Origin of the sequence: Streptosporangium sandarakinum, assembly GCF_013409935.1 — a bacterium.
Lineage (GTDB): Bacteria > Actinomycetota > Actinomycetes > Streptosporangiales > Streptosporangiaceae > Streptosporangium > Streptosporangium nondiastaticum.
This window is the reverse complement of record NZ_JACCCO010000003.1, coordinates 230,520-288,190: the sequence shown is the minus strand read 5'-3', so window position 1 is coordinate 288,190 and position 57,671 is coordinate 230,520. Positions and strand designations below refer to the sequence as shown.

At 74.3% G+C, this 57,671-nt stretch carries 42 protein-coding genes, 1 other RNA gene and 2 pseudogenes (1 of these 45 only partly in view); 17 read left to right on the top strand and 28 right to left on the bottom strand.

Annotation, left to right across the window (positions count from 1 at the left end; all coding sequences use genetic code 11):
* Positions 1-52: 52 nt before the first annotated feature.
* Positions 53-526 carry a hypothetical protein gene (locus HDA43_RS27800; protein ID WP_179826908.1) on the bottom strand — a complete coding sequence of 158 codons (474 nt, stop codon included), beginning with the start codon at positions 524-526 and terminating at the stop codon, positions 53-55.
* 325 nt (positions 527-851) lie between these two features.
* Between HDA43_RS27800 and HDA43_RS27795 the strand changes: the two genes are divergently transcribed.
* Positions 852-1,328, top strand: coding sequence for a lamin tail domain-containing protein (locus HDA43_RS27795; RefSeq protein WP_312873576.1), 477 nt, complete (start codon positions 852-854; stop codon positions 1,326-1,328).
* A 286-nt stretch (positions 1,329-1,614) separates the two neighbouring features.
* Positions 1,615-2,205 carry a hypothetical protein gene (locus tag HDA43_RS27790; protein WP_179826904.1) on the top strand — a complete coding sequence of 197 codons (591 nt, stop codon included), beginning with the start codon at positions 1,615-1,617 and terminating at the stop codon, positions 2,203-2,205.
* Positions 2,206-2,404: 199 nt separating this feature from the next.
* Here HDA43_RS27790 and rnpB read toward each other — a convergent pair.
* The 4 genes from rnpB to HDA43_RS27770 all read right to left on the bottom strand — a co-directional run bounded on the left by rnpB (position 2,405) and on the right by HDA43_RS27770 (position 5,991).
* Positions 2,405-2,800, bottom strand: an RNA gene (gene rnpB / locus HDA43_RS27785) — RNase P RNA component class A.
* Between the two features lie 250 nt (positions 2,801-3,050).
* Entirely contained in the window at positions 3,051-4,421 is a 1,371-nt protein-coding gene (locus tag HDA43_RS27780; RefSeq protein WP_179826902.1) for a bifunctional RNase H/acid phosphatase, read from the bottom strand.
* The gene (locus HDA43_RS27775) at positions 4,418-5,158 is read right to left on the bottom strand and encodes a zinc ribbon domain-containing protein (RefSeq protein ID WP_179826901.1); all 741 of its coding nucleotides are present in this window, start codon (positions 5,156-5,158) and stop codon (positions 4,418-4,420) included. Before HDA43_RS27775 ends, HDA43_RS27780 begins: the two co-directional genes overlap by 4 nt.
* A complete protein-coding gene (locus HDA43_RS27770) occupies positions 5,155-5,991 on the bottom strand; it encodes a Nif3-like dinuclear metal center hexameric protein (protein ID WP_179826898.1) in 837 nt (278 codons plus the stop codon). Before HDA43_RS27770 ends, HDA43_RS27775 begins: the two co-directional genes overlap by 4 nt.
* 135 nt (positions 5,992-6,126) lie before the next feature.
* Here HDA43_RS27770 and HDA43_RS27765 point away from each other — a divergent pair, with 135 nt between their 5' ends.
* Both HDA43_RS27765 and HDA43_RS27760 read left to right on the top strand, forming a co-directional pair.
* Positions 6,127-7,566, top strand: coding sequence for a flavin-containing monooxygenase (locus HDA43_RS27765; protein WP_179826890.1), 1,440 nt, complete (start codon positions 6,127-6,129; stop codon positions 7,564-7,566).
* A 176-nt stretch (positions 7,567-7,742) separates the two neighbouring features.
* Positions 7,743-8,780 (top strand): dipeptidase, encoded by a 1,038-nt coding sequence (locus HDA43_RS27760; RefSeq protein WP_179826889.1) that lies wholly within the window; start codon positions 7,743-7,745, stop codon positions 8,778-8,780.
* A gap of 118 nt (positions 8,781-8,898) precedes the next feature.
* Here HDA43_RS27760 and HDA43_RS27755 read toward each other — a convergent pair whose 3' ends face one another.
* Entirely contained in the window at positions 8,899-10,407 is a 1,509-nt protein-coding gene (locus HDA43_RS27755; RefSeq protein WP_179826888.1) for an AMP-binding protein, read from the bottom strand.
* Positions 10,408-10,555: 148 nt separating this feature from the next.
* Here HDA43_RS27755 and HDA43_RS35475 point away from each other — a divergent pair, with 148 nt between their 5' ends.
* Positions 10,556-11,158 carry a TetR/AcrR family transcriptional regulator gene (locus HDA43_RS35475; protein ID WP_312873575.1) on the top strand — a complete coding sequence of 201 codons (603 nt, stop codon included), beginning with the start codon at positions 10,556-10,558 and terminating at the stop codon, positions 11,156-11,158.
* 154 nt (positions 11,159-11,312) lie between these two features.
* Here HDA43_RS35475 and HDA43_RS35470 read toward each other — a convergent pair.
* Positions 11,313-12,164 (bottom strand): annotated as a pseudogene (locus HDA43_RS35470) (DMT family transporter); the annotation flags it as partial.
* A gap of 211 nt (positions 12,165-12,375) precedes the next feature.
* On the opposite strand from HDA43_RS35470, the gene HDA43_RS27745 reads away from it, so the two are divergent.
* The gene (locus HDA43_RS27745) at positions 12,376-13,173 is read left to right on the top strand and encodes an SDR family NAD(P)-dependent oxidoreductase (protein ID WP_179826886.1); all 798 of its coding nucleotides are present in this window, start codon (positions 12,376-12,378) and stop codon (positions 13,171-13,173) included.
* Positions 13,174-13,303: 130 nt separating this feature from the next.
* Here HDA43_RS27745 and HDA43_RS27740 read toward each other — a convergent pair whose 3' ends face one another.
* Together HDA43_RS27740 and HDA43_RS27735 are read right to left on the bottom strand one after the other, a co-directional pair.
* Entirely contained in the window at positions 13,304-14,914 is a 1,611-nt protein-coding gene (locus HDA43_RS27740; protein ID WP_179826885.1) for a glycoside hydrolase family 43 protein, read from the bottom strand.
* Positions 14,911-16,284, bottom strand: coding sequence for a glycoside hydrolase family 5 protein (locus HDA43_RS27735; protein WP_179826884.1), 1,374 nt, complete (start codon positions 16,282-16,284; stop codon positions 14,911-14,913). The genes HDA43_RS27740 and HDA43_RS27735 overlap by 4 nt, the downstream gene beginning before the upstream one ends.
* Positions 16,285-16,486: 202 nt before the next feature.
* On the opposite strand from HDA43_RS27735, the gene HDA43_RS27730 reads away from it, so the two are divergent.
* On the top strand, positions 16,487-17,509 hold the full coding sequence (locus HDA43_RS27730) for a LacI family DNA-binding transcriptional regulator (protein ID WP_179826882.1): 1,023 nt from the start codon (positions 16,487-16,489) through the stop codon (positions 17,507-17,509).
* A gap of 117 nt (positions 17,510-17,626) precedes the next feature.
* Here HDA43_RS27730 and HDA43_RS27725 read toward each other — a convergent pair whose 3' ends face one another.
* From HDA43_RS27725 to HDA43_RS27715, 3 genes are read right to left on the bottom strand one after another with little or no spacing between them, the layout of a single operon-like run.
* A complete protein-coding gene (locus tag HDA43_RS27725) occupies positions 17,627-18,478 on the bottom strand; it encodes a carbohydrate ABC transporter permease (protein WP_179826880.1) in 852 nt (283 codons plus the stop codon).
* Entirely contained in the window at positions 18,475-19,485 is a 1,011-nt protein-coding gene (locus HDA43_RS27720; RefSeq protein ID WP_179826878.1) for a carbohydrate ABC transporter permease, read from the bottom strand. Before HDA43_RS27720 ends, HDA43_RS27725 begins: the two co-directional genes overlap by 4 nt.
* On the bottom strand, positions 19,486-20,766 hold the full coding sequence (locus HDA43_RS27715) for an extracellular solute-binding protein (protein WP_376770527.1): 1,281 nt from the start codon (positions 20,764-20,766) through the stop codon (positions 19,486-19,488).
* A 599-nt stretch (positions 20,767-21,365) separates the two neighbouring features.
* Here HDA43_RS27715 and HDA43_RS27710 point away from each other — a divergent pair.
* Positions 21,366-21,761 carry an iron chaperone gene (locus tag HDA43_RS27710; protein ID WP_376770532.1) on the top strand — a complete coding sequence of 132 codons (396 nt, stop codon included), beginning with the start codon at positions 21,366-21,368 and terminating at the stop codon, positions 21,759-21,761.
* A gap of 120 nt (positions 21,762-21,881) precedes the next feature.
* On the opposite strand, the gene HDA43_RS27705 is transcribed toward HDA43_RS27710, so the two are convergent.
* Positions 21,882-24,812, bottom strand: coding sequence for an ATP-binding protein (locus tag HDA43_RS27705; protein ID WP_179826872.1), 2,931 nt, complete (start codon positions 24,810-24,812; stop codon positions 21,882-21,884).
* Between the two features lie 136 nt (positions 24,813-24,948).
* Here HDA43_RS27705 and HDA43_RS27700 point away from each other — a divergent pair, with 136 nt between their 5' ends.
* Positions 24,949-25,503, top strand: a complete 555-nt coding sequence (locus HDA43_RS27700; protein ID WP_179826870.1) for a pyridoxamine 5'-phosphate oxidase family protein — start codon at positions 24,949-24,951, stop codon at positions 25,501-25,503.
* A gap of 153 nt (positions 25,504-25,656) precedes the next feature.
* Here the strand turns inward: HDA43_RS27700 and HDA43_RS27695 are convergent, their stop codons facing one another.
* The 11 genes from HDA43_RS27695 to HDA43_RS27645 form a co-directional block, all read right to left on the bottom strand.
* A complete protein-coding gene (locus HDA43_RS27695) occupies positions 25,657-26,928 on the bottom strand; it encodes an MFS transporter (protein ID WP_179826869.1) in 1,272 nt (423 codons plus the stop codon).
* A 101-nt stretch (positions 26,929-27,029) separates the two neighbouring features.
* Complete coding sequence (locus tag HDA43_RS27690; RefSeq protein ID WP_179826868.1) at positions 27,030-28,685, bottom strand: right-handed parallel beta-helix repeat-containing protein; 1,656 nt, start codon at positions 28,683-28,685, stop codon at positions 27,030-27,032.
* 258 nt (positions 28,686-28,943) lie between these two features.
* Complete coding sequence (locus tag HDA43_RS27685) at positions 28,944-32,246, bottom strand: non-ribosomal peptide synthetase (RefSeq protein ID WP_179826867.1); 3,303 nt, start codon at positions 32,244-32,246, stop codon at positions 28,944-28,946.
* Positions 32,243-34,216: a non-ribosomal peptide synthetase gene (locus tag HDA43_RS27680; RefSeq protein WP_218912663.1), complete on the bottom strand. Its 1,974-nt coding sequence runs from the start codon at positions 34,214-34,216 to the stop codon at positions 32,243-32,245. The genes HDA43_RS27685 and HDA43_RS27680 overlap by 4 nt, the downstream gene beginning before the upstream one ends.
* Before the next feature lie 74 nt (positions 34,217-34,290).
* Positions 34,291-35,760, bottom strand: coding sequence for a condensation domain-containing protein (locus HDA43_RS27675; protein WP_179826865.1), 1,470 nt, complete (start codon positions 35,758-35,760; stop codon positions 34,291-34,293).
* Positions 35,757-37,283: a condensation domain-containing protein gene (locus HDA43_RS27670; RefSeq protein WP_179826864.1), complete on the bottom strand. Its 1,527-nt coding sequence runs from the start codon at positions 37,281-37,283 to the stop codon at positions 35,757-35,759. The genes HDA43_RS27675 and HDA43_RS27670 overlap by 4 nt, the downstream gene beginning before the upstream one ends.
* Before the next feature lie 29 nt (positions 37,284-37,312).
* Positions 37,313-39,067, bottom strand: coding sequence for a condensation domain-containing protein (locus tag HDA43_RS27665; protein WP_179826862.1), 1,755 nt, complete (start codon positions 39,065-39,067; stop codon positions 37,313-37,315).
* Entirely contained in the window at positions 39,064-40,596 is a 1,533-nt protein-coding gene (locus HDA43_RS27660) for a class I adenylate-forming enzyme family protein (protein ID WP_312873574.1), read from the bottom strand. Before HDA43_RS27660 ends, HDA43_RS27665 begins: the two co-directional genes overlap by 4 nt.
* Complete coding sequence (locus HDA43_RS35465; protein ID WP_246424741.1) at positions 40,593-40,985, bottom strand: acyl carrier protein; 393 nt, start codon at positions 40,983-40,985, stop codon at positions 40,593-40,595. The genes HDA43_RS27660 and HDA43_RS35465 overlap by 4 nt, the downstream gene beginning before the upstream one ends.
* Positions 40,982-41,161, bottom strand: a complete 180-nt coding sequence (locus tag HDA43_RS27650; RefSeq protein ID WP_179826860.1) for an MbtH family protein — start codon at positions 41,159-41,161, stop codon at positions 40,982-40,984. Before HDA43_RS27650 ends, HDA43_RS35465 begins: the two co-directional genes overlap by 4 nt.
* Entirely contained in the window at positions 41,158-46,977 is a 5,820-nt protein-coding gene (locus HDA43_RS27645; protein ID WP_312873573.1) for a non-ribosomal peptide synthetase/MFS transporter, read from the bottom strand. The genes HDA43_RS27650 and HDA43_RS27645 overlap by 4 nt, the downstream gene beginning before the upstream one ends.
* A gap of 511 nt (positions 46,978-47,488) precedes the next feature.
* Here HDA43_RS27645 and HDA43_RS27640 point away from each other — a divergent pair.
* The 6 genes and pseudogenes from HDA43_RS27640 (at position 47,489) to HDA43_RS36780 (ending at position 53,383) form a co-directional block, all read left to right on the top strand.
* Positions 47,489-48,433: a thiamine pyrophosphate-dependent dehydrogenase E1 component subunit alpha gene (locus HDA43_RS27640; protein ID WP_312873572.1), complete on the top strand. Its 945-nt coding sequence runs from the start codon at positions 47,489-47,491 to the stop codon at positions 48,431-48,433.
* Positions 48,430-49,416 carry an alpha-ketoacid dehydrogenase subunit beta gene (locus HDA43_RS36545; protein ID WP_179826849.1) on the top strand — a complete coding sequence of 329 codons (987 nt, stop codon included), beginning with the start codon at positions 48,430-48,432 and terminating at the stop codon, positions 49,414-49,416. Before HDA43_RS27640 ends, HDA43_RS36545 begins: the two co-directional genes overlap by 4 nt.
* Positions 49,413-50,792 (top strand): 2-oxo acid dehydrogenase subunit E2, encoded by a 1,380-nt coding sequence (locus HDA43_RS27630; protein WP_179826847.1) that lies wholly within the window; start codon positions 49,413-49,415, stop codon positions 50,790-50,792. Before HDA43_RS36545 ends, HDA43_RS27630 begins: the two co-directional genes overlap by 4 nt.
* Before the next feature lie 387 nt (positions 50,793-51,179).
* Positions 51,180-52,379, top strand: coding sequence for an RNA-guided endonuclease InsQ/TnpB family protein (locus HDA43_RS27625; RefSeq protein ID WP_179826845.1), 1,200 nt, complete (start codon positions 51,180-51,182; stop codon positions 52,377-52,379).
* A pseudogene (locus tag HDA43_RS36785) lies at positions 52,300-53,031 on the top strand (chitinase C-terminal domain-containing protein); the annotation flags it as partial. The gene HDA43_RS27625 and the pseudogene HDA43_RS36785, both read left to right, overlap by 80 nt.
* A 64-nt stretch (positions 53,032-53,095) precedes the next feature.
* On the top strand, positions 53,096-53,383 hold the full coding sequence (locus HDA43_RS36780; RefSeq protein ID WP_376770531.1) for a carbohydrate-binding protein: 288 nt from the start codon (positions 53,096-53,098) through the stop codon (positions 53,381-53,383).
* 148 nt (positions 53,384-53,531) lie between these two features.
* Here the strand turns inward: HDA43_RS36780 and HDA43_RS27615 are convergent, their stop codons facing one another.
* On the bottom strand, positions 53,532-53,678 hold the full coding sequence (locus HDA43_RS27615) for a hypothetical protein (protein WP_179826843.1): 147 nt from the start codon (positions 53,676-53,678) through the stop codon (positions 53,532-53,534).
* A gap of 64 nt (positions 53,679-53,742) precedes the next feature.
* Between HDA43_RS27615 and HDA43_RS27610 the strand changes: the two genes are divergently transcribed.
* Both HDA43_RS27610 and HDA43_RS27605 read left to right on the top strand, forming a co-directional pair.
* A complete protein-coding gene (locus HDA43_RS27610) occupies positions 53,743-54,366 on the top strand; it encodes a copper resistance CopC family protein (RefSeq protein WP_179826841.1) in 624 nt (207 codons plus the stop codon).
* Positions 54,363-55,511 (top strand): CopD family protein, encoded by a 1,149-nt coding sequence (locus tag HDA43_RS27605; RefSeq protein WP_179826839.1) that lies wholly within the window; start codon positions 54,363-54,365, stop codon positions 55,509-55,511. The genes HDA43_RS27610 and HDA43_RS27605 overlap by 4 nt, the downstream gene beginning before the upstream one ends.
* Here HDA43_RS27605 and HDA43_RS27600 read toward each other — a convergent pair.
* The 3 genes from HDA43_RS27600 to HDA43_RS27590 all read right to left on the bottom strand — a co-directional run.
* Positions 55,469-56,626, bottom strand: a complete 1,158-nt coding sequence (locus HDA43_RS27600; protein ID WP_179826837.1) for a hypothetical protein — start codon at positions 56,624-56,626, stop codon at positions 55,469-55,471. The genes HDA43_RS27605 and HDA43_RS27600 overlap by 43 nt on opposite strands.
* A 199-nt stretch (positions 56,627-56,825) precedes the next feature.
* Positions 56,826-57,143 (bottom strand): hypothetical protein, encoded by a 318-nt coding sequence (locus HDA43_RS27595; RefSeq protein WP_179826835.1) that lies wholly within the window; start codon positions 57,141-57,143, stop codon positions 56,826-56,828.
* A 231-nt stretch (positions 57,144-57,374) separates the two neighbouring features.
* On the bottom strand, positions 57,375-57,671 hold the 3' portion of the coding sequence (locus HDA43_RS27590) for an RrF2 family transcriptional regulator (protein ID WP_179826833.1). Its footprint extends 177 nt past the window's final position; 297 of the gene's 474 nt are visible here — the last part of the coding sequence; its start codon lies off the right edge, out of view; the stop codon is at positions 57,375-57,377.

Here is a 57,671-nt window from a genome sequence, read left to right as displayed (position 1 = left end):
CACCGCCCGCGTGCCGTTGTGTTATGGGTCCGGGAAGAGAACCATCCCGGCGTCAACACCAGCCTCCGCCGTCCAGGGAAGAGGTCACGTCCACGTCGTAGTCGTCGCCGTACTTCTCCCCCATCTCGTCCAGGAACCACACCGAGAGCTCAACCTCCCTCCCGCCGACGGTCTTGGTGAAGCAGCCCACCCCTTCCCCGTCATCCTCCGGAGGGGGCGTCCACCCATCCCTGATCGCGGCGTCTCGGTAGAAGGACAGCACCTCGGCTCGCGGGCCCGAGGGACGGTAGGTCTGCCCGACGGTCGTGATCCGGTCGTCGTTGTCACAAGAGCTGCCGCGCCCCTTCAGCGGTGTCGCGTTCGCCGGATGAGCGTCGAGGACGCTGAGCGTGGCCAGGGAGGCGGCGAGCCGGTCATCGTCGGCGTTGCACCCATAGAACAACACCAGGAAAGCGATGGGAGCGACCAGAACAGCGCCGCCCCCCACGCAGATGGCCACGAGCACCGCGATCGTCGAGCGCTTCATGATCGGCAGCCTAGTGCAGTCGTACATTCACTCGGCAGGTACGCCGGAGCCGGCTCTGGATGCACCACACGGTCGTGACCTCACCCGCGGCCACTTCATCACGAGCCAATGGCAGGTCCCGGCTCGGTGTTCGACGACATGGAGTGTGAGGCCTCGCGAACCGCACGGACCCGTACCGGACCTGCGTCAACGCCCTCGCTCCTCGATCCGGCGGGGGCGTCGTCATGCCCTGGCGCGCCAAGAGAACCGAATTCACCTGCCAACCCGCACCGCAGGACAGACGTCTCACATTTGCCGCATATCTCACATGCTGAAGGATCCATCGGTGCGCTCTCTCTCCCTGGCTCTGGCCGCCGCCGCTTTGGCCGTGGCGTTCGTCCCCGTTGTTCCGGCGCAGGCCGCCGCGCTCCCCGCGGTCCAGTTCGTGAAGATCTACTACAACTCGCCCGGGTCACCGGACAACGGGGCGAACAGCAGCCTGAACGGCGAGTGGGCGCAGCTCAAGAACACCACCCGGAAGGCGATCGACCTCAAGGGGTGGACCCTCCGCGATAAGACGTCCGCGCCGGATCACGTCTACACGTTCGGCACGTTCACCCTCGGCGCCGGTAAGACGGTCACGGTGCGAACCGGCAAGGGTACGAACACCTCGACCACCCGCTACTGGGGTCGGTCCGGAGGGACGTTCGCTTACATCTGGAACCAGACCGCGGACACCGGATACATCCGCAACCCATCCGGAAAGCTCATCGACTCCTGCTCGTACAACAACTCTCGGGCCGCGTCGGTCAACTGCCTGTAGCCGTACAACGCGAGAGCCCTCGCCCGCCACGGGCGAGGGCTTTCCTCTGTTCGCCCTGGCGCGCATACCAACCTCTCGCGCCGTTGCGACGTCTCGTTCCGGGGACCGGGATCTGTGGGTGCCGATAACTCATCCGTGCAGGTCAAAGCGGCGACCATTGATCGCGTGCATCGAATTCGGGGGCTGTAAGCGCCATCCCCTGAAAACGTGGAGACCCCGTTATGCGGTGACGGCTTCTACGAAGCCTCGCCCCGGTGACGGCTCGCGCGGCCAGGGCTTGTTGCTCGTGGACGATCGGCGACAGCCTGTCGGCGGCACTGTGCCGCCGGCGGACGTCGTAGAGGTCGGCGATCCAGGATGGCGATCTTCAGCCGGCCCCGGCTCGCGTGCGGAAACGGATGCCCAAGGCAACGTCTGGACCAGCTACTTCGACGAGTCGAGCTACTGGTTCCCCAACCCGGACGGCACCCGCTCCTACGGTTTCATGATCGGTCTGGCGCGCTGGAACAACGACGGCGGCCCGCCCTGGATGGCGCCGTCCCACACTCCAGGTGTCGTCTGGTGCGACTGCCATGCGCTGAATGTCGGCCGCGACGTGGTCCACGCGTGCCCCTACACCGACTTTCCACTGATCGAGATCGACGCTGACGGCGTCCGGAGCATCACACCGAATCCCGTCACGCGATGCAGCGGCTTGGCCGTCTCCGGCGCTGAGCTTGCCTTCCTCGATCAGCACCGAGTGAACGGCGGATTCCGCTGGGAGATCCGCAGAGCCCGCCGACAGGGCGGAGCCGTCACCGAGACCGAACGCGAGCACCTGCTGCTCCCAGACGGGGTCACGTCCGGCGAAGTGGTGTATGAGCCGGCCTTCGCGTGATCCTGTTTCTACAGGTCAAGCGGTGAGTGTCTGCGGAATCGGATTGCGGGACGGTGTGTCGCCGGCAAACAGGTGCATCCGGCATTCGACGAGGATGTCCAGGCCCATGCAGCGGCGGGCCCCGGTCCACTCATCGTGCCCCCTCAAGGGTTCGATCCTCCCGAGTGAGGGTGCCGCCGCAGGTCAGGGGCAGGAAAGGCGGACGAGTCGGCCTGTAGGCCGGGTTTTGTCCTTCACTGACGTGAAGGGGCGACCATCCATCTAGGGCCGTCGTTGCCGGCGGCCTCAAGCGGTCTACCCGCGCGGCTCGGGCGGGCAGCCCTCGAACGTCGCGCGCGGAACGCTCCGGAGAGCGTCCCTTCTTGACCTTGCTCCAGGTGGGGTTTACCAAGCCGCCCACGTCGCCGTGGGCGCTGGTGGTCTCTTACACCACCGTTTCACCCTTACCCCTCCCGCGAGGGAGGGGCGGTCTGTTTTCTGTGGCACTGTCCCGCGGGTCACCCCGGGTCGGCGTTACCGACCACCCTGCCCTGTGGAGCCCGGACCTTCCTCGGCGGGCCCCGAAGGGACCCGACGCGGCCGCCCGGCCGGCTCGTCCGCCGTGTTGCAAGCTTATCGGCTCCCAACCGATCTCCAACCGGGCGACAAGTCGTCTCCGGTCGAATGTGGAGCGCGGGCGGCGCCGAGGAGGGAGCCGCCCGCGCTCCGGACGGACGTACGGCACATCACGGCCCCCAGCCTGTACGGACGTCCGGAGCGCAGGCTTCAAGGACGGACGGGCGTCCGGAGCGTGATCTCAGCGCGAACGGACGCCCGTCCGGTGGACGTCCGTGAACCGAAGGGTCTCAGCGGAGGTGGGAGGTGTCGTTGAACGCCTTCACCACCGCGGGCCCGTCGGCGTAGTACTCGATCAGGGACAGCGCGGCCAGGTCGAGGTGCATGCGGTACAGCGCGGAGGGGGGAGCCTCCAGCGCGAACCGCAGCAGCATCTTGATCGGCGTGACGTGGGAGACGGCGAGGACCGTCCTGCCCTCGTAGCGCTCGACGAGCCGGTCCCCGGTCGTCTGGACCCGCCGCGCCGCCGCCTCGAAACTCTCCCCGCCCGGCGGCGCGGCGGACGGGTCCGCCAGCCACGCGGCGAGCTCGTCCGGCCAGCGGCGCTGGATCTCGGTGAAGGTGTGGCCCTCCCAGTCGCCGAAGTCGACCTCCCTGAGCCCCTCCTCGACCTCGACCTCCAGCCCGAGCATGGCCGCGACGATCTCGGCGGTGGCGCGGGCGCGCTTGAGCGGCGAGCTGACCACCACCTGGATCCCGTACGGCGGGCGCGACAGCCTGGCGGCGGCGGCCTCGGCCTGGGCGATGCCGGCGGAGGTGAGCTCGGGGTCGCCGACGCCGGAGAAGCGGCGCTCGGCGGAGAACGGGGTCTCGCCGTGCCGGAGCAGCAGCAGCGAGGTCGCCACGGTGGTGGGCGGGCGCCAGCCGGTGCCGACGCCGGATCCGGTCGCCGCGGTCGTCTCGGGGTCCGTCCCGCTCGCCGGGCCGTACGGGGCCGGCGCCACGGTCTCTTCCTCACCGATGAGGTCGAGCAGGGAGTCCTGGACGGTGGCCGGGGCCGCGGAAGCCGAGCCGGTCTCCCGGGAAGCGGTCTCACGGAACCCCGCGGCGGGCCCACCGGAGGCGGCCGGGCCGGCGGGGGCCGAACCGGCGGCCCGACCTGACGACGGCCCGGAGGCGGCCGGACCCCCGGGGGCCGGAGCGGGGGCCGGGGCGGCGGGCGACGCGCCGGCGAGGCGCCACGGGCGGCCCTTGGCCGCCGCGTCCATGGCCTCGTTCGCCAGCCGGTCGGCGTCCTTGTTCTTCTCCCGGGGGATCCACCGCCAGGTGACCCGCAGCCGCCGGGCCAGCCCGGCGGCCTCCGAGGCGAGCGGCCGCAGCCCCTCGTTCTTGATCTTCCAGCGGCCGGCCATCTGCTCGATGACCAGCTTGGAGTCCATCCGGACCTCGACTGCGGCGCCGTCGCCGGCGATGGCCAGGAGCGACCGCAGGCCGGCGATCAGCCCGCGGTACTCGGCGACGTTGTTGGTCTGGGTGCCGATCGCCTCGGCGGTCTCGGCCAGCACCTGGCCGTCCGAGGCGTCCTTGACGACGGCGCCGTATCCGGCGGGGCCCGGGTTGCCCCGGGAACCGCCGTCGGCCTCGACGACGAAGGAGGTCACAGGCCCGACTCGGGGGTGCGGACCAGGATGCGGCGGCACTCCTCGCAGCGGAGGACCTCGTCGTGGGAGGCGGCCTTGATGCGGTTGATCTCCGCGATGGACAGGCTGGTGCGGCAGCCCAGGCAGCGGGTGCCCTGCAGCATGGCGGCGCCCACCCCGAACTGCTCGCGCAGCTTCTCGTAGAGGGCGAGCAGGTCGGCGGGGATCTCGGCGACGACGGTGCCGCGCTTGCCCTTGACCTCGGTGTTCTCCTTGTCGATCTCGGCGAAGGCGGCGTCCCGGCGGTCCTCGGCGTCGGCGCGCAGCCCGGCGAGCCGGTCGCGCTCGGCGGCGAGCTTGGTGACCTGCTCGTCGGCGGCCTCCCGGCGCTCCATGATCTCCAGGACGACCTCCTCCAGGTCGCTCTGACGGCGGTTCAGGGAGACGATCTCGGACTGGAGGCTCGCGAGGTCCTTCGGCGAGGTCACCTGGCCGGAGTCGAGGCGCTTCTGGTCGCGCTCGGCGCGGACGCGGACCGAGTCGACGTCGGACTCGGCCTTGGTCTGCTCGCGGGCGAGGTCACCGGCCTCGGTCTCGGCGGCGATGACCTGCGTGGCGAGCCGGGCCACGCGGGCCGACAGGTCGTCGATCTCGGCCAGCTCGGGCAGGGTGCGGCGGCGATGGGCCAGCCGGTCGATGACGGAGTCGAGTTCGGCCAGGTCGAGCAGGCGCTTCTGCGCCGCCGGGGCTGCTTTCACTTCAGATCCTCGCACTCTGCTGTTGTCGTCCAGGCGTCCGTGACCGTCTCGGATACGCGCGTCTCAACAGTATTCCCCTTCGCGGCCAGTCCGGATGCCAGGCGGCGCGCCGCGTCGGCGAGCCAGGGCCACTCGGTGGCCCAGTGGGCCGCGTCGATCAGCGCCGGTCCCCCGGGCTCCTCGGTGAACTCGCTGGCCGGGTGGTGCCGCAGGTCGGCGGTGAGGAAGACGTCCACCCCGGCGGCGCGGGCCGCGCCGAGGAGGGAGTCGCCGGCGCCGCCGCTCACCGCGACGCGCCGTACCTCGCGGTCGGGGTCTCCGGAGATCCGCAGGCCGCCGGCGGTGGCGGGCAGGCCCCGCGCCGCCTGCCGGGCGAACTCGCGCAGGGTGACGGGGGCGGGCGGCGATCCGATCCGGCCGAGGCCGCGGCGGGGGTCGTCGGCGGCGGGGACCAGCGGGGTGAGCGGGCCGGTGAGGCCGACGGCGCGGGCCAGCGCGTCGGAGACGCCCGGGTCGGCGACGTCGGCGTTGGTGTGCGCGGCGAACAGGGCGATGTCGTTCCTGATCAGCGTGTGGACCAGGCGGCCCTTGAAGGTGGTGGCCGCCACGCTGGTGGTGCCGCGCAGGTAGAGGGGGTGGTGGGTGACGATCAGGTCGGCGCCCCAGGCGAGCGCCTCCTCGGCCACGACCGGCACCGGGTCCACGGCGAACAGGATCCGCCGCACCGGCGCGGCGGGGTCTCCGCAGACGAGCCCGACCGCGTCCCAGGACTCGGCCCAGCGGGGGTCGTAGGTCGATTCGAGCTCGTCGACGACGTCAGCAAGGGTAGGCACGTGCGCAGACTACCGGGCGGGCCCGGGACGGCCTTTACTTCGCCGCCCGGTTTGCAGGACGCTGATCTCCAGCGGGGGACGGCCCCGCCGGGGTCCTCCCGGCGGGCGGGCATGGGCATCCGGAAGGGCTGGCGCATGGGGCCGACTGTCGCGATCATCGGGGCCGGGTTCGCCGGCCTGTGCATGGCCATCCGGCTGCGGGAGGCCGGTATCCGCTCGTTCACGGTCTTCGAGCGGGGGCCCGGCGTCGGGGGCACCTGGCGGGACAACACCTACCCGGGGGCCGGGTGCGACGTCCCCTCGCACCTGTACTCCTTCTCCTTCGAGAGGTATTCGAGCTGGACCCGCCGCTACCCCGGGCAGCCGGAGATCCTCGCCTACCTGGAGATGTGCGCCGACAGGTACGGCGTGCGCCCGCACGTCCGGCTGAACACCGAGGTCACGGCCGCCGTCTACGACGAGTCGCTGGGCCGCTGGCGGGTGCGGACCTCCGCCGGGGAGGAACCGTTCGACGTGGTGGTGTCGGCGGTGGGGCAGCTCAGCCGTCCCCGCCTGCCGGACATCCCGGGCATGGACGACTTCCGGGGCGCCTCCTTCCACTCCGCCCGCTGGGACCACTCGGTGGATCTGACCGGGCGGCGGGTCGCGGTGATCGGAAGCGGGTCGTCGGCGGCGCAGCTCATCCCGCCGGTGGCCGAGGCCGCGGCGCACCTGGACGTCTTCCAGCGCACCCCCAACTGGGTGGTCCCCAAGCCCGACGGCGTCTTCGCCCCCGCCGCCCGGACCGCCCTGCACCGGGTGCCGTTCCTGCAGCGCGGCTACCGGGAGTGGCTCTATCGCTATACCGAGGGCGTCCTCCACCCGGCCCTGTCCGGCGGGTGGAGCGCCGGGCTGGTGCGCGAGCGGGCCCTGGCCCACCTGCGCGCGCGGGTCCCGGACCCGGCGCTGCGGGCGAGGCTGACCCCGGACTACCCGGTCGGCTGCCGGCGGATCGTCATCGACAGCGGGTTCTACCCCGCGCTGACGCGGCCGGACGTGGACGTCGTCACCGAGCCGATCGTCCGCGTCACGCCGGGCGGCGTGGAGACGACCGGTGGGCTCCGCGAGTCCGACGTGATCGTCTACGCGACCGGCTTCGACGCCACCGGCTTCCTGTCGCCCGTCGAGGTGGTCGGCCGCGGCGGGCGCCGCCTGACCGAGGAGTGGCGGGACGGTGCCGAAGCGTACCTCGGCATCGCGGTGCCGCGCTTCCCGAACCTGTTCCTGCTGTACGGTCCCAACACCAACCTGGGCCACACCTCGATCGTCTTCATGATCGAATGCCAGGTCCGGTACGTCATGGGCTGCCTGCCGTACCTGGTGGAGCGGGGGCCGATGGAGGTGGGGCCCGCGGCGATGGACGCCTGGCGGCGGCGCCTCGCGGAGGCCATGGGCTCGATGGTGTGGCAGGCGGGCTGCACGAGCTGGTACAAGGACGCGGCGGGCCGGATCACCACCAACTGGCCCGGCCCGACCACCCTCTACCGGCGGCTCACCAGGGCGCCCCGGCCGTCGGCGTTCCGCTTCGCCCGCTGACGGCCGTACGGCCCCGCGCCGCGGATGACGGGCCTTCCGAAGCCGGACCGGGCCCTCCTCCCGCGGTCCCGGGGTGGCCGCCGGGCCGTACGCGGTGGGCCGTGCGGGCGAGGAGGGCCGGTTGCCGGTAACGTCGCGGGAACCGAACCGCAACCCCGTGTGAGAAGGGCCCGCCCGTGTCCGTTGACCTCCACCGCGCCGCCGTGGTCGCCGACACCCACAACGACCTGCTGATGGCCGTCACCGCCCGGCCGCCGAAGCAGTGGGCGGCGTTCTTCCGTGAGCGCTGGCTGCCCCAGCTCCGCGAGGGCGGGGTGAACGTGCAGGTGCTGCCGGTCTTCGTGGACGACGGGTTCCGGCCCGAGGGCGCGCTCCGGCAGACGCTGCGCATGATCGAGTGCGCGCATGTCCTCGCCGAGGGCAACGCCGACGCGGTACGGCTGTGCGCCGACGGCGCCCAGATCGACGCCGCGCTCGCCGAGGACCGGATCGCCCTGGTGCTGGCGCTGGAGAGCGCCCCCGGTCTGGACGCGAACGTCGAGCTGCTGTCCACCGTGCACCGGCTGGGCGTGCGGGTCGCCTCGATCGCGCACGTGGGCCGTACGGCGCTGGCCGACGGCAGCGGTGAGGACGCCACCGGCAGCCGGCTCACCGCGGCCGGGGTGGAGGCCGTCCGGGAGATGGAGCGGCTGGGCATGATCTTCGACATCTCGCACCTGAGCGCCTCCGGGGTCGCGCACGTGCTGGAGCTGGCCACCCGGCCGGTGATGGCGACCCACTCCGCGGCGCGGGCACTGCGCGACCATCACCGCAACCTCACCGACGACCAGATCCGCGGCGTGGCCGCGACGGGCGGCGTGGTGTGCGTCAACTTCCTGGCCGCCTTCCTGGCGGAGGACCCTGCCGACCACACGATGGACCGGCTGGTGGACCACATCGAGCACGTGGTGAGCGTCGGCGGGCTCGACCACGTGGGTCTGGGCCCCGACTTCATGCGGGAGGTCATGACCGACCTCACGCCGCCGTGCTGCGAGGGGTTCGGTTACAGCGGCGTGGACGCCTGGGCGGCCGTCCCGGGGCTGGCCGGGCCGAGCGGCCTGCCGCTGGTCACCGACGCGCTGCTCAAGCACGGGTTCTCCGACGAGGAGGTCGTCAAGATCGTCGGCGGTAACGTCCTGCGGCTGTTCCGCGAGGAGCTGGGCCGCCCGGCCTGATCCCGGGAGATCCCGGGATCAGGCCGGGCGGGTCCGGAAGGCGGCCCGCCCGGTCCCGAGACGGTCCCGCGCTCTCAGGACCCGGCTCGTACAGGACCCCGCTCGGACAGGACCCCGCTCAGGCGGGACCCGTCGCGGGTCCGGGGGCGCGGTCCGTGAGGTAGTCCTCGCGCAGCCGGGAGCGGGAGAGCTTGCCGGTGGGGGTGCGCGGCAGCTCGTCGCGGAACTCGAAGATCCTGGGGTGCTTGAAACGGGCCAGGCGCGGGCCGAGGTGGTCCAGCAGTTCCTCCGGGGAGGGCCGGGCGCCCGGCGCGGGCTGGACGAGCGCGGCGACGCGGTGGCCCCACTCTTCGTCGGGCACGCCGATCACCGCGACGTCGGCGACCGCCGGGTGCTCCAGCAGCGCGGCCTCGACCTCCGCCGGGTAGATGTTCACCCCGCCGGAGACGATCAGGTCGGTACGGCGGTCGCACAGGAACAGGTAGCCGTCCTTGTCCAGGAAGCCGATGTCGCCGGGCGCGTACCACTCGCCGCGCATGCCGGCGGCGGTCTTGGCCGGGTCCTTGCGGTAGGCGAAGCGGCCGAGGCCCGACTTGACGTAGATCATGCCGGGTTCCCCCGGCGGCAGTTCCTCGCCGTCGGGGCCGAGGATCCTCGCCTCGAACCCGGGGACGGGGCGGCCGACCGTGCCGGGGCGTTCCAGCCATTCGTGCGGCTTCACGGCGAAGGCGATGGTCGCCTCGGTGGAGCCGTAGTACTCGTAGAGGACCGGGCCCCACCAGTCCATGACGGCCTTCTTGACCGCCACCGGGCAGGCCGCGCCGGTGTGCATCACCTGCCGCAGCGACGACAGGTCGTAGGAGCGACGGGCCTCCTCGGGCAGCCGCAGCATCCGGTGGAACATCGTCGGCACCATCATGGAGTTGGTCACCCGGTGGCGGTCCACCAGCTCCAGCACCCCGGCCGGGTCGAAGCCGGGGGCGATCACCAGGGTGTGGCCCAGGTGCAGGGCGAACATGGTGTGCGCGCACGGCGCGGAGTGGTACATCGGCGAGGTCACCAGGTGGGTCCCGTCGCCCGGCCGCAGGTCGCAGACCTCGCCGAGGAACCAGGTGACGGCCGGGACGGCGGCCTCCGGCTCGGCGCCGGACAGCCGCCGCTGGACGCCCTTGGGGAAGCCGGTGGTGCCGGAGGTGTACCACATGACCGATCCGGCGGTCCGGTCCGCGGGGTCGGTCACCGGCTGCCCGGCCGCCAGTGCGGCGGCGCCGGGCAGCGCTCCCGCCACGGGGCGGCCCGGTCCGGCGACCACGACCCGGGCGTCGCAGTCGGCGAGGATGTAGGCGATCTCCGCGTCCGTCAGGTGCCAGTTGACCGGCACGTAGTACAGGCCGATCTGGCCGGTGGCCATCAGCATGACCACCTGGTCCAGGCCGTTGGGCAGCACCCCGGCGACCACGTCGCCCCGGGTGAGGCCGCGGGCGCGCAGGCCGTGCGAGACCTGGTTCACCCGGGCGAGCAGTTCGCCGTACGAGGTGGTCGTGCCGTCGGCGTCGATCACCGCGCGGCGTCCCGGGTCGGCGCGCGCGATCCGGTAGAAGCCGGGGAGCGCGGTGATGTCGGGCATGGGTCCTCCCGGTGCCGTCGGCCGGTGGGACGCGGACGGAGCCCCGGCGTACGGCGAGCGCCCCTCTTGTCCCGTTCGTAGTAGAGATGCGCACGGTGGTGTCCGGCGAAACCGGAAAGGCGGGACGGGGAGCGGCTAGGGTTCCGATGTGGCACGGGGATTCGGGCGTCTGCGGCGTGACGACCTGCTCCGCGCGGCCTGCGGTGTGATCGCCGCCCGGGGGTTCGGGCACACGCGTACGGCCGACATCGCGCGGGCCGCGGGGGTCAGCCAGGCGCTGCTGTTCTACCACTTCGAGACGAGGGAGAAGATGCTCGCGCAGGCCCTCGCCTACGCGGCCGAGCGCGACCTCGCGGCCCTGGAGCGGATGGAGGCGTCGGGCGGCTCACCGCCGGAGCGGCTGCGCGCCCTGCTCGCCCTCTACTCCCCCGGCGGCCGGCCCACCTCGTGGACGCTGTGGATCGACGCCCGCGCCGAGTCGGTGCGCGACGCCGACCTGGAGGCGATCTGCCGGGAGACCGGCCTGCGCTGGCGGCGGGCGCTGCGCTCGGTCGTCGACGAGGGGGTCGGGACCGGCGCCTTCGACTGCGCCGATCCCGACGGCGCGGTCTGGCGGATCATCGCGCTCGTCGACGGCCTGGCCGCCCAGGTGACCGCGCATCGGCGACTGCTGACCCGGGCCCGGCTGGCAGAGCTCGTCCGCGCGTCCGCCGAACTGGAGCTGGGTCTGCCGCGTGGCGCGCTGTGCTGAGCCGTCCGCCGGGCCACCACCGCCCGCCCGGCGACCGCCGTCCGCCGGGCCACCACCGTCCTCCGGGTGACCGCCGCCCGCCGGGTGGTCGCTTCCCGCCAGGTGACCGCCGTCCGCCGCGTGACCACCGTCCACCGGGCAGCACGACCATGAGCATGGCCAGGGCGATGAGCCCGCCGCCGACCAGGAAGGTGCCGGTGAGCGGCTCGCCGTACGCCGCGACGGCCAGGGCGGTGACCCAGAGCGGCTGGGCCGACAGGATCACCGCGGCGGGCACCGGCGGCACGTGGAGCTGCCCGAAGGAGCGGGCCAGGAAGCCCAGGGCGCAGGCGACGACCGACAGGTGGCCCAGGACCGCCCAGTCGGCCGGGGTGGCGGGCAGGGTGAGGCCGTCCGGCACGGCGAGGATGCCGGTCATGAGCGCGATGGTGCCGAGCTGGATCACCGCGATCGGGTAGGCGTCGCGGCGGGCGTCGGCGTAGCCGCCCAGCACCAGCGTGTGCGCCGCGTACAGCACGGCCGACAGCAGCGTGACGGCCAGCGCGGGCAGTGAGACGTCGCCGCCCTCGGCCTCCTTCAGCAGCGTGAAGGCCGCCATCGCGGCCGTCGCGAGCGCCACCGCGACCCAGGTGCGGCCGGTGATCCGGGCGCCGGTCAGGATCAGTCCGAGGATGGGGGTGATCACCACGTAGGAGCCGACGGCGAAGCCCGAGACCGAGGAGGGCAGGTCGTGCAGGGCGACCGCCTGGGCGGTCTGGCCGACGCCGAACAGCAGGCCGAGCAGGGCTCCGGTCAGCCACGTCCGCTCCGGCAGCCTCCGCAGGCAGCCGGGGCGGATCGCGACGAGGACGAGCGTGGCGATGCCGTACCGCTCGGTGAGCAGGTCGGCCACGGGCACGCGGGTGATGAGGTCCTTCATCAGCGGAAAGGCCGAGCCCCAGGCCGCGCTGACGAACAACAGGAAAACGGTTCCCAGGAGGGGACGGGGAGCGGACACCGCTGTCATACCCGGAAGGATTCCATCACGCTCGGCGACAAGGACGTCACCGGGTGAATCGGAGTGGCCCGAATACTCCTCTGAGGAAGGCCGTTCTACCGGTGTGAGACACCTGGCACCCCAGACTGAGGTTTTTGGAGGGTTACGGGTGTTCCGTCCGCTTGCCGGGTAGGGCCCGGAGGGCGCCGGGAGACGGCCGGAGACGCTGGGAGGCTGGTTCATGAAGACGGCGATCGTGACCGGGGGCGCCTCCGGCATCGGGCTGGCCCTCGCCCGCGAGCTGCGCGGGCACGGCGTCCACGTGGTGGTCGCCGACTCGGACGGCGAGGGAGCCGGGCGTGCCGCCGCCGAGCTGGGCTGCGCCGGGGCGGCGCTGGACGTCACCGACGCGGACGCGGTCCGGGACCTGGTGGCGAAGGTCCGGGCCGGCCACGGCCGGCTGGACTTCATGTTCAACAACGCCGGGATCGCGGTCGGCGGCGCCGCCGAGGAGTTCGGTCTCGACCACTGGAACCGCGTGATCGACGTGAACCTGCGCGGGGTGGTCCACGGCGTCCACGCCGCCTACCCGGTCATGATCGAGCAGGGGTTCGGCCGCATCGTCAACACCGCGTCCGTGGCGGGGGTGTTCCCCGCGCCGCTGATGCTGCCCTACACCACGGCCAAGCACGGGGTGGTCGGATTGTCGCTCGCGCTGCGGGCCGAGGCGGCGGCGCACGGGGTGAAGGTGCACGCGGTCTGCCCGGGTTTCACCGACACCCCGCTGTACGACCGCGTCAACCCGGGCCTGCCGCAGACCGCGGTCAGCGCGAACGCCCGGCGCTCGGCGGAGCTGGTGGCGCCCTTCCTCTACCCGGCGGAGACGCTGGCCCGCGACGTCATGCGGGGCATCGCCCGTGACCGGGCGCTCATCGTGGCCCCGGCGTCGGGCCGTACGGCCTGGCTCCTGACCCGGCTCTCGCCCGCGCTCGCGGTCCGGGCGGCCTCGCTCGGCGTCCGCCGCCTGCTGCGCGGCTGACGGCCGCCCGGTCCGTCGCCATGCGGCGCTCCTGCGATGCGACCGGGAATCGGCTGTTCCCTGTCACATCGGGTACCGCCTCAGCCGGCTTCGAGGGTTCGGGGCTCACGGGTTCGAGGGCCCCGCGGATTCACGGGGTCAGGGGGAGATACTCGAACCAGTCGAAGTCCGCCGGATTCCGGCCCGCCTCCGGTCCGCCCGCGGCGTACATGCCGATGTAGGCGCCGGTGAAGCCGCCCGCGACGGTCGTGCTGAGCACCCGCCCGTCCACCGCGCCGCCGAGGGGCAGCCACCGCCCGGGGGTCGTGGCGTAGCGCATCCGGTACTCCTGGCCCCTCGCCTCCACCCCGAGGAACAGCCTGCCGCCGGGCACCGGGGCGGCGGCGAGCACCTCGTCGGCGCCGGCGTGCCGGCGGACCACCTCCAGGCCGCGCGCCGACAGGACGTAGCGGATGTGGAAGTCGTCGTTCTGCACCAGCACCAGGCCCGCGCACCCGTCCCCGGCCGGGGTGAAGTCGAGGGCGGCGTGCGCGGCGAAGTCGCGGTGACACTGCCTGCGCGCCACCAGGCTCGGCGCGGCCCGCTCGGCGAGGGTCCGCGGGCCCGGCCACAGCCTCAGGTGGCCGGGCCGCTCGGTCAGGCTCCAGTACGGCTCGCGCGGGGTGCGCAGGTGGTTCCAGCACGGCGCGAGCCGTTCCGCGTCGAAGTTGTCGCAGGCGGGTTCGGCGGGCCAGCGGTGCTCGGGCAGGTCCGGCGCGGCCGCCGCGGGTTCGACCTGCTCGGCGAGCGGCCAGCCGTCCTCCCAGCGCACCCGGGTCAGGAAGGTCTCCCGGCCCAGGTTGTAGTGGTATCCGCCGTAGGGGCGCATCGCCAGCAGCACCATCCACCACTCGCCGGCGGCGGTCCGCACGAGGTCGCCGTGGCCGGTCCCGACGATCGGGTGGTCGAGGCCCAGGTGGCGGTGGGTGAGGATCGGGTTGCGGGGGTTGCCGCGGTACGGCCCTGCGACGTCGTCCGAGCGGGCGACGGTCACGGCGTGGTCGTGCGCGGTCCCGCCCTCGGCGATCAACAGGTGGTAGTACCCGTCGATCTTGTACAGGTGCGGGCCCTCGGCCCAGACGGCGTCCTTGAGCGCGCCGTCCCACAGCACGGTCTCCTCGCCGGTGAGGGTCATCGTGCCGAGGTCGAGCCGGCGCAGGAAGATCTCCGTGTGGCCGAGGTCGTTCGTGGGGCGGGTCGCGGTGACCCAGGCGGTCCCGTCGTCGTCGAAGAACAGCGACGGGTCGAAGGCCCGAGGCAGGTCCAGCGGGTACGGCTCGCTCCACGGGCCCGCCGGGTCCGTCGCGGTGACCACGAAGTTCTCCAGGCCGGCCTCCGGCGGCCCGTCGACCAGCGTCGTGATCATGTAGAAGACGCCCTCGTGGTGCCGGAGCGTCGGGGCGTAGATCCCGCCGCTGGGCTTGGTCCCGTCGAGCGGGAGCTGGGAGGGGCGGTCCAAGACGTGGCCCAGCGGCCGCCAGTGCACCAGGTCCCGGCTGTGGAACACCGGCACCCCGGGGAACCACTCGAAGCTCGACGTGACCAGGTAGTAGTCGTCGCCTACCCGGCAGATCGAGGGGTCGGGGTGGCAGCCGGGGAGGATCGGGTTGGCGAACGTCCTCCCCGCGGCCGCCGCGCCGGGGACGCCCTCCGTGCCCGGGACGCCCGCCGTGCCCTCCGTGCCCGGGACGCCCGCCGTCACCGGGCCGCCAGGTTGGCGGCGAGCAGTTCGAGCAGGGGTTCGCGGCGGGCGCAGGCCGGCAGCGCGAAGGAGTCTGCCAGCGCGATCAGCTCCTCGTCGGACAGGCCGCGGAACAGCGAGGCGTACTCCGGCAGCATGGCCTGGGCGATGAGGATGTGCCGGATGAGGTCGTCGGCCTGGTACCGGGCGCCCCACGGGTAGGGGTCCCAGCCGGGGAACTCGGTCTCCAGGAGCGCGTGCAGCGGCGCCAGGATGTCGGCGGACTCCTCCATGGTGGAGCCCCACCGGTCGGCGCCGAGCCGCGTCTTCTTCGCGATGAACGGCCCGAACCGCTCCATGTAGGGACCCGCGGCGTACACCAGCCCCTGGAGCCCGACGTCCTTGTAGGTCCACAGGGACCAGCCGGCCTCGTGGGCGTCGTAGATGTCGAGCTGGTCGCGCAGGATCTGGTACCGCTGCCCGTCCACGGCGGGGTCGCCGGTGTAGACGGGGCCGAACTCCCCCACCCACAGCGGCGTGCCGGTCTGGCGCTGGAAGGCGGTGCGCCGCTCGAAGGTCCGCTCCAGCTGCTCGCGGTCCACCCACTCTCCACGGGTGTGGCCGGGGTACGGCCCGCCGTGCGCGAACCCGGCCAGGGCGTAGTCGTGGCAGACGAAGACGGTGTTCTCGTAGACCTCGCGGAAGACGGAGAAGTCGGTGGAGTAGGTGTTGCCGTCGAGGAACAGCACGTGGCCGGGGTCGACCGCGCGGACGGCCTTGACCAGGCGGTCGTAGAACGGCCCGACGACCGTTCCCGTGGGATCGGCGGGCTCGTTGACCGGGTTGTAGCCGGCCACCCACCGGTGGTCGCGGTAGCGGTCGGCGATCACCTCCCACAGGTGCACCACCCGGTCCTGGAAGTGCCGGTGCCGCCAGAACGACGCGACGTGGGTGGGGTTGTCGGAGTGCCAGTGCTGGTTCTGCGCCCCGGGCAGCGCGTGCAGGTCGATGACGCTGTAGATGCCGTGCTCGCCGAGCAGGTCGACGACGCGGTCGAGGTGGCGGAATCCCCGCTCGGCGACCTCCATCGGGCGGTCGTCGGACTCCAGGTGGCGGTAGTTCACCGGGATGCGCACGCAGTTGACGCCGAGGGAGGCCAGCAGCGCGGCGTCGCCGGGACCGAAGAAGGAGGTCAGCAGCCGGTCGAAGAACAGCTCGGCCCGGTCCTCCCCCAGCGCCTCGCCCACCGCGCGGCGCATCTCCGACTCGGTGGAGGGGTAGCCGGTGATGAAGTTCTCCATGTTCAGCCAGCCCCCGAGGCCGACGCCGCGCAGCCGTACCGCGGCGCCCTCCGGGTCGACGAGCCGGGATCCGGAGACACGCAGGGTCATGGATTCTCCTTGTGCGACGGTCGCCGTCCGCCGAGCGGGCGCCGAAAGCGGTTCTTTGAAACTTTCATGTAGAAATTGAAGTTTTCGGAGCCGGGCGATACGCGGAACACGCATATCACTCGACTGATCCGTTCGGGTGGAGCCGCGGGCATGGCGCACCGGGCGGGCGGCGAGCCGAAAGGTTTCGGCTACACTCCTGGGCATGCCAGCGAAGAGGCGGGTGACGATCGCCCTCATCGCCGAGGAGGCGGGGGTTTCCGTTCCCACGGTGTCCAAGGTCATCAACGGCCGGCCGGAGGTCGCCGCCGAGACCCGGCGGCGGGTCGAACGGCTGCTGCACAAACACGGCTACCGGCGGCGCGTCAGCCAGAGCGACGGGCCGGCCGGGCTGATCGACCTGGTCTTCTCCGAGATCGAGAGCCCGTGGGCGATGGAGATCGTCCGGGGCGCCGAGACGGCCGCCCGCGAGGCCGACGCCGGCATCGTGGTCTCGGTGCTGCACACGCACGCCGGTCCCGGCCGTGACTGGCTGGAGCGCATCGCGGCCCGCCGTACCGACGGCGTGGTCGTCGTCGCCTCCAAGCTGTCCGCCACGCTGCAGGGGCAGCTCAACGCCCGCGCGACGCCGTTCGCCGTCGTCGACCCGGAGGGCGAGCCCGCGCCGGGCGTCACCTCGGTCGGCGCGACCAACTGGAACGGCGGGCTGGCCGCCACCCGGCACCTGCTGGAGCTGGGGCACCGCAGGATCGGGATGATCGGCGGACCGGCCGACATGCTGTGCAGCCGGGCCAGGATCGACGGCTACCGCGCGGCGCTGGAGACCGCGGGCGTGACCGTCGCGCCGGAGCTGATCCGCCACGGCGACTTCCTGGTCGACTCCGGCCGCGACCACGGGCACGCGCTGCTGTCCCTGGACGATCCGCCCACCGCCATCTTCGCCGGCAGTGACATGCAGGCGTTCGGGGTGTTCGAGGCCGCCCGGCGGCGCGGCCTGCGCGTCCCGGACGACCTCAGCGTGGTCGGCTTCGACGACCTGCCGCTGGCGCGCTCGGCCTGGCCGCCGCTGACCACCGTCCGCCAGCCCCTTCAGGACATGGCGGCCGCGGCCACCCGGATGGTCCTGGCCATGGGGCGGGGCGAGCCGTCGCAGGCCCGGCGCGTGGAGCTGGCCACCGAGCTCGTCGTGCGCGAGAGCACCGCGCCGCCCCGGGCCGGGCGGGGCTGAGGCGCCCGCGGGAACACCGTTTCCCGGGGCCACGGGGGCCGCGGGGGCCGCGCCGTACTCCGGTTCCGTCCGTCCCGGGGCGCCCGCGAGGGTGCCGTGTCCCAGATCCACCGGCCGTCAGCCCTTCATCGCGCCGGCGGTCAGGCCGCTGACGAGCCGGCGCTCGGCCAGGGCGTAGAACGCCAGCGCCGGCACCATCGCGACGGTGACGTAGGCCAGGACGCGCGCCCACTCGGTGGCGTACTGCCCCTGGAACTGCTGGACGCCGAGCGGGAGGGTCCACCAGGAGGGGTCGTTGAAGACGACCAGCGGCAGCATGAAGTTGTTCCAGCTCCCCACGACCGCGAGCACCGACACGGTCGCCAGCGCCGGGCGGGCCATCGGCAGCAGGATCTTCCAGAAGAAGCCGAACGCGCCGCACCCGTCGAGCGTCGCCGCCTCCTCGATCTCCCCCGGGATGCCCCGGAAGAAGCCGCGCAGGATGATGATCGTCATCGGCAGGCCGAAGGCGGCCTGCGGCAGCACGACCCCCAGCGGGTTGTCCAGCAGGCCGGCGGCCCGCAGCAGGACGAACAGCGGCAGGATCGCCACCGCGAACGGGAACATCAGCCCGACCGTGAAGATCGTGAAGAACAGTTCCCGCCCCCGGAAGGCGAACCGGGCGAAGACGAAGGCGGCCAGCGCCGACACGCCGACGACCACGAGCGTCGTGGCCAGCGCGATGAGGACGCTGTTGCCGAGCTGGCGCCAGAACGACGGGGCGGCCAGGACGTCGGCGTAGTTGGAGAAGACCCACGGCGACGGCAGGCCGACGGGGTCGGTGGACAGCTGGACGGCGTCCTTGAACCCGCCGAGCAGGCCGAAGGCGATCGGCACGATGACGAACGCCCCGACCGTCACGGCGATGACGTGCAGCCCCAGGGACCGTGGCCGGGCTCCGGCGCGGGAGGGGGCGGGTCGCCGGTTCAACGCTGGCTCCGCATGGCGGTGATGGCTCCCTCGGTGTCGCGGCGCATGACGTACCGCTGGTAGACGAGTGCGAAGACGAGGCTGACCGCGAACATCACGACGCTGATCGCGTTGGCGTAGCCGACCTGGTAGCGCTTGAAGCCGAACTGGAACATCGTGACGGCCATGGTCTCGGAGGAGTGGGCCGGTCCCCCGCCGGTGAGGACCCAGACCAGGTCGAACAACTGGATCGCCCCGATGACGGACAGGAAGACGCTGATCCGGATCGTCGGCCCGAGCAGCGGCAGCGTGACGTACCGGAACACCTGCCAGCTCCCCGCGCCGTCGATCTGCGCCGCCTCGGTCACCTCGTGCGGGATGCCCTGGCGGCCGGTCAGGTAGAGGATCATGTGGAAGCCGAAGTACTTCCAGGTCATCACCAGGAAGAGGGACGGCATGACGGTGGACGGGTCGGAGAGCCAGTCCGACTCCAGCCCCACCGTCCCCAGCACGAGGTTCGCCAGGCCGCCGTCCGGCGACAGGATCATCGAGAACAGCACCCCGGTGATCACCTCGGAGAGGATGTACGGGGCGAAGAAGATCATCCGGTAGACGGCCCGGCCGCGCATGCGCTGGTTGAGCAGCATGGCGACGCCGAGGGCGAACGGGAGCTGGACCGCCAGCGACAGGACGATCAGCACCGCGCCGCGCCACAGGTCGCCGAGGAAGACCTCGTCGGCGAACATCCGCTCGAAGTTGGCCGTCCCGATGAAGTCGTCCGGGAGGCCGCGCAGGCCGTTCCACTTGAAGACGCTCGTGTAGACCGCCACGAGGATCGGGGCCAGGACCAGCAGGCCGAACAGCAGCAGGGCCGGGAGCAGGAACGCCGCGATCGTCAGCCGGCCCCGTAGCCGGTGCCCGCGCGACGGCCGGGGCGCCGCCGCCCCGGCCGCCGGGGCGGCCGGGGACGGCGCCCGCCGCTCCCCTGGCGGGGACGCGAGCCGGGAGGTGTCTTGCGCCGCCCTCATCTACTCGGACTTCGCCGTCTCGGTGATGGCCTGCGCGACCTGCTCGGGCGTCTTCTTGCCCGCGATCAGCTCGGCGACGCTGTCGTTGACCTCCTGCCCGACGGCCGGCGGGTAGGCCTGGTCGAGGTAGAGCTGGAAGCCGCTCGCCGACGACAGCGCCCTGGCCACCGTCGCCAGGTTCGGGTCCTTGACGGCGTCCTCGACGCCCTTCAGCACCGGCAGGACCGCCCCGGACGCCACCACGTCGCGGTGGTTCTTCGGCTCGGACATGAACTTCAGGAAGTCGAGCGCCTCGGCGGGCGCGTCCGCGCCGATGGCGTACCCGCCGCCGCCGCCGAAGGCGTCCGTCGCCTTGCCCGCGCCGCCCTCGACGGCCGGGAAGGGGAAGAAGCCGAGGTCGTCACCGAGGCCCTTGCCCGCCTCGTTCTCCACCGACGGCGCCCACTGGCCCATCAGCTCCATCGCCGCCTTGCCGTTGCCGACGAGCGCGGCCTGGCCGTCGGGGGTGTTGTACGCGGCGCCGAGGAAGCCCTTCTGGAACGGGTCGAGGTCGGCGAGCTCCTTCAGGCGCCGGCCGGCCTCCACGAAGGGGGGCTTGGTGAAGTCGTGGTCGGTCGCCGCCTGCTGCAGGGCGGCCAGGCCGCCGATCCGCATGGCGAGGTAGGCCCAGTAGTAGTGGCCGGGCCACTTCTCCTTGCCGGCCAGGGCGATCGGGGTGATGCCGGCCGCCTTGAGCTTCTTGACGGTGTCGACGTAGGCCGACCAGGTGGCGGGCGGCTCGGTGACGCCCGCCTTGGCGAACAGCGCCTTGTTGTACCAGAAGCCGACCATGCCGATGTCCGCCGGGATGGCGTAGGTCTTCCCGTCGACCTGGTACGGCTGCAGCGCGGCCGGGGTGAACGAGCCCATCCAGGACGAGGCGTCGGCGCTCAGGTCCTTGACCAGCCCGGCGTCCACCTGCTGCTTCAGGACGCCGCCGCCCCAGGTGGTGAAGAGGTCGGGCGTCTTGCCCGACTGGTTCAGCGTCGTCATCCGGGCCTTGAACGCCTCGTTCTCGATGGGGAGGTTCTTGATGACGACGTTCGGGTGCTGCTTCTGGTACTCGGTGGCCATGCGCGCCAGGAAGGACTTCAGCGGTTCGGTGGTCCCGATGTTCCACCACTCGACCGTGACCTTCCCCCCGCTCCCGGAGGCGGCCTTCGGCTCCCCGTCGCCTCCGCCGCCGCATCCTCCGAGGAGGAGCGTGGCCGCGACCAGGGCTGCCGCGCTTCGCCGTCCCAACGACATCACAGTGGTTCCCTTCCTCGTCTCTCCGGGGGTCGTGCGGGGGCTCCGGACCTGGCCGGCGCCGGACGGACCCGCCCGGCGCCACCGCCGCACCACTGTTGCTGAAAGTTTCGATGCTTGCCCGATATTTTCTGGGGCGGCGCCGACGTTACATCGGCGTGACGAACGGATCAACGGTCGTTGTCGAGACGTTATGGGCCATCTCCGCACCGCCGCGGGACGGATTCGCGGCGCCGTACGGCCTCCCAGCTCAGGGCCCTTCCCCGCGGCTCCCCGGGAGGACGGCTCCGGCCACGGGGGCCGAAAACCCCGGGGAGGCCATGAAAGTTTCAAAGACGGATCACCAGGAGCCGGTCCCACCTCCGCCGGGCCGCGGTCGCGTCGCGGCCCGGCGGGTGCGGAGCCGGTACCGACCCGTTATCCGTAGCCACTACGGAGGCGGCCCGCGTCCCGGATGCGGGATGCTGTGACCACGGCGATCGGACAGGCGGGACGTTCCATCCGATCGTCCACCTATACCGACAGGAGTGATGGCCGTGGCCGACAACGAGAACAGCACCTATGAGGGCTTCACCGCCGAGGAGCGGGCCGCGATGAAGGACCACGCCCAGGAGCGGAAGAAGGCGGCGCGGCGCGCCTCGCGGGAGGAGAAGGCGGCGGAGGCGGAGCGGGACGTGCTCGCGAAGATCGCCGAGATGGAGGACTCGGACCGGATCATGGCCGAGCGGGTGCACGCCGTCATCCGGGCCACCGCCCCGGCCCTTGAGCCGAGGCTCTGGTACGGCATGCCCGCCTACGCGCTGGACGGCAAGGTCGTCTGCCACTTCCAGAACGCGGGGAAGTTCAAGACGCGCTACGCGACGCTCGGGTTCAGCGACGTGGCGAGCCTGGACGAGGGCACGATGTGGCCGGTCGCCTTCGCCCTGACCGAGGTGACGCCCGAGGTGGAGGAGCGGATCGCCGCGCTGGTGAAGCAGGCGGTGAGCTGAGGCCCGTCCCCGTTGGGCGGCCGGGTACGCCGGACCGGCGCCCCGGCCCGCGCTTCCCGGTCCGAACGGCCCGCACGGCCCGCACCCGCCGCCGGGGCGGACGCGCCGCGGTGCTGCCTCCTACCGGGCGGCCCCGGGCGCGAGGCCGAGACCGGCCAGCGCGGTCTCCCCGGCGGCGGCGTGCTCGCCCCCGGCGAGCACCAGCGTGCGCGCCGCCTGGTAGCGGCAGCCGGCCGCCTCGAACGCCGCGGCGGCGGCGAGCTGCCGGGGCGGATCGCCGTCGAGCAGCGCCTCCGCCCGGTCCACCTGGGCCGAGACGACCGGGTTTCCGGCGGCCACGATCCGGGCCGAGGCGATCCGGTCCCGGGCGTCCGGGTGTCCGGCGAGCACCGCCGCCTCCGCCCGGAGCCCCGCGTACCAGTGGAGCCAGATCCAGGAGACCCACTTCCACACCTGCTCCGGCTCTGGCGCGACCCGCTCCAGCGCCGCGTCCGCGTCTCCGTGGTGGAGCAGGACCGTGGCGTCGAAGACCGCGCCGTAGCCCCGGCGGTGCTCCGGCCCGGTGCCCGCCTCGTCCACGATCGCGAGCCAGGTCCTCCGGGCGTCGTGATCGCCGCTCAGGCCGTGGATCATCGCGACCGACGCGGCGGCGGGGCCGAGGGAGAACGACCGCCCGCGGCCGCTCCGCTCCCACGCGTCGAGGAACCGCACGCTGCCGGCGAGCACCTCGCCGGCGTCGCCGGTGAGCGCGTCGGCGACCAGGAGCCAGGACGTGGCGTGGTGGCCCGCCTCGGCCAGCAGCGGGTGACCGGCGAGCCGCCCGCCCCACCGGCGGGCCTCCGGCAGCGCGCCGACGCCGAGGGCGGTCCCGGCGGCCATGGCGAGGGCGTCGATCATCTCGTGCGTGCCGGCCGGGGCGTCGATCAGCTCACGCGAGCCGGCCGGGAAAGGCGGCGGTTCGTGCGGGCCGGCGGGGAAAGGCGGCGGTTCGTACGAACCGGCGGGGGAAGGCGGCGCGGAGGTCAGGACGTCGATCCGGCGCCGGGCGGCGGCCGCGGCGGCGAAGGGCTCGCCGGCCCAGCTCCGGGCGCCGGAGAGCGCGTCGAGGGCGGCGGACTCCGCCACCGGGTCGCCCGCGCGCCGGGCGAGCTCGACCGCCCGTTCGGCGAACCCGATCGTCTCCCGCGCGGTGTTGTCCGTGTCCCCCTGGACGGCGCCGAACGCGTCCGCGACCACGGCCGCCTCGGCCAGCGCGACGGCCGCCTCGGCGGCCGGGGCGTCGCCGGCCAGCTTCCGCGCCTCCGCGAGGAGGACGGCCGCCTCCTCCGCGGAGGGGACCCGGGTGAACGAGCTGGAGAAGCGGTACGCGACGGTGGCGGCGGTGGCCAGGTCACGGCCGGCGCCGACGGTGTCCCCGGCCCGGCGGGCGGCCTCCGCGGCGGCGCGGTGCAGGCGGAACATGTCGTCGCCGAGCCCCCGGCACCCGGCCACCGCGGCGGCCTGCCGCAGCGCCACGGCCGCGGCGTCGGCATCGATGCCGGTGCCGCTGTCGGCGGCGGCGTCGGCGGCGAGCCGGGCCGCCTGCTCCAGCCGCTGCTGGGCCTCGCCGAGGAGGTTGCGGGTGAAGGCCAGACCGGCCAGGGACAGGGCGAGCCGATGGGCGTCCGCGCGGCGCTCCGGCCGCTCGGCGGCCCAGGCGAGGGCGGCCCGCATGTCCTCGGCCACCGCGTCGAACCGGGCGCGCCAGTCCGCGCCGCCGGCCCCCGCGAGGGCGTCCGCACCGGCCAGGCACCAGCTCAGATGCCGGGACCGGACGTCCATCAGCTCACCGGCGCCGGTGAGCCGTTCCGTCCCGTACTGGCGGATGGTCTCCAGCGCCTGGTACCGGGTGCCGGTCGCGGACGGCGTCACGGCGAGGAGGCTGTGCTCGGCGAGCCTGCCGAGCCCGTCGACGACCCCGTCCCGGTCCAGCGGGGCGAACCCGGCGATCCCGGCGGCCGCGTCGGCGGTGAACGGCGCGACGAACACCGCCACCCGGCGCAGCAGTGCCTGGTCCGGCGGCTCCAGCAGGTCGTGGCTCCAGTCCAGCACCGCCCGCACCGACCTGTGCCTGTCGTTCGCGCGGGGCCCTCCGGCGAGGATCCGCAGCTGGTCGGAGAGCCCGGCCACGAGGCCGTCCAGCCCGAGCGTGGAGCACCGCGCCGCCGCCAGCTCGATCGCCAGCGCCATGCCGCCGAGCCGTTCGCAGACGGCCACGGCCCCCTCGCCCACCTCCGGGCCCGGCAGCCGCCCGGCGGCCGCCGCCCGGTCCAGGAACAGGGCCACCGCCTCGGAGTTGTCGCCGCCGGCCCGCGACAGCGGCGGGACCGGGAACACCCGCTCGAACGGCACCGTCAGCCGGACCCGGCTCGTCACGAGCACCCGCAGCCGCGGGCAGGCCGCCAGCAGCCGCTCCAGGAACGGCGCCACCCCGTCGCGCACCTGCTCGCAGTTGTCCAGCACCAGCAACGCCCGGCGGTCCGCCAGCGCGGCAGGCACCGCGTCGTCGATGCCGCGTCCGGGCTGCTCGCCCACGCCCACGGCCGCCGCGACCGCCGTCGCCACCCGGCCCGGCTCGGTGGCCGGGACCAGGTCCACGAACCACACCCCGTCGGGGAAGTCGCCGGCCACGTCCGCGGCCACCGCGAGCGCGAGGCGCGTCTTGCCCACACCTCCCGGGCCGGTCACGGTCACCAGCCGGTGCGACGTCACCGCCTCGGCCAGTTCACCGCGTTCCCGGGCCCGGCCGATGAACGCCGTCAGCGGTGCCGGCAGGGCGGGCGCCGGGCGCGGCTCCTCGGTTCGGGCGAGCTCGGCCGCGTGCCGGGCGAGCGCCCGCCGGTCCGGCAGTCCCAGCTTGCGCAGCAGCGAGGAGACGTGCGACTCGGCCGTCCGCACGGAGATGAACAGCCGCGCGGCGATCTCCGCGTTGCTGAGGTGCTCGCCGAGCAGCGTGAGCACTTCGGCCTCGCGAGCCGAGACGGCCGGAGCCGGGATGACTGGACCGGGCATCGCACCATTATCCGTACCGGGTTCCGTGGTCGGTACGGAGGCGGCCCGCGCCCCGGCCGGGAGAGGCTGTGACCACGGTGATCGGCCCCGGCGGAACACCCCCGGCCGATCGTGATCCGCGACGACAGGAGTGACCATGACCAGCTCTCCCACCCCGGTGACCGGTACGGCGCCGCGTCCCGCGACCGGTACGGCGACGGCCGGGGAGCCCGCGCGCGACGCCCCCGACCGCCACCCGGCGAGCGCCGGACCCCGCTCCCGCGCCCGGCGCCGCCGTGACACCGAGCACCGGCTCGACCATGACGTCGACGTCTGGGTGGCCACCGCCTCGGCCGACGGCGTGCCGTACCTGGTGCCGCTGTCCTTCGACCGGGACGGGGAGGCGCTGCTGGCGGCCACCCCGGCGGACAGCCCGACCGGCAGGAACCTGGCGGCCACCCGGGTCGTCCGGCTGGGGCTCGGCCTCACCCGCGACGTGACCATGATCGACGGCGAGGTCGAGGTCCTGGAGATCGACGAGCTGCCGCGGGAGCGGGGCGACCGGTTCGCCGAGCGCACCGGGTTCGACCCGCGCGTGTCGGCCACGCCGTACCGCTGGTTCCGCATCACCCCGCGCCGCGTCCAGGCGTGGCGTGAGGCGGACGAGCTGGCCGGCCGCGAGCTGATGCGCGACGGCCGCTGGCTGGCCTGACCGACGCCCCGGCGGGCGGGCGGACCGGGGAGCGAAGCCGGTCAGGAGTGGACGCGGGACGGAGGCGGAGCGGAACAGGGAACGGAGCGTGCCAGGGCAGGGCGGGGCGGGACTGGACGGGGGGGGCGGAGGCGGAGGCGGAGGCGGGGCGGGTCAGGGGACGGAGCGGATCTTCCGGACCAGGACCGCGCCGAGGAGCGTCAGCGCCGCGGAGGCCAGGTAGAGGGCCGGGTAGCCGCCGGCGCCCGCCACGATCGGGCCGGCGATGACCGGCCCGAGGACCTGCGGGCCGGAGTTGGCGATGTTGATGACGCCGAGGTCCCTGGCCCGCCCGTCGGCGGCGGGCAGCACCTCGGTGACCAGGGCGTTGTCGACCGACAGGAAGACGCCGAAACCCACGCCGAGGATCGCGGCGGCGACCAGGGCCGCCGACCAGGTCGGGCGGAACGCGAGCAGGACCGCCGGGACCGCGCTGATCAGGCCCGAGACCGTGACCAGGAACCGGCGGCGGGCGAGCCGGTCGGAGACGATACCGGCGACGACGGTGGTGGCGACCACGGCCACGGTGTAGATGAGGATCAGCACGAGCAGGCCGTCCTCGGCCTTCTCCCCGGGGAAGATCCGCTCGTAGCCGACCGCGTCGGCGAGGAAGTACAGCAGGTAGAGCGTGGCGATCGCGTTGCCGAGCTGCATCAGGAACCGGGTCAGCCAGGCCCAGAAGAAGTCGGGGTGGGCCCGGGGACTGATCCGGAAGCTCCGCAGAAAGGCCCGCGTGTCGAACCGGGGCGCGGTGGCCAGCGGCGGGTCGGCGGTGGTGAACACGAAGGGCAGCACGCAGAGGGGGATCAGAACGGCGATCATCAGGTAGCCGGACTCGACGGTGGCGGCCACGGCGATGACGAGTCCCACCCCCAGCACCACGCCCAGCGCCTGCGGTATGCCGACCCAGCCCGACACCTCGCCCCGCTGGCGCACCGGCACGTGGTCGGGCACCCCGGCGCTGAGCGACGCCTGCATCGCGTTGAGCCCGGCCTGGGCCAGGCACCAGCAGACCGCCACGCCGGCGACGGTGTCCTGCCCGGCCAGCAGCGCCAGCCCCGCGGCCCCGGCCAGCGCGCCGGCCAGCGTCCAGGGGTGCCGGCGGCCGAACCGCCCGGTCGTACGGTCGGACAGCGCCCCGGCGACCGGGTTGAACAGCATCGCCACCGCGGCTCCGACGCCGGTGACCAGCGCCAGCGCCGTCTCCTTGCCGTCCGGCGCGACCTGCGCCATCTGCATGGGCAGCAGCATCTGGAGCGGCCCGGAGTAGCCCATCCAGAGAGCGAGGTTGGCCAGCGAGATGCCGGCGACCCACCACGGCCCGACCCTGCGTACCGGCTCGGCGAGCGCGGCCGGGACCTCGGGGACGGGTTGGACAGCGCTCATACGGCTCGCACCTCGCGATCACGACCGGGCACCCTCAACATGAGGGGTGCTCGGATGTTACGCCGCCCTCCTCTCCCGCAACAGCCCCCGCCGCGAGGCGGTCAGGCGGACCGGGAGACGTCGCGGTTGCGCGCCCACTCCCCACCCTCGGGACCGATGTCGAAACGGGTCGCGGCGACGGCGTTGCCCTCCAGGTCGTTGTCCACCACCCGGCCGGACACGCACCCCCCGGAACCGGTGATCCACAGGCCGTGGGTCTGGGTCCCCGGCCGCCCGCCGTCCCAGATCCGGTTGGCGCGGATGGTGTAGTCGCGGGCCTCGGCGTTCAGCGTGATGCCCGCCCGGATCTCCGGCGGCTCCGGCAGCCGGTACGGCGTGCCCGCCCCGGGCGGCTCGGCCCGCCACGCCGAGGTCGCGCCGGGACGCCAGGGGGCCAGCGTCAGTTCGGTGGCGGTGTTGCCCGTCACGATCGCCATGTCGGCGCCGACCGTGAGGATCTTGCCGAGGTGGCCGCCGGGCTCCCAGCGGGCCGAGGTGTCGGTCATGGCCGTGGCGGTGTAGGTGACGGACGGGCCCCCGCCCTCCGCGGCCGGGGCCCGCTGCACGCCGTTGTCGCGGATCCGGTTGCCGAGGACGGTGGCGTCGGCGACGGGGCTGTCGATCCGGATGCCGTCGAGGGCGTTGCACCAGATGTCGTTGCCGTCGAGGACCATCCCGACCGAGGCGGAGTCGGCGGTGGACGCGGAGGCGAAGGCGGAGGTGCCGGGGGTGTTGTACTCGCGGTAACCGTAGCGGCCGTTGCGGCTGATCCGGTTGCCGGTGACGGTGTAGCGGCCGGGGGTGTTGCCGACGCTGACGCCGTCCCGGACGTTGGCGTCGATGACGCAGCCGGTGACGATCCCGCCCCGGCCGGGGACGCCGGTGGTGCCCAGGCCGGAGACGTCGAACCCGGCCTCGTGGTTGCCGATCATGACGCAGGCGGCGACCACCAGCCCCTCGGCGCCCCAGTCGGAGATGCCGTACCGGTTGTCCTCGGCGTGGCAGTTGGTGATGCGGATGCCGCGCGGCGGGGTCCACGCCGCGTTCTGCAGCTCCAGGAAGATGCCGTTGGTGCCGTTGCCGACGGCGGTGCAGCCGCTGATGGTCAGCCGCTCCACCCCGCCCCAGCCGCCGATCCCGATGCCCAGCCCGGCGCCGCCGATCTGCGTGCCGGTGTCCAGCCGCCCGCAGCGCAGCGCGATGACGCCCTGCACCACCGTGTCCTGAAGGAAGTCGCAGCCCAGCCCGGAGGCGGCGGTGTCGTGGATGTACAGGTCGCGGAACCGGCCGCGGAGCACGTACTGCAGGCCCAGCCCCTTGGCCAGCACGTTGTACGGGTCCGCGCTCACGCCGGAGCCGTCGATCTCGAAGTCGGCGAAGGTGCAGTCGGCGATGTGGTTGCCGGGGCCCGCGCCGTGCTGGAGCGCGGTGAAGAAGGCCAGCGGCACCGCGGTGCCCGGGTTGCCGGGGTTGGACAGCACGAAGCGGGTCGCGCCCGCCCCGGAGCCGACGAGGGACACCCCGCTGCGCCAGACGGTGCCGGCGTCCCGGATCGAGTACACGCCGGGCGGGCAGTGGATGGTGCGCGCCCGCCCGTCGGCCGCGCAGGCCGCCCCGACCCGGTCGACCAGCGCGGCCAGTGCGGGCTGGTCGTTGGTGACGCCGTCGCCCGTCAGCCCGTGCTCGCGGGCGTTGTAGACACCGTCGGGATCGTTCACCGGTGCGCCCCCTCTCGCCGAACCGGACGGCGTGACGCCTCCCGGCGGCGCCCGTCCCGCAACCCGGCCGGACACGCCGGATCATGGGCTCAATTCCCCCTCCCGGAGGGAGTAAGCACAGGTCAGAGGCCATTTACCTGACCCGTTCCGGTGCCGGGGGCGGCCCGGCGCCCCTTCGGCGGCCCGCGCCCGTCGCGGGCCGCCGGTCCCGGCGGTCAGGGCTCCTCGGCCCGGGCGAGCAGGGCTTGGCCCCGGCTGTCAGGGCTCCTCGGCCCCGGCGAGCAGCGCCTCGGCCTCCTCCTCGCTCAGCGCGGCCAGCTCCTCGACCAGCAGCCGCTCCACCTCCTCGGCCAGGGCCGCGACCGTGCTCCCGGCGAAGATCGTCTTGATCGGCACCTCGACACCGGTGGCCCGCCTGATCCGGGCGGCCACCCGGGTGGCCAGCAGCGAATGGCCGCCGAGGGCGAAGAAGTCGTCGAAGGCGCCGACCGGGCCCGTGCCGAGCAGCTCCTCCCAGATCGAGGCCACCAGCCGCTCGCCGTCGGTCCGCGGGAGGACCCGTCCGGCGTCCGGGACGGCCTGCGGCGCGGGGAGCGCGGCCCGGTCCACCTTGCCGCCCGGGGTGAGCGGCAGGACGTCGAGCCGTACCCAGGCCGTCGGGACGAACTGGCGCGGGAGCACCCGCTCCAGGCGGGCGCGAAGGTCCGCCGGGTCCGCGGCGCCGGTGACGTAGGCGACGAGCTCCCCGCCCCGCGCGGTGACGAACGCCTGCCCCACACCGGGGCAGGACAGCAGGCGGCTCTCCACCTCGCCCGGCTCGATCCGGAAGCCCCGCACCTTGAGCTGGCCGTCCAGCCGCCCGAGGAACTCCAGCCGCCCGTCCAGGCGGCGGCGCACCCGGTCGCCGGTGCGGTAGCGGCGCGCCCCGGGCCGGCCGCCGGGGTCGGGCACGAAGGCGGCGGCGGTGAGGGCGGGCCGGCCGAGGTAGCCGCGCGCCACCCCCGCCCCGCCGACCGCCAGCTCCCCGGCCACCCCCGCGGGCAGCGGCTCTCCCCCGTCGCCGAGCACGTACGCCGTGGTCTCGCCGATCGGGCGGCCGATCGGCGGGCGGCCCGTCGCCGCGTCCGCCCCGAGGTCGCAGGCGGTGGCGATCACCGTGGCCTCGGTCGGGCCGTAGGTGTTGACGAGCCGTACGGCGTCGCCGAACCGGTCGCGCCAGCGCGCCACGGCCGTCGCCGCGACCTGCTCGCCGCCGAGTATCACCAGCCGCAGCGCGGGCGGCCAGGTGATCTCCGCGAGGTCCTCGGTCAGCGAGTGCCAGTAGGCGGTCGGCAGGTCCAGTACGGTGACCCGGCCGCCCTCGGGGGAGGCCAGCACGTCGGGCAGGGTCGCCGCGCCGTCGGGCAGGAGCAGCAGGGTGGCTCCGGCGGCCAGGGCCGGGAAGACCTCCTCGACGTGCGCGTCGAAGCTGAGCGAGGCGAACTGGACGACGCGGTCGGCGGGGGTGAGCCCGTAGTCCGCGCGCATCCACCGCACCCGCGCGGCGAGCGCGCCGTGCTCGACCAGCACGCCCTTGGGCACGCCGGTGGAGCCGGAGGTGGTGATGACGTAGGCGGCGTCCCCGGGCGCCACCCCGGCGGGGAACCCTCCGGGAGCCTCACGTCCCGCACCCTCCGGCCGCGTGCCCGCGCCGCCGGCCGTCCCCCGGTCCGTGCCTCCGGCCGCTCCCGGGTCCGCCGATGACGGGTCGACGGCGATGAGGCCCGGGTCCGCCGGTGACGGGTCGACGGCGATGAGGCCCGGGTCCGCCGGTGACGGGTCGACGGCGATGAGGCCCGCGGGCGCCGCGCGCCGGGTGACCAGGTGGGTGGCCGAGGCGTCGGCCAGCGCGAAGGCCAGCCGCTCGTCCGGCACGTCGGGGTCGAACGGGAGGTAGGCGGCCCCGGCCCGCCACACGGCGAGCAGCGCGGCGATCGCCTCCGGCGAGCGGGGCAGGCGGACGCCGACGACGTCGCCCGGCCGCACCCCGCCGTCGCGGAGGGCGGCGGCGAGCGCGTCGGCGCGGGCCAGCAGCTCGCCGTAGGTGACCCGCTCCCCGCCGCAGACCACCGCGACGGCGCCGGGCGCCCGCCGGGCGGCCTCGGCGACCATCTCCGGCACCGTCCGCGGGCCGTCCCCGCCGGGAAGGTCCGGTCCGAGGTCCGAGAGGGCCGATGCCGCCTCGGGGAGGGCCGGTCCGGCGTCCGGGAGGGCCGGTCCGGCGTCCGGGAGGCGCAGCCCGGCCTCGTCGTCGTCCGTCCAGATCCGCAGCGCGGAGACCGGGGTGCCCGGCGAGGCGGCGGCCGACTCCAGCAGCCGCGCGAACCGCCCGGCGAGGCGGCCGATCTCCGCGGCCTCGAACAGCCCGGTGTCGTGGAAGAAGGACACGGTGAGCCCGCCGGAGCCGCCGCCGTCGCCGTCCCGCCACGCCTCGACGAGCAGGTCGTTCTTGACGCGCCGCAGCCCGACGTCGACGTGGGACACCTCCAGGCCGCCGAACGGCCGGCGCGGGCCGGCGTCCTGGCTGTGCAGGATGAACATGGTGCGCAGCAGCGTGTCCGCCGGGTGGCTGAGCTTCTCGAACGGCACGGCGGGGTTGCCCAGCGCGCCCAGGACGTCGCCGCGGGCCCGGCCGACGAGGTCGGCGAACGTCGGGTCCCCGCTCAGGTCGCCGCGGAGCAGCACCGTCTGGGCGACATATCCCACCATCGGCTCCAGCTCGACCCGTTCCCGGCCGGCGACGACGCTGCCGACCAGGACGTCCCGCTGCCCGCTGTGCCGGGACAGCAGGACCTGGTAGGCCGCGGCCAGCACGGTGAACAGGGTGGTGCGCCCGGCCCTGGCCAGGTCCTCCAGCGCGCGGACCGTCGCGGGCGCGACCGTGACGCGGTGGGCCTCCCCCAGCCCGGTCGCGCCGCCGTCGCGGCGGAACGGCAGCTCGGTCGCGGGCGGGTCGGCCAGCCGTCCCAGCCAGTACGGCTCGGCCCGCCCCGCCCGGCGGCGCTGCCAGCGCCCGTAGTCGCCGGCCTGGACCGGCAGCGGGCGCAGGGCCGGCTCGGCGCCGCGGGCCCGCGCGGTGTAGCACTCGGCGAGGTCGTCGAGGATGACGTTCAGCGACCACCCGTCGGCGACGATGTGGTGCATCGTGACACACAGCAGGTGATCGCCCCCGGCGACGCGGATCACCGCGGCCCGCACCGGCGGCCCGGCGGCGAGGCCGAACGGCGTGTCGATCCGCTCCGCCGCCAGGCGGCGGGCCTCCCCGTCGTCCACCGGGCCGATCCACTCGACGGGCGGCGGGGCGGGGTCGAGGACGGCCCACGGCACGCCGTCCTCCTCGGCGAACCGGGTGCGCAGGCTCTCGTGCCTGGTCAGGACGTCGGTGAGCGCCCGGGTGAGGGCGTCCTCGTCGAGCGGGCCGCGCAGGCGGCGCGTCAAGTACATGGTGTAGGCGGCGTTTCCCGGGTCGAGGCGCTGCAGGAGCCACAGCCGTTCCTGCGCCGGGGACAGCGGGGCCCTCATGCGCCCGGGGCCAGTTCGTCGAGGACGGCGGCCAGCTCGTCGGCGTCGAGGCCGTCGAGTTCGTCGCGCAGCGCGGCGATCTCGGACAGGTCGAGGTCGTCGTCGAGGCGTTCCAGCTCCCCGGCGAGCCCGGCGACGGTGGGGTTCTCGAAGAACGCCACGATCGGCACGGCGGCGCCGTAGCGGGCCTGGACGCGGGCGATGATCTGGGCCGCGGTCAGCGAGTGCCCGCCGAGCTCGAAGAAGTCGTCGTCCACGCCGACGGGCTCGTCGATACCCAGCACCTCGGCCCACATCCCGGCCAGCTCGTCCTCCACGGCCGTGCCCGGGGCCCGGTAGGCGGCGGTCCTGGCGGGCGCGGCCTCCGGCGGCGGCAGCGCCGCCCGGTCGAGCTTGCCGTTGGGGGTGAGCGGCAGGGCCGTGAGCGTCACGAGGTGGGCGGGGACCATGTACTCCGGCAGGCTCCGGCGGAGCCGCTCACGCAGCCCCGGCCACAGGTCCGCGGGCGCGGTCGGCGCCGGCTCCCCGTGGGCGTGCGGCTCGCCCGCCACCGTGCCGGGCCCGGTGGAAGGCTCGCCCGCCACCGTGCCGGGCCCGGTGGAAGGCTCGTCTCCGGCGGGCCCACCGGGCTCGGCGGGGACCACGTAGGCCACCAGCCGGGGTGAGCCGTCGGGTCCGGTCCACACGCCCGCCGCGGCCTGCCGTACCTCCGGGGCGGCGCGCAGCGCCGTCTCGATCTCGCCGAGCTCGATCCGGAACCCGCGGATCTTGACCTGCTGGTCGGCCCGGCCGAGATACTCCAGACGCCCGCCGGGGGCGAGGCGGACGAGGTCGCCGGTGCCGTACATGCGCGCCCCGGACCGGCCGGACCAGGAGTCGGGCCGGAAGCGGTCCGCGGTCCGGGCGGGCATGCCGTGGTAGCCGCGCGCCACGCCCGTCCCGCCGATGTGCAGCTCGCCCACCTCGCCGTCGGGCACCGGCAGGCCGGCGTCGTCCAGGACGTACAGCGACGTCTCGGCGATCGCCTCGCCCAGGTCGACCGGGGCCGGGGCGGGCCGGACTCCTCCGGCGGCGGACCACACGGTGGTCTCCGTGGGGCCGTAGACGTTCCACAGGCGGGCGCCGCCGGCCAGCAGCGCGTCGGCCAGGTCGCGCGGCAGGGCCTCCCCGCCGCACAGCCGGGTCCGCACGGTCCCGGGGACGCCGCCGGCCTCCAGCAGGATCCGCCAGGTCGCGGGGGTGGCCTGCATGACCGTGACCCCCTCGGCGACCGCCAGCTCCCGCAGCGCCCGGCCGTCGGCCGCCTCCCGGGCGGTGGCCAGCACCACCCGGGCCCCGAGGGACAGCGGCAGCAGCAGCTCCAGCACCGAGATGTCGAACGACAGGGTGGTGACGGCCAGCCAGCGGTCGGCCGGGGTGAGGCCGAGCAGGCCGGCGAACGAGGCGAGCAGGTTCGTCACCGCCTCGCGCGGGACCGCCACGCCCTTGGGCCGGCCGGTGGAGCCGGAGGTGTAGATCAGGTAGGCCAGGGCGCCCGGCGGCGCGGGGTCGTCCCCGGTGGCCGGGACGGCGCGGCGGGCGTCCGCCGGGGCGGCGCCGTCCCACCCGAGCCGCAGCACGCGGGGCACGCCGCGCAGCAGGTCGCGGTCCACTCCGTCCTGGGTCAGCACCAGGTCGATCCCGGCGTCCTCGCGGACCATCCGGAGCCGGTCGGCGGGGAAGGACGGGTCGAGCGGGACGTACGCGCCGCCGGCCGCCCAGACCGCCAGGAGCGCGACCACCATCCCGGGCGTGCGCTCCATGCACAGCCCGACGAGGGACTCCGGGCCGACGCCGTACCCGCGCAGCACCGCCGCCAGGTCGTCCACCCTCCGGGACAGCTCGCGGTAGGTCAGCGCGCCGCCGGTCCCGGTGACCGCCACCGCCTCGGGGGCCGCCGGCCGGTGCGGGACCGGCCCCGGCAGCGTCACCGGCCCCGTCTCCGGCGCCGTTCCCGTCGTCGGTTCCGTCGGTGGTGCGGTCGTCGATGTCATCGCCGTCGTCGTCACGGTCGGATGCCTTTCAGGTCGGACAGCCGGAGTCCCGGGTCGGCCCCGGCGCGCTCCACCAGCTCGGTGAAGGCCCCGGCCAGCCGCCGCGCGGTCCCGGCGGAGAAGACGTCGCTGTTGTAGTCGAGGACGCCGCCCAGGCCCTCGGGCCCGCGCCAGGCGTCCACCGAGACCTCGGCCTTGGTACGGCCCGCCGCCGGAACCGGGTGGACCTCGACGTCGAGGTCGGCCATGGAGGTCCGCAGCAGGTCGTCCTTGGGCAGGTTGTGCAGGTTGAACATCGCCTGGAAGAGCGGCGGCCGGCTCAGGTCGCGGGGCAGGCGCAGCGCGCCGAGGATCCGCTCGAAGGGCACCTCGGCGTGCTGCATGCCGGTGAACACCGCCCTGCGGGTGCGGCCGAGCAGCTCCTCGAAGGTCGGGTCTCCCGACAGGTCGGCGCGCAGCACCAGGGTCGTGGCGAAGTAGCCGATCAGCGGCTCCAGCTCGGTACGGTTCCGCCCGGCGACCGGCACCCCGACGCACAGGTCCTCCTGCCCGGCGGCCGCGCCGAGGGTCGCCTGGTAGGCGGCGAGCAGGGCCATGAACAGGGTGCAGCGCCGCCTCTTCGCGGTCTCCTCCAGCCGGGAGACCGCCTCGTCGGGTACGGCCAGCTCCACCCGCCCGCCCCGGCCGGTCCAGCGCGGGGGGCGGGGACGGTCGGCGGGCAGGTCGAGGACGGGCACGCCGGCGAGCGTCCGCGTCCAGTACGCCAGGTGGGCGCCGTCGTCGTCCCCGGCCCGGCGCCGCTCCTCGGCCACGGCCTCGGTGTACCGCACGGGCAGGTCGGCCAGGACCGGCTCGCGTCCCTCACGGTGCGCGGCGTAGCACTCGGCGAGCTCCCGCATGAGGACGTCCAGCGACCAGCCGTCCACCACGATGTGGTGCAGGACGATGCAGAGCAGGGACTCCTGGTCGGACAGGCGCAGCAGCGCCACCCGCAGCGGCGGGCCGTTCTCCAGGTCGAAGGGCCGGTTGACGAACTCCAGGACGGCGGGCGCGGGGTCGCCGGCGACGTCGGCCCGCTCCACGGTGACGGGCGCGGCTGGCACGACGACCTGCACGGGACGGTCCCCGGCCAGGCGGAAGCGGGTGCGCAGCACGTCGTGCCGCCCGGTCACCCGGGTGAAGGCGGCGGCGAGTCCCTCGGCGTCCACCGGGCCGCGCAGCCGTACGCACCAGGGGGTGTGGTAGGCGGTGTCGGCCGGGTCGAAGCGGCTGAGGAACCACAGCCGCTCCTGCCCGAACGACAGCGGCCACTCCTCCGTCCCGGCGCCGCTCCCGGCAGCCGTCCCCGCCTCGCCCGCCTCGCCCGGGACGTCCCCGGCGGCCCGTCCGCGGGCGTGCGCGAGCAGGGCGCGGCGGCGTTCGGGCGGCAGCGCGGCCAGGCGGCCGAGCAGCTCGGCCCGCCGGTCGTCCGCGGCGGTCATCGGGCGCCTCCCCCGGCGGTCACGTCCTCGGCGGCCCTCCCAGCGGCCCCGCCCTCCACCGGCGCGCCCTCCACGGGTACGGCCTTCATGTGTACGACCTCCGCGTCCCCGCCGGTCGTTCCGGGTGATCCCGGGCCGCTCCCGCCTGGCCGGGTGACCGGGGTGATCCCGCACAGCTCCGCGACCGCGTCGAGCGGCACGTCCCCGGCCACGCCGCTCACCAGCAGGGTCTCCATCCCCAGCAGCAGCGCGTGGGCGGTGGACCGGGGCAGGCGGGCGGTGTCGACCAGCAGGTGGAGCCCGCAGGTGTGGGTGGCGGGGGTGGTGGAGAAGAACACCGTCGCGTCCACCTCGTGCCACGCGCCGACGAGGAAGGTGCGGGTCCGCCCGGTGAGCGCGGCGATCGCCGCGGGGTCGCCGGGCGGCTCCACCCGGGGCAGGTTGGGCCAGTGGCCGATGGACCGCGCATCGTTGAAGTAGGCCGACAGGTCCACGGTCCCGCCGCGCTCCCGGCCGATCTCCTCGCGCAGCGCCATCATCGCGAACGGGTCGTAGTGCGCGTTCCGGTAGGCGGTCAGCGCCCGCCCGTGCCCGGCCCGCGCCGCGTCGGCGAAGGTCCCGCCGGACAGGTCGAGGACGAACAGCCCGTCCTGTACGGCGGTGCCCGCCATGGCGCCGGTCCTGGGGTCGTGCCGGTTGGCGACGATGAGCTGCATGGCCACCCGGCGGTGCCCGGTCAGCGCCGACAGCAGCACGGCGCTCGCCGTGGTCAGCACGCTGGCGGTGCTGACCGACCAGCGTTCCGCCAGCGTCTCGGCCGCCGCGGCGACGGCGGCCGACTCCATGCCGATCCGGACGAACCGCGGTTCCTCCGGGGTGACGCCGGGGAAGTCGAACAGGGTGAGGGGCGCCGTCCCCAGTTCCGCCCGCCAGTGCCGCAGCGCCCTGGCTCCGCGCGCGGCGCCGGTCCTCTCGCGTTCGAACGCGGCCTGGTCGAGCGGCTGCCAGACGGGGGCGGGCATCTCCCGCCCGGCGAGCAGCGCCTTCCAGTCGGCGGCGAGGATGTCCAGCGTCCAGGCGTCCACCGCGAGGTGGGACAGGGCGAAGGCCATCGCCCGGGGCCGCCCGCCGCCGGTCACGACGGCGCAGCGCAGCGGCGGCTCGGCGGCGTAGTCGAACCCGGTGGCGGCCAGCTCCGCGGCGACCTCCGCGGCCACGGCGAGCGGCCTGGCCTGCCCGGCCTCGGCCACCTCGACCGTCAGCCGGCCCCGCCGGATCACCCGCTGCACGGGCCCGGCGGGGGTCTGCGCGCAGGTCGTGCGGAGCGTCTCGTGCCGCTCGACGAGCCCGCGCAGCGCGGCGAGGACCGCGTCGAGTTCGTGCCGGCCGGGGACGGGCAGCGTCCAGGGCATGTTGAAGTACGGGTCGCCGTCGTCCAGCCACCGGGTCAGCCGCCAGAATGCCTGCTGCCCCCAGGTGAGCGGGGCCTCGCCGCCGCGGGCGCCGGCGAACTCGACCGTCACGGACGCCCTCCGGGCGGCGGGGGCGTCCGTCATCGGGACCCGGCGATCTCACCGGTCACGCCGGCGACGGTCGGGGTGTCGATGAACAGCTCGAAGGACAGCTCGACGCCGTACCGGTCGCGGACCCGGGAGATGATCTGCGTGATGGTCAGGGAGTGACCGCCGAGGTCGAACAGGTCGTCGTCCGGCTCGATCTCGTCCACGCCCAGCAGCTCGCGCCAGATCGCGGTGACCTCGGCGGTGATCTCCGCGGTGGCGTCCGGGCCGACCCCGGAACCGGTGACGTCCGGGCCGACCCCGGAACCGGTGACGTCGGAGCCCGCGGTGGAGTCCGTACCCGCCGCCGCCCCGGCCGCCGTCTCCCCGTCGGCCGCCTTCCCGTCGGCCGCCTTCCCGGCGGGGCCGGGGACCGCCGGGGCCGCGACGGCGGGGCCCTGTACCCGGGGCGGCAGCGGCAGCTCGCCGAGCGGGGCGTCGGGCCGGGCCGCGGCGCCGCGCAGCAGGGCGACGAGGTCCGCCGCGACGCTCTCGCATCCGGCCCGGCCGATGGCCCGGGGGTTGAACAGCAGCCGCGCCGAAAGGCCCTCCGGGGCGTCCACCACCTGCAGGTGCAGGGTGTTGCGGACCGCGCCGTTGAACATCGCCCAGTCCACCGAGGAGTCCAGGCCGTCGAAGGCGGGGGCGGGGCCGGTGCGGCGGCGGTAGCTGACCGAGACGGGGGCGAGGGCGCTGCGCGGGCTGATCCCGCCCAGGGCACGGGCCAGCGGCACCTCCCGGTGCCGGTAGACGGCCCGCAGTTCCTCGCGCGTCTCCCGGGCGAACCCGGCGAACGTGCCGTGCGGCGCGGACACCACGGGAAGCTCGTTGACGAACGGCCCCACGTGGTCGCGGGTCCCCTCCGTCCGGGTGGACAGGTCCGCCGCGACCGCGACCCGCTTGTTGCCGTAGGCGTGCAGCAGCACGTGCAGGGCGGTCATCAGCGCCTCGAAGCGGGTGACGCCCAGCCCCTCGGCGACGGCGGCGAGGCCGGAGCCGAGCGCGGCGGCGTCGAGGCCGGCCGTCTCACCGGGGGCGGCGCGCAGCGACGGGGCCACCAGGCCGGGCAACAGGACCTCCCGGTCATCGTGCCACCGTTCCCGCCAGAACTCCGCGGCCGCGGCGAGCCCGGCGTCCACCCGGTCCTGCTCGGCGCGGGCGGCCTCGCCGTACGGCACCGCCAGGGGCGCGAGGGCGCGCCCGCCGTAGGCGGCGGCCAGGTCGGCCAGCACGACGTCCTTGGACATGCCGTCGAAGACGGCGTGGTGGGCGACGAGCAGCAGCAGGTGCCGTTCGGGCGCGAGCCGGGCCAGGGTGAACCGGGCCGGCGGGCCGGCCTCCAGGTCGAAGGGCCGGGCGATCTCGGCCTCGACCAGCTCCGCCGCGGCGGCCTCGGCGGCGTCGGCGGTCTCAGTGGTCCTGATGGTCCCGGTGGTCTCGGCGGTCCTGGTGGTCTCGGCGGTCCCGGCGCCGCCGGTCAGGTCCGTGAAGCGGGCCGGCGGGGGCGTCCGGCCGGGGAGCAGGCGCAGCAGCCCGTCCCGCTCGGTCATGGCCGCGGCCAGCACGGGGTGGCGGGCGGCGACCGCGGCGCAGGCGGCGAGCATCGCGTCCACGTCCAGCGGCCCGTCCAGCCGGACGGCGAGGGGCATGGCGTAGACCCGGCCGCCGGCGCCCGCGCGCTCGGTGACCCACATGCCGTGCTGTGCCAGGGACGCCCGGTCCCATTCGTCGACCAGGGGTGCCGTCATGTCTTGCCTTCCGTGCGAGCGGTCGCGGCGGCGTCGAACAGCCCCCGCAACTCCCTTTTGATGACTTTTCCTGACTGGTTCCTGGGCAGGGTGTCGACGACGAGCACCCGTTCGGGGATCTCGTGCCCGGCCAGGCGTTCCGTCAGGAAGGAGCGCAGCCCGCTGCCGGTGAGCCCGCCGGAGCGCGGGACGACGGCCGCGGCGATCGCGGTGCCGAGCACCGGGTGCGGCAGGCCGACCACCGCGGCCTCCGCGACGTCCGGGTGCTCGTAGAGCGCGGCCTCCACCTGGAGGGTCGAGACCTTGAACGCGCCCGACTTGACCACGTCGCTCTCCCGGTCCAGGAGGTGGAGGTAGCCGTCGGCGTCGAGGCGGCCGAGGTCGCCCATCCGCACCCAGCCGTCGCGGAACGCCTCGGCGTCGGCCCGCTCGTCGCGGTAGTAGGAGCGGGGCGCGGTGGGCGAGCGCATCCAGACCTCGCCGGCCTCCCCCGGCGGCAGCGGCTCGCCGTCCGGGCCGGCGATCCGCAGCGAGCCACCGAACGCGGGCCTGCCCAGCGCCCCGGGCCGGGACGGGTCGTAGATCATGATGGTCTGGGCGGGCGCGGCCTCGGTGGAGGTGTAGTAGTTCGTGATCGTGGCGTTGGGGAACGCCTCCGCCAGCCGCGCCGCCACCGCCGGGGGCAGGGCCGAGGCGGCCGACCCCAGCAGCACGACGCTCGACAGGTCGCGGCGGGTGTGCAGGCCGGTGTTGAGCAGCTCGATCGCCATCGCCGGGACGACGAACACGGTGCCGACCCGGTGGGTCTCGATCAGCCGGGTGAACCGGCCCGGGGTGAACCGGCCGAGGGTCAGCACCGCCGGGCGGGCGTCGAGGGCGTTGAGCAGCATGGTCTGCCCGGCGTTGGTGCCGATCGGGAAGGCGTGCAGCAGGTGGCGCGAGTGCCCGAACCTGCGGCGGTTGGGCCGGGTCTCGCAGCCGTGGGCCAGGTTGGCGTGGCTGGCGGCCACACCCTTGGGCAGGCCGGTGGTGCCGGAGGTGTAGAGGATCTGGGCGAGGTCCCGCGGCCCGACCTCCACGTCCACCGGCCCGGTCGCGTCCCCCTCCAGCTCCGCCGGCCGGAGGACGCGGTGGTCGCCCGGCGGCGGCGTGAGGTCGCGGCCGGTCACGACGGCCGAGGCCGCGCAGTGCCCGAGCATGTGCCGGACCTCGGCGGGCGCGAGGCGTTCCGACAGCGGGACGGCGACCGCCCCGGCCCGCTGGACCGCGCAGTAGGCGACGGCGAAGTCCACCCAGTCCCAGCCGCCGAACAGCAGCCCGACCCGGTCGCCGTGCCGTACCCCCCGGTCGAGGAGGCCGTGCGCGACGGCGTCCGCGCGTCGGTCCCACTCGGCGAACGTCATCGACCCGCCGCCCTCGACGACCAGCGCCTCCCGGTCCGGGTCCTGGGCCGCGCGCAGGCGCAGCATCTCCGGCACCGTCCCCGGGGCCGGTACGGCCGGCGCGCCCGCCGTGCCCGCCGCTCTCACCGCGTCCCCTCGGCCACGTGGCCGACCAGCAGCGGGAAGCTGTCGAGGTGGGCGGCGCCGCCGCCGAGGTCGAGGACGACGTCGAACTCCTCCTCCACCGCGTCGATGAGGCGCAGCAGCGCGAGCGAGGTGACGCCGAGCGCGGACAGGGAGGCGCCGGGGGACGCGCCGGCGGTGAGGACCTCCGCGGGCGTGACCCGGCCGTCGCAGGCGTCGGAGATCATCCGGGCCAGCCGGGCGGCGAGCCCGGCGTCCGCGGGGTCCCCGGTCCCACCGGCATCCCCGGCGGCGCCGGTGCCCGCGAGGCCGTCGGCGTGTCCCGTCTCCCCCGCCGCGCCGGCGTCCGCGAGGTCCCCCGCGTCCCCGGCGGCGGTGTCCCGGGCGGTCATGCCCGTGCCCGCCGGAGGCTGAGCGGGCGCATGTCCGTCCACACCTTCTCGATGTGGGCGAGGCAGTCCTCCCTGGGCCCCTCGAACCCCTCGGCCCGCCAGCCGTCGGGCAGCTCCCGGCCGGCGGGCCAGACGGAGTACTGCTCCTCATCGTTCAGCACCACGAGGAAACTCATGCGATGACCTCTTCTTCCTTCTTCTCCGTCTTCTCGGTGTCCGACGCGGCGGCGTCCGCGGCGTCCACGGTGTCCCTCTCGGCGTCCGGCACGGAACCCGTACCGGTGGCCGTACCGGAGCCCGCGCCGGGGTCCGTCCCGGCCGCGCTTCCGGCCGCGCTTCCGGCGGTGTTTCCGGCGGCGCGGGCACGGCTCCGCACCGCCTCAAACCCGACCAGGTCGTCGGGGAGCGCGTCCGGCACGTCGGTGTCGAACCGCGCCAGCACCCGCACCCGCATCGCGGTCAGCGCGACGGCCGCGATGGCGAGGCCGAAGCAGGCGTACATGAACCCGATGCCGCGGCCCTCGCCGGTGCCGATCAGCGCGCCGACGGTGCCCGCGAGCGGCCCGCCGGGCGCCAGCAGCGGCTCGAACACCTGCCCGGCGTACGGCGCGACGAGGCCGAAACCGATGGGCAGCGTGGACCAGGCGACGAGGGTGTTGAGCGCGATGACCCGGCCGTGGAACCGCTGGGGCACCTTGACCTGGATGATCGTGGCGTAGACGCCGTTGAGCAGGGTCAGGCAGAGCGACATGCCGAACGCGCCGGCCGCGATCAACGGCAGGCTCGCCCGCAGGCCGGTGAGCACACAGAACACCGACAGGGCGAGCGTGGCCAGCAGCACACCGCGCAGCCGCCGGCGGCGCGGGCCGCCCCAGGCGGTCATCGCGAACCCGCCGAGGAAGACCCCGAGGCCGCCGAAGAACGAGACCCGGCCGACGTCGTCGAGCCCGGCGAACGACAGCACCAGCGGGGAGATCATCAGGAACAGCGGCGACAGGAAGACGTTGAGCACCGCGAAGAACAGCAGCATGCCGCGGAAGCCCGGGTTGCCCCACGAGTGGCGGACGCCGTTCGCCATCTCGGCCATGACGCTCTCGCGGCGGCGCCACGGCATGCCCGCGGGGAACCGGACGAACAGCAGGACGCCCGTGGCCACCACGTAGCTGACCACGTCGATGGCGAGGATGCCGCCGAGGCCGATGACCGCCATCAGGCCGGTCGCGATCAGCGGCACGACGAGCTGGGCGGTGCCGGTGGCCATCTGCACGACGCCGTTGGCGTGGCCGAGGAACCGCTTGGGGACGAGCTGCGGGATCGCCGAGCCGTAGGCGAAGCGCTGGAAGGTCAGCGCGACCGACAGGCAGGCCAGCAGCGGGTAGATGTGCCAGACCTCCAGGTTGCCGGTCCACAGCAGGACGCCCAGGATGAGCTGGGTCCCGCCGGCGGCGATGTCGCCGCCGAGCATGACCTTCCGCCGGTCGTGGCGGTCGACGATGGCCCCGGCGAGCGGCGCCACCAGCATGCCGGGCACCAGTCCCAGCACCGCGAACAGCGCGAACTTCGCCAGCGAGCCGGTGGTGAGGTAGATCCAGATCGGGATGGCGAACTCGGTCAGCGCCGACCCGGTGATCGACACGAGCTGCCCGACCGCGACCAGCAGGAACCGCCGCATGCTGGGCCGCGGCGACCGCTGTGCGGCTCCGGTGGCGCCGGCGCCCTCGCCGTGGATGAGGCGCAGCGCGGGCCCGCGGTCCCCCGGCCCCCGCCCGGAGGCCGCGCCGGGTCCGCCGGCCGCGTCCGTGCCGCCGGGCCCGCCGAGGTCCCTGAGGCCGCCGTCGCCCGCGTACCCGGTCTCCTCCGCCGGGGCGGCCGGTCCGCGGAAGCCCTCCAGCCACCAGGTGGACCCCTCCGTACGGCGCAGCGCCGCCTCCCGCCCCTCGGCCAGGGCCCGGTGGGTGCCGGTGAGGATGTCGGCCAGCTCCGCGGCCCGGTACTTGACGAAGAAGTGCCCGGCCTCGTCGAGCACCACGCAGGCGGCCGTGTCCGACAGCCGCAGCCACTCCAGGTAGCGCTCCTGGTAGAACTCGGCGGCCGGGTCCCGCTCCCCCACGACCGCGATGACGGGCGCCGCCAGCGGCTCGCGCTCCTCCTCGAACAGGCGGGTGAAGTAGCGCTCGGCCGTACGGGTGCCCTTGCGGCGGTTGGCGATGATCAGCTTGAGCTGGTCGCGCTCGAACTCCTCGACGTCCAGGCCGGCCGCGGCGAGCGCGTTGATCCGGCCCTGGTCGGAGGTCAGCCGGTCCATGAGGTCGCCGAACCGGTCCAGGCCGCGGCCCGGCCTGGCGAAGGGGAACACCCCGCCGAGGTAGATCGCCTCGACGGGACGGCCGGCCTCCTGGAGGAGGCGGGCGATCTCGGCGACGAGCATGACCCCGAGGCCGCAGTGGCCGTAGAGCACCAGCGGGCCTTCGACCCCGGTGAGGATCTCCTCGGCGCACCCGCGTGCCACCTCGTCGAGGGGGCGGGCCTCCTCGCCCAGTTCGTGGCCGGGCACCGCGACGGAGTACAGCGCCCAGTCGCCGGGCAGCGCGTCGGCCAGCGGCTGGTAGACGACCGCGCTGCCGCCGCCGAACGGCACGCACACCAGCGTCGCGGTCGTGGCGCGGGCGGGGGTGAGCCGGTGCAGCAGGCCGCGCGGCCCGTCGTCGCCGGCCTCCAGCAGCCGGGCCAGGTCGGCGACCGTCCGGTGCTTGAACAGCTCCAGTACGGTGACCGGCCGCCCGGGGACCTCCCGGCGCAACCGGGCGACGACCCGCATCGCGAGCAGGGAGTGGCCGCCCAGGTCGAAGAAGTCGTCGAGCGCGCCGACCCGTTCCAGCTCCAGGACGTCCGCCCAGATCGCGGCGACCGTCTCCTCCGCCGGGGTGCGGGGCGGGACGAACCCGGCGGCCGGGGCGTCGGCCCCGGGGTCGGGCAGCCGCGACCGGTCCACCTTGCCGTGGGACTTCAGCGGCAGCTCGTCCAGCCACACGTAGCGGGCCGGGATCATGGGGTCGGGGAGCCGGTCGGCCAGCCACGCGCGCAGCTCCGCCGCCCCGGCGGGCACGGTTCCGCCCGGATCGGCGGTCCCGGCGGCCCCGGCGGCTTCACCGGTCCCCGCGTCCCCGGCGGCCCCCGCGCCCCCGGCGACCTCCGCCACCAGGTAGGCGACCAGCCGCCCGCCCCGCAGCTCCACGACCGCGTGCGCCACGCCCGGGAAGCCGGTGAGCACCGCCTCCACCTCCGACAGCTCCACCCGGTAGCCGCGGATCTTCACCTGGAGGTCGCGGCGGCCGAGGAACTCCAGGTCGCCGGTGGGCAGCCAGCGGCCGAGGTCGCCGGTCCGGTACATCCGGGCGCCGGGGCCTCCGTCGGGGTCGGGCAGGAACCGGTCGGCGGTCAGGCCGGGCCGTCCCAGGTAGCCGCGGGCCAGCCGGTCGCCGCCGAGGTGGATCTCGCCGGGGACGCCGACCGGGACGGGCCGCAGGTTCGCGTCCAGCACCCGGACGCGTGCCCCGGGCAGCGGCGAGCCGATCGGCAGCGCCGTACCGGCCTCCGCATCCGTCCCGGAGCCGGCGTCCGCGGACGGTCCGTGGGCGGCGCCGGGCGCGGCGGCGCGGGCCGGTTCGACCGCGTGGGTGGTGACGCCGACCGTGGCCTCGGTGGGGCCGTAGTGGTTGACCACCCGGCACCGCCCGGCCGCCGCCAGCTCGGCGGCCCAGGCGCGCGGCGCGGCCTCGCCGCCCAGGATCAGCAGCTCGGAGGGGAGCAGCTCGTCCATGGGCGTGTCGGCCAGCAGCGCCGCCAGGTGGGACGGGGTGATCTTCAGGTGGCCGACGCGGTGCTCGCGGAGGTAGGCGGCCAGCTCGGGCCCCGCCGTACGGGACGGGACGAGGTGGAGCGTGCCGCCGGTCATCAGGCACAGGTAGAAGACGGTCACGCCGAAGTCGAAGGCGAGCGACTGCAGCAGCGCGAACACCCCGCCCGGCTCCACCTCCAGCCGCTCCCGCGCCCCGGCGAGGTAGACCGCGACCTGCCGGTGCTGCACGGCGACGCCCTTGGGCCGCCCGGTGGTGCCGGAGGTGTAGATGACGTAGGCCAGGTCGCCGGGGGTGACACCGCTGTCCACCGGCCCGGGGTCGGGTCCGCCGGGGTCGGCGGGATCGATCGCCGGCAGGTCGCCGGGCAGGCGGTCGCGCAGCTCCGGCACGGTGACGACCGCCCGCGCGCCGGCGTCGGACAGCACGTAGGCGAGCCGTTCCGCGGGGTGCTCGGGGTCCAGCGGGAGGTAGGCGGCCCCGGACTTCAGCACGCCGAGCACCGCGACCGCGAGGTCGGCCGACTGCTCCAGGCAGATCGCGACCCGGTCGTCCGGGCCCACGCCGAGCCGCCGCAGCGCGTGGGCCAGGTGGCCGGCGCGCCGTTCCAGCTCGGCGTAGGTGAGCGAGACGTCCCCGGCGACGACGGCGACGGCGTCCGGGGTGCGTCCGGCCTGCGCGGAGACGGCCTCGTGCAGCAGGCCGTCCCCGGCGGGCCCGGCGGGGGCCGAGCCGCCGAACAGCTCGACCCGGCGGCGCTCGTCCGGCGGGAGCAGCTCCAGCTCGGAGATCCTCGTGTCCGGATCGGCGGCGGCGGACCGCAGCAGGGTCTCGAAGCAGGCGGCCATCCGCTCGACGGTGTCGGGGCGGAACAGGGCGGTGCTGTAGGTGAGGTTGCCGCGCAGCCCCTCGGGGGTCTCGAACAGGTACAGCGCCAGGTCGAAGCGGCTGGCCGAGGTCTCGACCGGGAAGGCGGACATGGTCAGCCCGGGGGTGCGCAGCGGCGCGGACCGGTAGTTCTGCAGCGCGAACATCACCTGGAAGACCGGTGAGCGGCTGACGTCGCGCTCCACGGCCAGTTCGGTGACCAGCCGGTCGAACGGCAGGTCCTGGTGGGCGTAGGCGTCGAGCGCGGTCTCCCTGACCCGGTCGAGGAGTTCGGCGAACGTGGGGTCGCCCGCCAGGTCGGCGCGCATCGGCAGCGAGTTGACGAACACGCCGACCACGCGCTCCAGCTCCGGCAGGTTCCGCCCGGAGACCGGGGAGCCGACCGCGAAGTCCTCCTGCCCGGCGTAGCGGCCGAGCAGCACCTGGAAGGCGGCCAGCAGCGTCATGTACGGCGTGGCCCCGCGCGCCCGGCCGACCTCGGCGACCGCCTCGCTGAGCTCGGGGTCCAGCGCGAGGCCGTGGGCGGCGCCCTCCCAGCGCTGCTCGGCGGGCCGGGGCCGGTCGGCGGGCAGTTCCAGCGGTGGCAGCCCGGCCAGCTTCTCCCGCCAGTAGCCGATCTCGCGGTCGTGGTCCCGGCCCGCCAGCCAGCAGGCGTAGTCGCCGTACTGGAGCGGCGCCGGCGCGAGGCCGCTCTCGCCTCCCCGGCGGCGGGCGTCGTGCAGGGCGAGCAGCTCCTCCATGACGATGTCGCAGGACCAGCCGTCGGTGACGGCGTGGTGCATGGTGAGCAGCAGCACGTGGTTGCGCGGGGCGAGCCGGACCAGCAGCGCCCGCAGCAGCGGGCCGCGGGCGAGGTCGAAGGGCCGGGCCGTCTCCCGGTCCACCGCGGCGAGGTCGTCGGTGACGGTCAGCTCCGCGGCGGGCGTCCCGTCGATCACGACGCCGGGCCCGCCGTCCTCGGTGGTGACCAGCCGGGTGCGCAGGCTCTCGTGCCGGGCGGCGACGTCGGTGAGCGCCCCGGCGAGGGCGTCCTCGTCGATCTCGCCCTCCAGCCGGGCCGCGAACGCCACGGTGTAGGCGGCGGTGCCCGGGGCGTACTGCTCCAGGAACCACAGCCGCTCCTGGGCGGGGGACAGCGGCGGCACGGTGTCCGGCGGGCGCGGCGGGACGGCGGCGGCGACGGCCCGGCCGCCCAGCCGCCGGGCCAGCAGCGCCTGTTTGGCCGGCGAGAGACTGGCGTGCGTCACCTGAGACCTCCGTGCTCAAGGGGGAAGGGGAACGGTGCGGCGTTCCCCGGCGGCGGAGTGGGAGGAGCCGCCCTTCCGGGCGGTTTCCATGACGGGCCGCCGGACCGGACGGCCCGGTCCGGGGACGTGTTCGCAAGGACGGGTGCGGCGCGGGTGTCCCCGTCGCCGAGGGGTGCGGGCGCTCGGCGGCACGGGTGCCGGTCCGGGCACTCCGCGGGCCGATCGGGCCGCGATTGGTGGGAGCGTTCCCACGGGGAAGGCTAGGGATCGCCCGGGAATGCCGTCAAGGTTTCAGGATTGTTTTCAAACTGTCAGGAGTGCGGAATGCTAGTTGTTATGGTTTTTTCCGCAGTTAAGGGCGATTTATCCCGCGACACCCTTTCAATGGGACCCCTTTCCTGATTGACACGGACCGGGCCGACTCCTACGCTCCGCTGGGAGCGCTCCCATGCCGATATGCCATTTTCGCGGCCGAGCGTGTCGTCCGGCCGCCGACGCCAGGAGCGCCCACGTGACCGTCACCGTCCCCGCGCCCACGGGCACCACGCCCTCGGGCGCACGGAGAACACCACCGCCGCCGGAGCCGGAGGACCTGGAACTCCTCCTGCTGATCCGGCACTTCGAGCTCACCCTCCTCAGGCTCTTCGAGGCGGGTGAGCTGAGCGGCACCACCCACACCTGCCTGGGCCAGGAGTACATCCCGGTCGCGCTGTCGCGGCTGCTCGGCGACGACGACTTCGTGCTCAGCAACCACCGGGGGCACGGCCACTTCCTGGCCAGGCACGCCGAACCGTACGGGCTGCTCGCGGAGATCATGGGCCGCGAGGGCGCGCTCTGCGCGGGCGTCGGCGGCAGCCAGCACGTCTACCACCGGCGCTTCCTCTCCACCGGGGTCCAGGGCGAGAGCCTGCCGGTGGCGACCGGCGTGGCGCTCGCCCTCAAGGGCACCGGCGCGCTGGCCTGCGCCTACATCGGCGACGGCACCTGGGGGGAGGGCGCGGTCTACGAGGCGCTCAACATGGCCCAGCTCTGGCGGGTCCCGCTGCTGGTGGTGGTCGAGCACAACGGGATCGCCCAGTCCACCCCGACGGCCGCGCAGATGTCCGGCCGCGTCGCCGCCCGCGCCGCCGCCTTCGACGTGCTGCACCACCGCGTGACGTCCCTGGAGGTCGGCGAGATCCGCACCGAGCTGGCGCCGCTGGTCGCCATGGTCCGCCAGGACTCGCGGCCGCTGGTGGTGGAGTTCGCCACCCACCGGGTCGGCCCGCACAGCAAAGGCGACGACACCCGCGCCCCCGAGGAGATCGCCCTGGCCGCCGCCCACGACTGGTACGACCGCTACGCCCGGCTGTTCCCCGAGCCCTTCGCGCGGATCGACCGCGAGCGGCGCGAGCTGGTCGAGCGGATCGCGGCCGAGGTCACCGCCCGGCCGCCGTCGGCGTGGGAGCGGCCGTGACCCGCGTCTCCGAGCACCTCAACCACGCCCTGCACGACCTGATGGAGACCGACCCGGACGTGCACCTGCTCGGCGAGGACGTCTCCGACCCCTACGGCGGCGCCTTCAAGGTCACCCGGGGGCTGTCCACCCGGTTCGGTGACCGGGTGCGGTCCACCCCGCTGAGCGAGGGCGCGATCGCCGGGGTCGGGGCCGGGCTCGCCCTGGCCGGGCGCAAGGCGATCGTCGAGATCATGTTCGCCGACTTCGTCGCGCTCGCCTTCGACCAGATCGTGAACTTCGCCGCCAAGTCCACCGCCATGTACGGCCGGCCGGTGCCGATCCCGCTGGTCGTCCGCTGCCCGTCGGGCGGCAACCGCGGCTACGGCCCCACCCACAGCCAGAGCCCGCAGAAGCACTTCATCGGCGTCCCCGGGCTGTCGCTGTTCGAGATGACCCCGTTCCACAACGCGGGCGAGCTGTTCGCGCGGATGTTCGCGCTCGGGCGGCCCTGCCTGTTCTTCGAGGACAAGGTCCTCTACACCCGGCGGATGTACGAGGGCGGCGTGGTGGACGACCTGTTCCGCTACGAGGTGGCCGGGGACGTCGCCCGGGTCCGCCTGGACGGCGTGGCCGAGCCCGACTGCGCGATCGTCGTCCACGGCGGCATGGTCCACCGGGCGCTCGACGCCATGCGCCTCCTGCTGCTGGAGGACGACATCGCCTGCGAGCTGCTGGTGCCCGCCCGGCTCCACCCGCTGCCGGAGCTGCCCGGCCTGGAGCGCGCCCGGCACGTGTGCGTCGTGGAGGACGGCAGCGAGGGCGGCACCTGGGGAGCCGAGGTCGCCCGGGTGCTGCACCCGCGGCTCTGGTCCTCCCTGCGCCGGCCGATCACCCTGCTCAGCGCGGCCGACAGCGTCATCCCGGCAGCGCCCCACCTGGAGCGCGAAGTCCTCGTCCAGCCCGCCCGCATCCGGGACGCGATCGTGGAGGCCCTGTCTTGATCGAGATCCGGGTACCGAAGCTGAACAACAACGACGCCGCCTACCTGCTGGTGGAGTGGACCGCCGAGGACGGCCAGGCCGTGCGGGGCGGCGACCCGCTGGTGGTGCTGGAGACGTCCAAGGCGGCCGAGGAGCTGACCGCCGAGGCCGACGGCACGCTGCTGCGCCTCCTGGCCGAGGGCGCCGAGTGCGCGCCGGGCCAGGTGATCGCCCGGCTGCTCGGCGAGGGCGAGGAGCCGGGAGGCCCGGCCGGAGCGGGGTCCTCCGGCCGGGCACTCCCCCCGGCGGATCCCGCCGGGGCCGGACACCGGGAGGCGGTGGGGGCCGGCGGCGTCCGCCCGGACGGCTCCGGCGGCCCCGGCGGCTCGGTGGCGGACGGCATCCGCGCGGACGGCGCCGGTGGCTCGCGGGACCCGGAGGGGGTCGTCATCACCGAGCCCGCCCGGCGGTTCATGGCGGAGCACGGCATCCCCGCCGGGCGGGTGCTGGCCCTGGGCAGGAAGCTGGTCCGGCGGGTCGACCTGGAGCCCCTCGTCGCGCCGGGCGTCGTGCCCGCCTCCGCCGCATCCGCTCCCGGACCGGAGGGAACCGGGCAGACCGGAGCCGGGCGTACCGAAGCCAGGCAGGATGAGGCCGGGCAGGCCGGAGCCGGGCCGGACGAGGCCGGGCTGATCGGGCTCTCGCGGAACCAGCGGCGGGTCGCCGAGGTCGTCGAGCGGTCGCACCGGGAGATCCCCGCGGCGTTCACCGCGGTGCGGGTCGACGTGACGGAGGCGCTGGCCCACGCCCGCCGGGAGACCCGGCGGGTGCGCGCCCTCGTCGGGCTGCCCGAGCTGCTCGTCGGGGCGACCGGCCGGTTACTCGACCGCTTCCCCCTCTTCTTCGCCGCACCCGTCGACGGCCGCCGCGCCCGCCCGGCCTCCTCCGCCCATGTCGGCGTGACCGTGGACGTCGGCGGGGGGATGTTCGTCCCGGTGGTGCGGGACGCGGGGCGGCGCCCGCTCGGTGAGGTCGCCCGCGACCTCACCCGGTTCCGTGAGACCGCGCTGAACGGCGTGTTCCGCGAGCGGGACCTCTCCGGCGGCAACATCACGATCACCCTGCACACCGACGCCGCCGTCGTGGCGGCCACGCCCATCGTGTTCCCCGGCCAGATCTGCGCGCTGTCGCTCACCGCGCCGCGCCCGGAGGTGGTGGCGGAGCGCGGCGGGGGCTTCGCCGTACGGAAGGTGATCACCCTGGGGCTGGCCTACGACCACCGGTTCGTCAACGGCCGCGGTTCGGCCGAGTTCCTCGGCGCCCTCCGGGCCGCCCTGGAGGCCCCGGAACCCCCTGAGATCACAGAGACCACGGAGGACGGCGGCCCGGCCGCGTGACCGGCACACCGGCCTCACGTTCCGCCGCTCCGAACCCCGGCCCCACCTTCGCGACGGCCCGCGCCACCATGTGACCGGAAGAGCACAATGGGAGAACTATAAGTAAAGTTTATTAAAAGAGAGCACTGACGACGCAGGTCGGAAAGCATAACTTCCGGTCAATGACCCGTGGGGGGCGGGATCGCAGCGTACGTCCTCACCCCGGAGGTGACTCTCCCGATGTCCTCACGCCTGCGCACCGGCCTCGCCGCGGCCGGCGCGTCACCATAATCCTGCAGCGCGAAGACCTCGCCCTTCAGGGCGGGAAGGAAACGCGGCACAGCCGGGCACCAGGAACTTTCCTGATTCGCCAGCGATGGTTCGGTTACGTTCGGCAATGTTTCGGGTGTGTCCCGCTACCGGTTGCAGCCCACCCCCGCTCAGGAGGCGGCGTTGGCCGGGCACTGCCGGCACGCCCGGTACGTGTGGAACCTCGCGGTCGAGCAGCACTCCTTCTGGTGGCTCGGACGCGGCGGCGCCCCGGGGTTCGCCGCCCAGTGCCGCCGGCTCACCGAGGCCCGCGCCGTCTACCCGTGGCTGGCCGAAGGGTCGATCGTCGTGCAGCAGCAGGCGCTCAAGGACTTCGCGCAGGCGAGGGCGAACTTCTTCGGCGGTACTCACAAGCGGCCCACCTGGCGCAAACGCGACCGCAACGAAGGCTTTCGGATCGTCGCGGTCAAAGCCGAGGACGTGCGCCGCCTGTCGCGCCACGTCGGCGAGGTGCGCGTCCCCAAGGTCGGGTGGGTGCGGTTCCGCTGGTCCCGGCCCGTCCCCGCGGGGGTGAAGTCCTACCGCATCACCCGGGATGCGGCCGGGCGCCGGCATGTCGCCTTCGCCGCCATCCCTCGACCGATCCCCGCTCCAGGTAACGGCGAGGTCGTGGGCGTGGACCGGGGCGTAGTGGTCTCCGCGGCGCTGTCCACCGGCGAGCTGCTCACCGTCGCTCCCCTGCGGCAGACCGAGCAGAAGCGGCTGGTACGGCTGGAGCGCAGGCTCGCCCGCGCCAAGCCCGGCTCGGCCCGGCGGGCGAAGGCCAAGGCCGCCCTCGCCCGCCTTAAGGCCCGCCGCAAGGATCGGCGTAAGGACTGGGTGGAGAAGACCAGCACCGATCTGGCCCGCCGGTTCGACGTCATCGCGGTCGAGGACCTCAAGATCGCCGCGATGACCCGATCGGCCCGCGGCACGGCCGAGAAGCCGGGCCGCGGGGTGCGACAGAAGGCCGGGCTGAACCGCGGCATCCTGGCCAATGGCTGGGGTCTGCTCGTCACCCGCCTGGAGGACAAGGCGCCCGGCCGGGTCATCCGGGTCGATCCGGCGTTCACCGGTCGGCGCTGTTCGGCGTGCGGGTTCGTGGACCGGAGGGCGCGTGAGAGCCAAGCGCGCTTCCGGTGCCGCTCCTGCGCTCACGCCGGGCACGCCGGGCATGCCGATGTGAACGCCGCACGCAACATCGCACACGCGGCAGGGCATGCCGTGGCCGCGCGGGAAGGGCCCCGGGTCACCGGGCCGGTGCACCGCGAACCTCAGCCCGCTCTCCTCATCGCGTAGGAGAACGGGCTGGAATCCCCCGCCTCTTCAGGCGGGGGAGGATGCCAACACGAAGCTGTACGACACGCTCAAGACCGCCGCGCCGTACGGCGCCGCCCGCGCCAAGGTGAACGTGCCCGCCGAGAAGCTCGACGCGCAGGTGGAGATCGGCGGGTTCCCGGTCGGCCACAGCAACTACCCGATCACCGGCAAGCTGAAGATCACCAACAGGTCGGCGACGACCATCCCCGGCGGCGCCGAGTTCCAGTGGGACTACGCCAGCTCCGCCCCCGGGACCGCCAGGGACCAGTCCGGCTACGGCCTCACCGTGATCAGCAGCGAGCACACCGCGAGCAACAACATCGGCGGCCTGAAGGGCGACTTCAACCGCGTCTCGTTCAAGCTGCGGGCCTCCGAGCCGCTCGCCCCCGGCGCGTCGGTCACCATCGACTACGTCTACTACCTGCCCGCCCCGACCCCGGCGAACTTCACGGTGAGCTTCGGCGGCAGGACCTACGGCCTGACCGCCGACTACGCCCGCGGCGGCGTGGTCGTCAACCCGACGCCGACCCCGACCGGACCGACCGGCGGCACCGGCGACTGCACCGCTCCCGCGTGGTCGGCCACCCAGGTCTACACCGGCGGAGCCAGGGTGTCCCACCGGGGCAGGCAGTGGGAGGCCAGGTGGTGGACCCAGAACAACGAGCCGGGCACCGGCGACACCTGGAAGGACCTGGGTGCCTGCTCCGGCGCCACCCCCCACCGCGACCCCGACGGTGACGCCGACCGTGACCCCCACGGCGACCCCCACGGCGACCCCCACGGTGACGCCGACCGCGACGCCGACCGTGACCCCCACGGCGACGCCGACCGGCGCCTACCCGGCGTGGAAGGCCGGAACGGCCTACACGCCCGGCGTCCGGGTCACCCACGCGGGCGTCGGCTACGAGTGCCGTCAGGCGCACACCGCCGTGGCGGGCTGGGAACCGCCGAACGTCCCCGCCCTCTGGCTGCGGCTGCCCTGAGGCCCGTCCGACGGTCCGGAGCGGCGGGGTCGGAACATGACGGATGCCGAGGTGAGGCCGGCGAGGTAGCGGCCGGCGACCTCGTGTGAGGATCGAAGGACCGCTGCCGTGCCGGTGACGTGAGCGTCACCGGCACGGCAGCGGTCGTTCAGCGGGTGGTCTCCTCCGTTCGGCGCGGCAGGTCGACCCGCCCGGCGCCCTGCTCGTACACGCTGAAGCCGTCGTCCTTGGCCGTGGACGTCAGCGCGGACTCGGGCAGCGGCCCCTTCCAGCGGTCGCGGGCCGCTCGGTTCACCGGGCGGGGGCCGGTGATGGGACCATGGCGGGGTCATGCAGAACCCAACGGAAGGTCACGACCGGTGAGGCGGCTACTCACGGTCCTGCTGCTCGCATGCGCCGCGCTGCTCGGCGTGGTCGCCCCCGCGCAGGCCCACAACATCCTGATCGGCAGCGATCCGAAGGACGGCGCCCGGCTCTCCGCCGGGCCCGAGCGGATCACACTGACGTTCGACCAGTCGGCGCGGCAAGGCTTCGCGCAGATCAGCGTGACCGGGCCCGACGGGTCCCGCTGGGAGGACGGCGCGACGACCGTGAACGGCCCGAAGGTCGGCGTGGCCCTCAAGCCGCTGGGCCCGGCCGGTGAGTACGCCGTGGGCTATCGCGTCCTGTCCTCCGACGGCCACCCGATATCCGGGAAGATCACTTTCACCCTGACCGCCGCCGGGCCGGACGCCGCCGCCTCACCGCAGGCGGTCTCCTCCGCGTCCCCCGGCTCCCCCGGGTCCGCGGATTCCGGCGCCTCCCCCGCGTCCCAGGGCTCCGCCACGCTCGGTTCGCCCGAGCTGAGCGCCCAGGCCGCCGAGGCCGCGCAGAACGGCGGCGCCGGGATGGCGGTGCTGTGGATCGCCGCGGCGCTCGTCCTGCTGGGCGGGGCCACCGTGGTGGCGATGCGCCGTGCCGGCGGGCGGGAGGGGCAGCGATGACCGCGTCCTCGGAGACCGCGGGAACCGCGACGGCCTCCGGCGCCGGGAGGCCCGAAGAGGCCGGCACGGCCCGGAAGCCGGAGAACGCCGGGGAGACCGGGCGGGCCGTGGAGACCCCGGGGACCGGGGGGCCCGCCCCGCGGGCGCGCACGGCCCGGCGACTGGTCACCGGCGGGTTCGTGTCGGGAGCCGTGCTCGCCGTGCTGGCCGCGACGGCGCTGACCGCCGAGGAGGCCGTACCCGGCATCCCGCTGCCCGGACCGCTGGTGGAGTACGGCCTGCCGGTGCTGCGGGTGCTGCTGGACCTGGCGGCCGTGGCGGTGGTCGGGCTGAGCGTGCTGCCCCGGCTGCTCGGCTTCGACGACGAGGAGCGGACCGAGCCGGTGCTGCGCCGCGCCCGGCCGGCCGCGGTGACGTTCGCCTGGGCGTGGGCGGTGCTGGCGCTGGCCGTCATCGTCTTCCAGACCGCCGAGCTCAACCCGGGGACCGTCCCCACCCCGCAGATGATCGCCGAGTACGTCAACGACGTCGGCGCGGGCCAGGGGATGCTGTTCAGCGCCGCCTGCGCGCTCGCCTACGCCGGGATCGGGCTGCTGGCCGTACGGTTCGGCGAGAAGGTCCCCGCCGAACTGCGGATCGTGATCGCCTTCTTCGGGCTGCTGCCGATCCCGGTCACCGGCCACGCCGTCGACTCGGTCTGGCACGACCCCATCATGATCTCGATGGAGCTGCACGTGATGGGGTCGGCCGCGTGGACCGGCGGGCTGATCGCCGTCATCGCGCTGGTCGCCGCCGACCGCGAGCTGCTGGCCCGGACCCTGCCGAAGTTCTCCAGGCTGGCCACCCTGGCGCTGGTCCTGGTGACCGTCTCCGGCCTGGTGAACGGCCTGGCCTCGATGGCGCTGACCCGCGGCGTCGAGCTGCCGGACGCGATTCTCACCAGCGACTACGGCCTGCTGGTGGTGGCCAAGACGGTGTGCGTGGCGCTGCTGATCCCGTTCGCCGCCCACATCAGGTTCCGTCTGCTGCCGCGGGTCGCCGCGCGGCAGCGTACGGCGGTCGTCGCCTGGGCGGCGGCCGAGATCACCGTGATGGGCCTGGCCTACGGCGCCGCGGTGGCGCTGACCACGGCCTCCATGTCCTGAGCCTTCGGCCGGCGGCGCCGCGTGAACCACTCGGCGCCCAGCCACAGGGCGGCGAGCAGGACGCCGCCGGCCAGCATGGTCGTCGGCGGCACCAGGGGCGGGGAGGTGAACAGCGCGTTCTGCACCCGCAGCGCCTGGTCGAGCACGACGGTGACGCCGAGCGCGCCGACCACCGCCCGGACCACGGGGATGGGGATGAGGAACGCCAGGTCGACGGCGACCGCCCCGGCGATCAGGAAGACCGGCACCGCCGAGTGGGGGAAGCCGGCGACCGCGAGCAGCGGCCAGATCAGGGTGCGGTAGGCGACGTAGGCGGCGGCCACCGAGGTCGCGGCGAACATCCGGCCGATCATCGCGCGGGCGACGATGAGCACGATCATGGCGGCGCCCGCCGCGTAGAGCGGGTACACCGCGTCGGGCACGGGCAGCGTGAAGTTGGCCATCATCACCCGGTCCACCGGCCGGCCCATCTGGTCGGCGGCGAACTGCAGCAGGATGGGCTCGGCCTCCGGCTTGCCGCGGTCCCAGGCGGCCAGGCCGAACACGCCGTACTCCTGGTGCTGCGCCGGGAACCAGACGTTCTCGAAGAGGAAGACGAACAGCGCGCCGAGGACGGCCGTCCGGGCCCGCCCGGCGGGGGCTCCCATGAACCAGCCGCGGATCACCCCGCAGATCATGAAGAGCGTGCCGATGTAGAGCAGCATGTGCGACGGGCTCCACGAGGTGATGTCGAGCCCGTTGACGCGGTGGTTGATCAGGTCGAGGGGCACCGCGAGCAGGAAGACGCCGGTGCCCCAGCCGATGAGGCGCTGGGCCAGGCGGTCCACGCCGTAACCGGTGTAGAGGTGAACGACCGTCAGCGCGAGGGCGACGGCCGTGCCGACGCTGTTCAGCAGGTGCGGCGGCGCCAGGTCGTCACGGAGCCACTTGAAGTGCCAGGAGACGTCCCAGGAAGCGCCGAGGACCTTGAAGGCGAACGCCACCAGCCACCCGGTGTACAGGACCCTGAACAGGTCTTCCGGGGTCTCGCGACCCGCCGGCCCCCGGGTCCACAGGGGCAGCGCCCACTCCACGACCGGAGTGGCTCTTCGTTTGAGGCTCTGGACTGACTTCACGCGTCGAAATGATGCCCGTGCCCGGCCTGGCTCCGCAATCGGGGACATCCCTTAGCTTGTCGTCCAACGTCCGGTCTTCGCATTCGCCCTGGCCGACGCCGATAGTGATCGATCGCGCATAGAGAGCTGTGGCGGTGAGGCCATGCCGATCCGGGAGACGGTCGGCGGCCGCCGACCCATCGTCGACGTGGCCTACCGATCAGCGCGGGCGGCTGAGGGCGACCTCGGCCAGATCCGTCCACTTCTCGGCCGAGGAGTGGGGCACGACCACCCAGTCCTTCACCACCCTGCCCCGCCCCGAGGGGTCGAACAGAGACGCCCCGGGCAGCTTGAGCGCGGCCGCGTGCTCAGGAGTGTCCCTGACCAGCCGGAACACCATCGCGCCGTCGCCCTGCAGGCTCGCGAACACCTTCCCCGCCTGATCTTTGAGCGCGGGACTCCCCATCATCCTGGAGGTCCGCACACCCAGGTCGGCCAGCTCGGCGCCGACCTGCTTGAAATCCTCTTCCGCGCTCATCGTCAGTCGGTCCCGAACTCCATGGTGACGTGGTCGAGCGACTCGTCGCGACCGGGGCTCTTCCCGAGTGACGTGATCGCCTCAGCACCGCCTTCCGGCGGCACGGCGATCAAACTAGCCGTCCCGGCGAAAACGATCAAGACCGGATGCGGGGCGCCGGACGGCCCCTCGATCGGGCCGCGCGGCGGGAACCGGCGGTCGGACAGGACAGGGACGGGTTCGGCGGGCGCGCTACGGTGCCCCGGTCAGGCGCAGACGGGTGCGGGACGGAGCCGACGGCGGCAGCGCGGCGACGATGTCGGCGAGCGAGGTCGCGGCGAGGCTGCGCCGCCAGGCCCGGTGGGCTTCGGCCATCTTCTCGGCGAGGATGCAGGGGGTCCGGCATTCTTCGGCGGGCAGTGCCCCCCGTCCCTGCTGACGGATCTCGCGGCACTCGTACGGCGAGGACGCGCCGTCGACCGCCTCGACGAGCTGCAGAAGCGTGATCTCGGAAGCGGGCCGGGCCAGCCGGAACCCACCGCGCGGGCC

Bases quoted from the DNA above. Each gene is read 5' to 3' on its own strand.
- HDA43_RS27800 (WP_179826908.1), bottom strand. From the start codon at position 526: ATGAAGCGCTCGACGATCGCGGTGCTCGTGGCCATCTGCGTGGGGGGC.
- HDA43_RS27765 (WP_179826890.1), top strand. From the start codon at position 6,127: ATGGGGCCGACTGTCGCGATCATCGGGGCCGGGTTCGCCGGCCTGTGC.
- HDA43_RS27755 (WP_179826888.1), bottom strand. From the start codon at position 10,407: ATGCCCGACATCACCGCGCTCCCCGGCTTCTACCGGATCGCGCGCGCC.
- HDA43_RS27745 (WP_179826886.1), top strand. From the start codon at position 12,376: ATGAAGACGGCGATCGTGACCGGGGGCGCCTCCGGCATCGGGCTGGCC.
- HDA43_RS27735 (WP_179826884.1), bottom strand. From the start codon at position 16,284: ATGACCCTGCGTGTCTCCGGATCCCGGCTCGTCGACCCGGAGGGCGCC.
- HDA43_RS27730 (WP_179826882.1), top strand. From the start codon at position 16,487: ATGCCAGCGAAGAGGCGGGTGACGATCGCCCTCATCGCCGAGGAGGCG.
- HDA43_RS27720 (WP_179826878.1), bottom strand. From the start codon at position 19,485: ATGAGGGCGGCGCAAGACACCTCCCGGCTCGCGTCCCCGCCAGGGGAG.
- HDA43_RS27710 (WP_376770532.1), top strand. From the start codon at position 21,366: ATGAAGGACCACGCCCAGGAGCGGAAGAAGGCGGCGCGGCGCGCCTCG.
- HDA43_RS27705 (WP_179826872.1), bottom strand. From the start codon at position 24,812: ATGCCCGGTCCAGTCATCCCGGCTCCGGCCGTCTCGGCTCGCGAGGCC.
- HDA43_RS27700 (WP_179826870.1), top strand. From the start codon at position 24,949: ATGACCAGCTCTCCCACCCCGGTGACCGGTACGGCGCCGCGTCCCGCG.
- HDA43_RS27695 (WP_179826869.1), bottom strand. From the start codon at position 26,928: ATGAGCGCTGTCCAACCCGTCCCCGAGGTCCCGGCCGCGCTCGCCGAG.
- HDA43_RS27685 (WP_179826867.1), bottom strand. From the start codon at position 32,246: ATGAGGGCCCCGCTGTCCCCGGCGCAGGAACGGCTGTGGCTCCTGCAG.
- HDA43_RS27675 (WP_179826865.1), bottom strand. From the start codon at position 35,760: ATGACCGCCGCGGACGACCGGCGGGCCGAGCTGCTCGGCCGCCTGGCC.
- HDA43_RS27665 (WP_179826862.1), bottom strand. From the start codon at position 39,067: ATGACGGCACCCCTGGTCGACGAATGGGACCGGGCGTCCCTGGCACAG.
- HDA43_RS35465 (WP_246424741.1), bottom strand. From the start codon at position 40,985: ATGACCGCCCGGGACACCGCCGCCGGGGACGCGGGGGACCTCGCGGAC.
- HDA43_RS27650 (WP_179826860.1), bottom strand. From the start codon at position 41,161: ATGAGTTTCCTCGTGGTGCTGAACGATGAGGAGCAGTACTCCGTCTGG.
- HDA43_RS27605 (WP_179826839.1), top strand. From the start codon at position 54,363: ATGACCGCGTCCTCGGAGACCGCGGGAACCGCGACGGCCTCCGGCGCC.
- HDA43_RS27595 (WP_179826835.1), bottom strand. From the start codon at position 57,143: ATGAGCGCGGAAGAGGATTTCAAGCAGGTCGGCGCCGAGCTGGCCGAC.